At 75.0% G+C, this 55,581-nt stretch carries 48 protein-coding genes (1 of these 48 running past the window's edge); 25 read left to right on the top strand and 23 right to left on the bottom strand.

Annotated features, from left to right (window positions below; translation table 11 throughout):
* The 4 genes from ACGFX4_RS03010 to ACGFX4_RS02995 form a co-directional block, all read left to right on the top strand.
* Nucleotides 1-279 carry the 3' portion of a DUF742 domain-containing protein gene (locus ACGFX4_RS03010; protein ID WP_393069716.1) on the top strand. The gene continues 123 nt to the left of window position 1, outside the view, so 279 of the gene's 402 nt are visible here — the last part of the coding sequence; the start codon falls outside the window, past its left edge; the stop codon is at nucleotides 277-279.
* Nucleotides 260-853, top strand: a complete 594-nt coding sequence (locus ACGFX4_RS03005; protein ID WP_393069715.1) for an ATP/GTP-binding protein — start codon at nucleotides 260-262, stop codon at nucleotides 851-853. Before ACGFX4_RS03010 ends, ACGFX4_RS03005 begins: the two co-directional genes overlap by 20 nt.
* A gap of 136 nt (nucleotides 854-989) precedes the next feature.
* Nucleotides 990-2,228, top strand: a complete 1,239-nt coding sequence (locus ACGFX4_RS03000) for an ABC transporter substrate-binding protein (protein WP_393069713.1) — start codon at nucleotides 990-992, stop codon at nucleotides 2,226-2,228.
* Nucleotides 2,229-2,293: 65 nt separating this feature from the next.
* Complete coding sequence (locus ACGFX4_RS02995; protein ID WP_393069712.1) at nucleotides 2,294-3,229, top strand: hypothetical protein; 936 nt, start codon at nucleotides 2,294-2,296, stop codon at nucleotides 3,227-3,229.
* A gap of 138 nt (nucleotides 3,230-3,367) precedes the next feature.
* On the opposite strand, the gene ACGFX4_RS02990 is transcribed toward ACGFX4_RS02995, so the two are convergent.
* Nucleotides 3,368-4,753, bottom strand: a complete 1,386-nt coding sequence (locus ACGFX4_RS02990) for a cation:dicarboxylate symporter family transporter (protein WP_393069710.1) — start codon at nucleotides 4,751-4,753, stop codon at nucleotides 3,368-3,370.
* Nucleotides 4,754-4,928: 175 nt separating this feature from the next.
* Between ACGFX4_RS02990 and ACGFX4_RS02985 the strand changes: the two genes are divergently transcribed.
* Both ACGFX4_RS02985 and ACGFX4_RS02980 read left to right on the top strand, forming a co-directional pair.
* On the top strand, nucleotides 4,929-6,566 hold the full coding sequence (locus tag ACGFX4_RS02985; RefSeq protein WP_393069709.1) for an ATP-binding protein: 1,638 nt from the start codon (nucleotides 4,929-4,931) through the stop codon (nucleotides 6,564-6,566).
* Nucleotides 6,563-7,297: a response regulator gene (locus ACGFX4_RS02980; protein ID WP_393069707.1), complete on the top strand. Its 735-nt coding sequence runs from the start codon at nucleotides 6,563-6,565 to the stop codon at nucleotides 7,295-7,297. The genes ACGFX4_RS02985 and ACGFX4_RS02980 overlap by 4 nt, the downstream gene beginning before the upstream one ends.
* Here ACGFX4_RS02980 and ACGFX4_RS02975 read toward each other — a convergent pair whose 3' ends face one another.
* On the bottom strand, nucleotides 7,298-7,894 hold the full coding sequence (locus ACGFX4_RS02975) for a class I SAM-dependent methyltransferase (protein WP_393069706.1): 597 nt from the start codon (nucleotides 7,892-7,894) through the stop codon (nucleotides 7,298-7,300). It abuts the gene before it with no gap.
* Nucleotides 7,895-7,964: 70 nt separating this feature from the next.
* Complete coding sequence (locus tag ACGFX4_RS02970) at nucleotides 7,965-8,597, bottom strand: dihydrofolate reductase family protein (RefSeq protein ID WP_393069704.1); 633 nt, start codon at nucleotides 8,595-8,597, stop codon at nucleotides 7,965-7,967.
* A gap of 196 nt (nucleotides 8,598-8,793) precedes the next feature.
* Between ACGFX4_RS02970 and ACGFX4_RS02965 the strand changes: the two genes are divergently transcribed.
* From ACGFX4_RS02965 to ACGFX4_RS02950, 4 genes are all read left to right on the top strand, one after another.
* Nucleotides 8,794-10,146: a diaminobutyrate--2-oxoglutarate transaminase family protein gene (locus ACGFX4_RS02965; protein ID WP_393069703.1), complete on the top strand. Its 1,353-nt coding sequence runs from the start codon at nucleotides 8,794-8,796 to the stop codon at nucleotides 10,144-10,146.
* Nucleotides 10,143-11,699 carry a pyridoxal phosphate-dependent decarboxylase family protein gene (locus ACGFX4_RS02960; RefSeq protein WP_393069702.1) on the top strand — a complete coding sequence of 519 codons (1,557 nt, stop codon included), beginning with the start codon at nucleotides 10,143-10,145 and terminating at the stop codon, nucleotides 11,697-11,699. The genes ACGFX4_RS02965 and ACGFX4_RS02960 overlap by 4 nt, the downstream gene beginning before the upstream one ends.
* Nucleotides 11,700-12,156: 457 nt before the next feature.
* Nucleotides 12,157-12,879, top strand: a complete 723-nt coding sequence (locus ACGFX4_RS02955; RefSeq protein ID WP_393069700.1) for a tRNA-dependent cyclodipeptide synthase — start codon at nucleotides 12,157-12,159, stop codon at nucleotides 12,877-12,879.
* A gap of 40 nt (nucleotides 12,880-12,919) precedes the next feature.
* The gene (locus tag ACGFX4_RS02950) at nucleotides 12,920-14,113 is read left to right on the top strand and encodes a cytochrome P450 (RefSeq protein ID WP_393069698.1); all 1,194 of its coding nucleotides are present in this window, start codon (nucleotides 12,920-12,922) and stop codon (nucleotides 14,111-14,113) included.
* A 15-nt stretch (nucleotides 14,114-14,128) separates the two neighbouring features.
* Here ACGFX4_RS02950 and ACGFX4_RS02945 read toward each other — a convergent pair whose 3' ends face one another.
* The 10 genes from ACGFX4_RS02945 to ACGFX4_RS02900 all read right to left on the bottom strand — a co-directional run bounded on the left by ACGFX4_RS02945 (nucleotide 14,129) and on the right by ACGFX4_RS02900 (nucleotide 26,036).
* Nucleotides 14,129-14,938, bottom strand: coding sequence for an inositol monophosphatase family protein (locus ACGFX4_RS02945; RefSeq protein ID WP_393069787.1), 810 nt, complete (start codon nucleotides 14,936-14,938; stop codon nucleotides 14,129-14,131).
* Between the two features lie 84 nt (nucleotides 14,939-15,022).
* A complete protein-coding gene (locus ACGFX4_RS02940; RefSeq protein ID WP_393069696.1) occupies nucleotides 15,023-16,243 on the bottom strand; it encodes a type III PLP-dependent enzyme in 1,221 nt (406 codons plus the stop codon).
* The gene (locus tag ACGFX4_RS02935; RefSeq protein WP_393069694.1) at nucleotides 16,240-17,997 is read right to left on the bottom strand and encodes an IucA/IucC family protein; all 1,758 of its coding nucleotides are present in this window, start codon (nucleotides 17,995-17,997) and stop codon (nucleotides 16,240-16,242) included. The genes ACGFX4_RS02940 and ACGFX4_RS02935 overlap by 4 nt, the downstream gene beginning before the upstream one ends.
* Entirely contained in the window at nucleotides 17,994-19,187 is a 1,194-nt protein-coding gene (locus ACGFX4_RS02930; RefSeq protein WP_393069693.1) for an MFS transporter, read from the bottom strand. The genes ACGFX4_RS02935 and ACGFX4_RS02930 overlap by 4 nt, the downstream gene beginning before the upstream one ends.
* Nucleotides 19,184-20,854, bottom strand: coding sequence for an IucA/IucC family protein (locus ACGFX4_RS02925; RefSeq protein ID WP_393069691.1), 1,671 nt, complete (start codon nucleotides 20,852-20,854; stop codon nucleotides 19,184-19,186). The genes ACGFX4_RS02930 and ACGFX4_RS02925 overlap by 4 nt, the downstream gene beginning before the upstream one ends.
* On the bottom strand, nucleotides 20,851-22,047 hold the full coding sequence (locus ACGFX4_RS02920) for an acetyl-CoA carboxylase biotin carboxylase subunit family protein (RefSeq protein ID WP_393069690.1): 1,197 nt from the start codon (nucleotides 22,045-22,047) through the stop codon (nucleotides 20,851-20,853). The genes ACGFX4_RS02925 and ACGFX4_RS02920 overlap by 4 nt, the downstream gene beginning before the upstream one ends.
* A gap of 38 nt (nucleotides 22,048-22,085) precedes the next feature.
* Nucleotides 22,086-23,081: an ABC transporter substrate-binding protein gene (locus tag ACGFX4_RS02915; RefSeq protein WP_393069689.1), complete on the bottom strand. Its 996-nt coding sequence runs from the start codon at nucleotides 23,079-23,081 to the stop codon at nucleotides 22,086-22,088.
* Between the two features lie 83 nt (nucleotides 23,082-23,164).
* A complete protein-coding gene (locus ACGFX4_RS02910) occupies nucleotides 23,165-23,995 on the bottom strand; it encodes an ABC transporter ATP-binding protein (protein ID WP_393069687.1) in 831 nt (276 codons plus the stop codon).
* Complete coding sequence (locus ACGFX4_RS02905; RefSeq protein ID WP_393069686.1) at nucleotides 23,995-25,068, bottom strand: FecCD family ABC transporter permease; 1,074 nt, start codon at nucleotides 25,066-25,068, stop codon at nucleotides 23,995-23,997. The genes ACGFX4_RS02910 and ACGFX4_RS02905 overlap by 1 nt, the downstream gene beginning before the upstream one ends.
* Nucleotides 25,065-26,036, bottom strand: coding sequence for a FecCD family ABC transporter permease (locus ACGFX4_RS02900; RefSeq protein ID WP_393069786.1), 972 nt, complete (start codon nucleotides 26,034-26,036; stop codon nucleotides 25,065-25,067). Before ACGFX4_RS02900 ends, ACGFX4_RS02905 begins: the two co-directional genes overlap by 4 nt.
* A gap of 160 nt (nucleotides 26,037-26,196) precedes the next feature.
* Between ACGFX4_RS02900 and ACGFX4_RS02895 the strand changes: the two genes are divergently transcribed.
* The gene (locus ACGFX4_RS02895; protein WP_393069684.1) at nucleotides 26,197-26,928 is read left to right on the top strand and encodes a (2Fe-2S)-binding protein; all 732 of its coding nucleotides are present in this window, start codon (nucleotides 26,197-26,199) and stop codon (nucleotides 26,926-26,928) included.
* Nucleotides 26,929-26,932: 4 nt separating this feature from the next.
* Here ACGFX4_RS02895 and ACGFX4_RS02890 read toward each other — a convergent pair whose 3' ends face one another.
* Nucleotides 26,933-27,817, bottom strand: coding sequence for a DMT family transporter (locus ACGFX4_RS02890; protein WP_393069682.1), 885 nt, complete (start codon nucleotides 27,815-27,817; stop codon nucleotides 26,933-26,935).
* A 170-nt stretch (nucleotides 27,818-27,987) separates the two neighbouring features.
* Here ACGFX4_RS02890 and ACGFX4_RS02885 point away from each other — a divergent pair, with 170 nt between their 5' ends.
* Nucleotides 27,988-29,046 carry a DUF1906 domain-containing protein gene (locus ACGFX4_RS02885; protein ID WP_393069680.1) on the top strand — a complete coding sequence of 353 codons (1,059 nt, stop codon included), beginning with the start codon at nucleotides 27,988-27,990 and terminating at the stop codon, nucleotides 29,044-29,046.
* Nucleotides 29,047-29,074: 28 nt separating this feature from the next.
* Here ACGFX4_RS02885 and ACGFX4_RS02880 read toward each other — a convergent pair whose 3' ends face one another.
* Nucleotides 29,075-30,307 carry an MFS transporter gene (locus ACGFX4_RS02880; RefSeq protein WP_393069678.1) on the bottom strand — a complete coding sequence of 411 codons (1,233 nt, stop codon included), beginning with the start codon at nucleotides 30,305-30,307 and terminating at the stop codon, nucleotides 29,075-29,077.
* Between the two features lie 342 nt (nucleotides 30,308-30,649).
* On the bottom strand, nucleotides 30,650-31,420 hold the full coding sequence (locus ACGFX4_RS02875; protein ID WP_393069677.1) for a MerR family transcriptional regulator: 771 nt from the start codon (nucleotides 31,418-31,420) through the stop codon (nucleotides 30,650-30,652).
* Between the two features lie 142 nt (nucleotides 31,421-31,562).
* On the opposite strand from ACGFX4_RS02875, the gene ACGFX4_RS02870 reads away from it, so the two are divergent.
* The 6 genes from ACGFX4_RS02870 to ACGFX4_RS02845 all read left to right on the top strand — a co-directional run bounded on the left by ACGFX4_RS02870 (nucleotide 31,563) and on the right by ACGFX4_RS02845 (nucleotide 39,176).
* Nucleotides 31,563-33,104, top strand: a complete 1,542-nt coding sequence (locus tag ACGFX4_RS02870) for a flavin-containing monooxygenase (RefSeq protein WP_393069676.1) — start codon at nucleotides 31,563-31,565, stop codon at nucleotides 33,102-33,104.
* Nucleotides 33,101-34,093 (top strand): alpha/beta fold hydrolase, encoded by a 993-nt coding sequence (locus ACGFX4_RS02865; RefSeq protein ID WP_393069675.1) that lies wholly within the window; start codon nucleotides 33,101-33,103, stop codon nucleotides 34,091-34,093. The genes ACGFX4_RS02870 and ACGFX4_RS02865 overlap by 4 nt, the downstream gene beginning before the upstream one ends.
* A complete protein-coding gene (locus tag ACGFX4_RS02860; RefSeq protein WP_393069674.1) occupies nucleotides 34,090-34,983 on the top strand; it encodes an SDR family oxidoreductase in 894 nt (297 codons plus the stop codon). Before ACGFX4_RS02865 ends, ACGFX4_RS02860 begins: the two co-directional genes overlap by 4 nt.
* Before the next feature lie 217 nt (nucleotides 34,984-35,200).
* Nucleotides 35,201-36,178 (top strand): zinc metalloprotease, encoded by a 978-nt coding sequence (locus ACGFX4_RS02855; RefSeq protein WP_393069672.1) that lies wholly within the window; start codon nucleotides 35,201-35,203, stop codon nucleotides 36,176-36,178.
* Nucleotides 36,179-36,476: 298 nt separating this feature from the next.
* Nucleotides 36,477-37,250 carry an SDR family NAD(P)-dependent oxidoreductase gene (locus ACGFX4_RS02850; RefSeq protein WP_393069671.1) on the top strand — a complete coding sequence of 258 codons (774 nt, stop codon included), beginning with the start codon at nucleotides 36,477-36,479 and terminating at the stop codon, nucleotides 37,248-37,250.
* 90 nt (nucleotides 37,251-37,340) lie between these two features.
* On the top strand, nucleotides 37,341-39,176 hold the full coding sequence (locus ACGFX4_RS02845; protein WP_393069668.1) for an ABC transporter ATP-binding protein: 1,836 nt from the start codon (nucleotides 37,341-37,343) through the stop codon (nucleotides 39,174-39,176).
* Nucleotides 39,177-39,191: 15 nt separating this feature from the next.
* Here the strand turns inward: ACGFX4_RS02845 and ACGFX4_RS02840 are convergent, their stop codons facing one another.
* The gene (locus ACGFX4_RS02840) at nucleotides 39,192-39,644 is read right to left on the bottom strand and encodes a MarR family winged helix-turn-helix transcriptional regulator (RefSeq protein ID WP_393069667.1); all 453 of its coding nucleotides are present in this window, start codon (nucleotides 39,642-39,644) and stop codon (nucleotides 39,192-39,194) included.
* A 77-nt stretch (nucleotides 39,645-39,721) separates the two neighbouring features.
* On the opposite strand from ACGFX4_RS02840, the gene ACGFX4_RS02835 reads away from it, so the two are divergent.
* Nucleotides 39,722-40,555 carry an alpha/beta fold hydrolase gene (locus tag ACGFX4_RS02835; RefSeq protein ID WP_393069665.1) on the top strand — a complete coding sequence of 278 codons (834 nt, stop codon included), beginning with the start codon at nucleotides 39,722-39,724 and terminating at the stop codon, nucleotides 40,553-40,555.
* 15 nt (nucleotides 40,556-40,570) lie between these two features.
* Here the strand turns inward: ACGFX4_RS02835 and ACGFX4_RS02830 are convergent, their stop codons facing one another.
* Nucleotides 40,571-41,242 carry a lysophospholipid acyltransferase family protein gene (locus tag ACGFX4_RS02830; protein WP_393069664.1) on the bottom strand — a complete coding sequence of 224 codons (672 nt, stop codon included), beginning with the start codon at nucleotides 41,240-41,242 and terminating at the stop codon, nucleotides 40,571-40,573.
* Between the two features lie 159 nt (nucleotides 41,243-41,401).
* Nucleotides 41,402-43,600 (bottom strand): CDP-glycerol glycerophosphotransferase family protein, encoded by a 2,199-nt coding sequence (locus tag ACGFX4_RS02825; protein ID WP_393069662.1) that lies wholly within the window; start codon nucleotides 43,598-43,600, stop codon nucleotides 41,402-41,404.
* Between the two features lie 597 nt (nucleotides 43,601-44,197).
* Here ACGFX4_RS02825 and ACGFX4_RS02820 point away from each other — a divergent pair.
* The 3 genes from ACGFX4_RS02820 to ACGFX4_RS02810 all read left to right on the top strand — a co-directional run bounded on the left by ACGFX4_RS02820 (nucleotide 44,198) and on the right by ACGFX4_RS02810 (nucleotide 45,370).
* Nucleotides 44,198-44,482, top strand: a complete 285-nt coding sequence (locus ACGFX4_RS02820; RefSeq protein ID WP_393069661.1) for a hypothetical protein — start codon at nucleotides 44,198-44,200, stop codon at nucleotides 44,480-44,482.
* A 150-nt stretch (nucleotides 44,483-44,632) separates the two neighbouring features.
* Nucleotides 44,633-45,067: a secondary thiamine-phosphate synthase enzyme YjbQ gene (locus ACGFX4_RS02815; protein ID WP_393069659.1), complete on the top strand. Its 435-nt coding sequence runs from the start codon at nucleotides 44,633-44,635 to the stop codon at nucleotides 45,065-45,067.
* 81 nt (nucleotides 45,068-45,148) lie between these two features.
* Complete coding sequence (locus ACGFX4_RS02810; RefSeq protein WP_393069657.1) at nucleotides 45,149-45,370, top strand: hypothetical protein; 222 nt, start codon at nucleotides 45,149-45,151, stop codon at nucleotides 45,368-45,370.
* 4 nt (nucleotides 45,371-45,374) lie between these two features.
* On the opposite strand, the gene ACGFX4_RS02805 is transcribed toward ACGFX4_RS02810, so the two are convergent.
* Nucleotides 45,375-48,527, bottom strand: a complete 3,153-nt coding sequence (locus ACGFX4_RS02805; protein WP_393069655.1) for an AAA family ATPase — start codon at nucleotides 48,525-48,527, stop codon at nucleotides 45,375-45,377.
* On the bottom strand, nucleotides 48,524-49,696 hold the full coding sequence (locus ACGFX4_RS02800) for an exonuclease SbcCD subunit D (protein ID WP_393069654.1): 1,173 nt from the start codon (nucleotides 49,694-49,696) through the stop codon (nucleotides 48,524-48,526). Before ACGFX4_RS02800 ends, ACGFX4_RS02805 begins: the two co-directional genes overlap by 4 nt.
* A gap of 133 nt (nucleotides 49,697-49,829) precedes the next feature.
* Between ACGFX4_RS02800 and ACGFX4_RS02795 the strand changes: the two genes are divergently transcribed.
* From ACGFX4_RS02795 to ACGFX4_RS02785, 3 genes are all read left to right on the top strand, one after another.
* The gene (locus ACGFX4_RS02795) at nucleotides 49,830-50,714 is read left to right on the top strand and encodes a hypothetical protein (protein ID WP_393069653.1); all 885 of its coding nucleotides are present in this window, start codon (nucleotides 49,830-49,832) and stop codon (nucleotides 50,712-50,714) included.
* Nucleotides 50,715-50,865: 151 nt separating this feature from the next.
* Nucleotides 50,866-51,471 carry a hypothetical protein gene (locus ACGFX4_RS02790; RefSeq protein ID WP_393069652.1) on the top strand — a complete coding sequence of 202 codons (606 nt, stop codon included), beginning with the start codon at nucleotides 50,866-50,868 and terminating at the stop codon, nucleotides 51,469-51,471.
* Nucleotides 51,472-51,608: 137 nt separating this feature from the next.
* Entirely contained in the window at nucleotides 51,609-52,406 is a 798-nt protein-coding gene (locus ACGFX4_RS02785) for an SGNH/GDSL hydrolase family protein (protein ID WP_393069650.1), read from the top strand.
* A 67-nt stretch (nucleotides 52,407-52,473) separates the two neighbouring features.
* Here the strand turns inward: ACGFX4_RS02785 and ACGFX4_RS02780 are convergent, their stop codons facing one another.
* Nucleotides 52,474-53,589, bottom strand: a complete 1,116-nt coding sequence (locus ACGFX4_RS02780) for a polysaccharide deacetylase family protein (RefSeq protein WP_393069649.1) — start codon at nucleotides 53,587-53,589, stop codon at nucleotides 52,474-52,476.
* Nucleotides 53,590-53,731: 142 nt separating this feature from the next.
* On the bottom strand, nucleotides 53,732-55,555 hold the full coding sequence (locus ACGFX4_RS02775; protein WP_393069648.1) for an AMP-dependent synthetase/ligase: 1,824 nt from the start codon (nucleotides 55,553-55,555) through the stop codon (nucleotides 53,732-53,734).
* Nucleotides 55,556-55,581 lie beyond the last annotated feature (26 nt).

The following is a 55,581-nucleotide window of genomic DNA, read 5'->3' as shown; positions in this document are numbered from 1 at the left end:
TTCGACCTGATCGCGCTGGTGGTCAGCGACGTCCCCGAGGTCACCCCGGAACTGCCGGTCGGGCCCGAGCAGGCCGCGATCCTCGAACTCTGCCGCGACAACGCGCTCTCGGTCGCCGAGGTCGCCGCCGAGGTGGACCTGCCGCTCGGCGTCGTCCGGGTGCTGCTCGGCGACCTGCTGGACGCCGGTCACATCCGGGTCAGCCGTCCCGTTCCGCCCGCCCTGCTCCCCGACGAACACATCCTGCAAGAGGTGATCAATGGACTCCGTGCGCTCTGACGCCCCGGGGCTCGCCCTGAAGATCCTGGTGGCCGGCGGCTTCGGGGTCGGCAAGACCACCCTGGTCGGTTCGGTCAGCGAGATCCGGCCGCTGCGCACCGAGGAGCAGCTCACCGCGGCCGGCTCCGCCGTCGACGACCTCGGCGGTGTGGAGCAGAAGACCACCACCACGGTGGCGATGGACTTCGGCCGGATCACCATCCGCGACGGTCTCTCCGTCTACCTGTTCGGCACCCCCGGGCAGGACCGGTTCTGGTTCCTGTGGGACGAGTTGGCGCAGGGCGCGCTCGGCGCGGTGGTGCTCGCCGACACCCGGCGGCTGACCGACTGCTTCCCGGCCGTCGACTTCTTCGAGTGCCGCGGCATCCCGTTCGTGGTCGCGGTCAACCGCTTCGCCGGCACCCGCGACTACCGCCCGGACGAGGTCTCCCGCGCCCTCGACCTGGACGCCGACACCCCGGTCCTGCTGTGCGACGCCCGGGAGCGCTCCTCCGGCAAGGACGTGCTGGTCAACCTGGTGGAGCACGCCGGCCGGGTGCACGCGGCCCGGCTGCTGGCCGACGTCGGAGGTTAGGAAAGGCAACTGACGAAACGTCAGAGCGCTTCGGCTGTTTCGCATCCGTCCGCCGTCCGTTCGCACAACGGTCTCCTCGCCGTGTGCTGCGCTCGGTTGGCTGGCCGCCGACAGCAGCCGAAGGAGTATGTACAACATGTCGATGACCAATGGGCGGCGGGCGGGCGTCGTCCCGGCACTGGGCGTGGCACTCGCGCTGCTCACCGGCTGCGGCGGCAGCACCGGCGCCACCGGTGCGGGCGGCGAGTACACCGTGATGACCTGGGCGCCCTCCGGGACGGGCACCGCCGACCGGGAGGGCGTCACCGCGCTGGCCGGGGCGATCGGCCGCGCCACCGCCGCCAGGGGCGGGGTCGGAGGCCACCGCCTGCGCGTCCTCACCTGCAACGAGCACAACACCGCCGACGGGGCCACCGCCTGCGCCCGGCAGGCCGCCGACGCCCACGCCGTCGCCGTGATCGGCTCGTACAGCGAGTTCGGCGAGTCCTTCATGCCCGTCCTCGAACAGGCCGGTATCCCGTACATCGGCGGCTACGGCATGACCGGCCCGGAGTTCAGCAGCCCGTACTCCTACCCCGTGGCCGGCGGCACCCCCACGCTGATCGCCGGCAGCGGCCGGCAGCTGGTCGCCGCCGGGTGCAAGCAGATCGCCCTGGTCCGCTCCGACACCCGGGCCGGCGACACCCTGGCCCGCTACCTGGCCACCGCCGTCGCGCAGAGCGGCGTGAAGCTGGTCGACGTCAAGGTGCCCGACAAGGACCCCGACTACCCGGCCGTGGTCCGCAAGGCGCTCGGCGAGGACCGGCCCGGCGGCTGCGTCTCCAACGCCCTCGCGCCCGACCGCAGCGGCAAGCTGCTGGAGGCGTACGGCAAGGCGGCGCCGCGCAACACCCGGTTCGGCTCGGTGATCGGCAGCGTCCAGCAGTCGGTCCTCTCCGCGGGCGGCGCCGCTGCCACCCTGAACGGCAGCTTCGCCACCGGCTGGTACCCGCCGCAGTCCTCCCGGGTCTGGGACGAGCTGCGCACCACCGCCGCCGACGACCACAAGGTCGACACCTCCGACCTCGGCGTGCAGACCACCTGGGTCGCCTACCAGGTCTTCCTCCAGGCCGCCGACCGGCTCCGCGAGGCCGGCACCCCGCTCACCGCGAAGGCGCTGCGCACCCAGCTGGACAGCGGCGACACCCTGGACACCGGCGGCGCCACCCCGCCGCTCACCTGGGGCATGACCGACATGCTGCCCAGCGCCGAGTCGCCCCGGCTGGTGAACACCTGGGTCACCTTCCAGCAGGTCCGCGACGGCCGGCTGACCGAGCAGCAGAGCGGCTTCGTCGACGTCCGCTGGGTCCTGACCGGCGGGAAGCCGCCGCAGTAGGAACGTCGGACGACATGTCCGCCGCGTTGCGCCGCGGTCGGACCTTCCGCTCGTACGCTGACGAAATGATCGTCCACGAGGACCACGCGCCGGGCGCGCTCGCCCTGGCCGCCGAGGGCCGTTGGCCGGAGCTGCTCGGCCGGTTCCGGCGGGCCAGGGCGGCCGGTGCGCCGTCCGCCGGGCCGCTCGGGCACCTGCTCGCGTACTTCGCGCCGCCGGAGCTCGCGGCCCGCCTCTTCGACCGCGACGGCGCCCCGGGCACCGCCGCGACCGTCGGCGACCACGACGCCGGGCCGTTCTGGGAGGTGCTGGCGACCCGCCACACCTGGCTGCGGCTCGCCCCGCTGCTCGATCCGGCGCCGGTGCGCCGGCTGGTCGCGCACACCCGGGTGCTGCTCGGCGAGGACCTCACGCACGGGGTCGAGCCCGACCCCGGGGGCGTCCCGTACGCCCTGGAACCCTGGGAGGCGGCCTGCCGCGAGGGCACCGGGCCGGTCCGCGAGTACCTGCCCGGCGGTGGGGCCCGGCTGGCGCTGCGGGCGCTGCCCGCCGACCGCGAGGGCCTCGGCCCGGTGGACCTGCCCCGGCCCGGCCCGCTCGCGCCCGAGCTGGCGGCGACCCGCCTGCTGGGCGCGATGGCGCCCTGGGCGTCCGCCGTCTGCGTCCGCGGCGCGGCCCCGCAGGCCGCGGCCCACCTGGCGGACACCGACCGGGTGACCGGCGGCCCGCTCACCTTCCCGGCGGCCTACCCCGCGCTGCTGCAGCTGGCCTCCGGCGGCCCCGGGCACGGTGCCGCGCAGGGCCGGCTCGCGGTGTGGCGGCTGCTCACCGCGATGACCGGCGAGACCGTGCTGGAGCGCGCCGAGGTGGAGGCACTGGTGGCGCGGCTGCGCTGCTTCACCTGGTGCGAGTCGGACGACGAGCTCTGCTACCTGCACCTGGCGGTCGAGGACCCGGCGACCGGCCTGGCCTGGGCGGTCAGCGGCCAGGCCGCGGTCTGACGGCGGTCCGGCGGCGGTCCGACGGCGGTCTGACGACGCGTCGGCACCGGAACCGGAAGGGCCCCGGCCCGGCGGCCGCGCTCCGGGGGGTTGGAGACAGACACGGCGCCGGACCGGGGCGGTCCATGGGGGGTGGGGTCAGCCGGCGGACTTCTCCAGCGCCGGCGCCCCCGGCTGCGGCGGCACCCCGGCCGCCGGGCCGTGGCCGGCGTCCACCAGCGTGGTCTCGTCGAACGGCGCCCGCCCGGCCAGCACCTCGGCCATCCGCTCGCGGTCCAGCTCGCGGGTCCAGTGCCCGATCAGCACGGTGGCCACCGCGTTGCCGGCGAAGTTGGTGAGCGCCCGGGCCTCCGACATGAAGCGGTCGATGCCGACGATCAGGCCGACGCCGTCCACCAGCTCCGGCCGGTGCGACTGGAGGCCGCCGGCCAGCGTGGCGAGGCCCGCCCCGGTGACGCCGGCGGCGCCCTTCGAGGCGATCACCATGAAGAGCAGCAGGGAGAGCTGCTGGCCGAGCGACATCGGCTTGTCCAGCGCCTCGGAGACGAAGATCGACGCCATCGTCAGGTAGATCGCGGTGCCGTCCAGGTTGAAGCTGTAGCCGGTCGGGACGGTGATGCCGACCACCGGACGGCTGACGCCCAGGTGCTCCATCTTGGCGATCAGCCGGGGCAGCGCGCTCTCCGAGGAGGAGGTGGAGAGGATCAGCAGGAACTCCCGGCCGAGGTAGCGCAGCAGCGTGAACACGTTCACGCCGGCGACCAGCCGCAGCAGCAGGCCCAGCACCACGACCACGAACAGCACGCAGGTCAGGTAGAAGCCGATCATGATCACCGCGAGGCTCTTCAGCGCGGCCGTGCCGGTCGCCCCGACCACCGCGGCCATCGCGCCGAAGGCGCCGAGCGGGGCCACCCACATGATCATCGACATCACCCGGAAGACCAGCCGCTGCAGGTGCTCGACGCCGCGCAGCACCGGCGCGCCCGCCGCTCCCATCGCCTGCAGCGCGAAGCCGGCCAGCAGCGCCACCAGCAGGGTCTGCAGCACCTTGCCCTCGGTCAGCGCGGAGAACGCGGTGGTCGGGATGGTGCCGAGCAGGAAGTCGGCGGTCGAGGTGGCGCCGCCGGCCGCTGCCTGGGCGTGCCCGGACTTGGCCAGCGCGGCGGTCAGGTGCAGCCCGGAGCCGGGCTCCAGCAGGTTGCCGACCACCAGCCCGATGCCCAGCGCCACCGTCGACATGGCCAGGAAGTAGCCGAGCGCCAGCCCGCCGACCCGGCCGACCTTGGCCGCCTTGGTGACCGAGCCGACGCCCAGCACGATGGTGCAGAAGATCACCGGACTGATCATCATCTTGATCAGGTTGACGAAGCCGGTGCCGACCGGCTTCAGCTCCACCGCGAACCCCGGCGCCGCCAGGCCCACGACGATGCCCGCGACCACCGCGACGATCACCGCCAGGTACAGCCGGTGGGTCCGGTCGGTCCGCACCCGCGGTCTCGTCTCATCCGTCGTCGTCGTCGCCATGTCAGCGGCTCCTTCGCCCTGCTGTCCCTGCGGCCCCGGGGGGAGGGCCGGCGGCCCGGGTGGTGGGCCGGACACGACTATCCGGGCCGACCGTGACGCGGGTCACGTTTGCGTTCATAGAGTTCACGCCGCCCGGGCCGTCCCGCCGGCGCCCGGGCCAGGCACACTGTCCGGTATGCCCCTCCGCCCGAACCCTCCCCGGCGCCGCCGCCGCGTGCTGCGCAGCCTCGCCGGGCAGCTGTTCGCGGTGCAGGTGGTCATCGTCGCCGCCGTGGTCGCCGGCGGCGCGGTCCTCGCGTACCTGTTCACCGCGCACCGCTACGAGGAGTCGGTCCGCCGCCAGGCCACCGCCGTCGCCGTCGCCCTCGCCGACTCCCCGACGGTCCGCACCGCCGCCGTCGGCCCCGACCCCAGCGCCGTCCTCCAGCCGTACGCCGAGCAGGTCCGGATCGACACCGGCGTCGACTTCATCACCGTGATGGACCCGCACGGCATCCGCTGGACCCACCGCGACCCCGCCCAGATCGGCCGGCCCTACGTCGGCCACATCCAGCAGGCACTCGACGGGCAGGTCTACGCCGAGACCGCCACCGGCACCCTCGGCCCCTCGGTCCGGGTGATCGCCCCGGTCCTCGACGGCGACCGCCGGGTGGTCGGCCTGGTCAGCGCCGGCATCACCCTGCACGCCATCAGCGACCAGCTGCGCACCCCGCTGCTCGCCCTCACCGGCGTCGCCGCGGCCGCCCTGCTGCTCGGCGGCGCCGGCACCTACCTCGCCAACTCCCGTCTGCGGCGGCACACCCACGGCATGGGCGCCGACGAGCTCAGTCACCTGTACGAGTACCACCAGGCCACCCTGCACTCCGTCCGCGAGGGCCTGGTCCTGCTGGACGGCGCCCGCCGGATCGTGCTGTGCAACGACGCCGCCCGCGAACTGCTCGGCCTGGACGGCGACCTGACCGGCGTGCCGGTCGACGCGCTCGGCCTGCCCGGCTCGCTCACCCGGGCGCTCACCGCACCGGCGCCGGTCCGCGACGAGGTCCACCTGACCGCCGAACGCGTCGTCCTGCTCAACACCTCCGCCGTCGAACCCGGCCTCGGCACCGTGGTCACCCTCCGCGACCACACCGAACTCCAGGGCCTCACCGGCGAACTGGACACCGTCCGCGGCTTCGCCGACGCCCTCGCCGCCCAGGCCCACGAGGCCGCCAACCGGCTGCACGCCGTCGTCTCCCTGATCGAACTCGGCCGCCACCAGGACGCGGTGGAGTTCGCCACCGCCGAACTCGCCCTCGCCCAGCGGCTCACCGACAAGGTGGTCGCCGCCGTCGGCGAACCCGTCCTCGCCGCCCTGCTGCTCGGCAAGGCCGCCCAGGCCGCCGAACGCGGCGTCGACCTCGTCCTCACCGAGGACAGCCGGATCGACGACGGCGTCCTCCCCGACCACCTCGCCGCCCGCGACCTGGTCACCCTGCTCGGCAACCTGATCGACAACGCCGTCGACGCCGCCATCGAGAACGCCGCCCGGCACCCCGGCACCCCCGAGGTCACCGTCACCGCCCGCGTCGACGACGGCGACCTGCTGCTCCGGGTCGCCGACACCGGCGCCGGCATCGACCCCGGCGCGGTCGGCGAGGTCTTCCGCCGCGGCTGGACCACCAAGCAGCACGGCCGCGGCCTCGGTCTCGCCCTGGTCGCCCAGACCGCCCGCCGCAACGGCGGCCGGATCGACGTCGCCCGCGACCGCGGCGCGGTCCTCACCGTCCACCTGCCGCTGCGGCGCGCGGCGCACACCGCGGAGGTCCCCCGATGATCCCCGGGCAGCGCGGCGCCGCGGGGGAGGGCGCCATCTCCGTGCTGGTGGTCGAGGACGACCCGGTCGCGGCGGCCGCGCACGCGCTCTACGTGCAGCGCGCCCCCGGCTTCCACGCCTTCGCGACCGTGCACAGCTGCGGCGAGGCCCTGCGCACCCTGGAACGCGCCCGCGCCGCCGGCACCCCCGTCGACCTGATCCTGCTCGACCTGTACCTCCCGGACGGCCACGGCCTCCAGCTCTGCCGCACCCTGCGCGCCGCCGGCCACGGCGCCGACATCATCGCCGTCACCTCCGCCCGCGACCTGGCGATGGTCCGGCAGGCCGTCTCCGCCGGGGTGGTGCAGTACCTGCTCAAGCCGTTCAGCGGCGCCGCGCTCGGCGACCGCCTGGAGCGCTACGCCCAGTACCGCGCCCAACTCGCCCGCACCGGCGACGCCACCGGTCAGGACGAGGTCGACCAGGCCCTGGCGCTGCTCCGCACCCCCGAGCGCAGCGCCCTCCCCAAGGGCCTGTCCGCGCCGACCCTGGACACCGTCGCGGGGGTGCTCCGGGCCGCCGGGTCCGGCCTGTCCGCCGCGGCGGTCGGCGCGGCGGCGGGCGTCTCCCGGATCACCGCCCGCCGCTACCTGGAGCACCTGGTGGACAGCGGCCTCGCCGCCCGCGAACCGCAGTACGGCCAGGTCGGCCGGCCCGAACTCTCCTACCGCTGGCGCGAGCGGCGGTCCTGATCAGACACGGGTGGCGACGGCCAGGAAACGGGTGTCCTCGTCCGTGTAGGAGTCCAGGCGCCAGCCGGCGGAGGCCAGCAGCGGACGGAGGTTGGGCTCCGCCCGCAGGTCGTCCGGGGTGAGCTGCCGACCGTGCCGGGCGGCGAGGGCCGCGCGGCCGACCGGGTGGTAGAGCGCGAGCCGGCCGCTGGCCCGGGTGGCCCGGGCCAGCTCGCGCAACCCCCGGGCGGGGCCCGGCAGGTGGGAGATCAGCCCGGCGCCGAACACCAGGTCCAGTGCGCCGTCGCGCAGCGGCAGCCGCCCGCAGTCGCCCGCGACCAGTGCCGCGTCACCGGCGTGCCGGGCGGCCTCGGCGAGCATCTCGGGCGTGAGGTCGAGCCCGAGCACGGTGCCGGCCCCGCCGACGGCGGCCCGCAGCAGCGGCAGCGCCCGGCCGGTGCCGCAGCCGGCGTCCAGCACCACCGCGCCGTCCAGCGGCCCGAGTTCGCCGATCGCGGCGGCGTACCGCGGCCCGTCGTCCGGGAACTTGGCGTCCCAGCCGGCGGCCCGGGCCGCGAAGAAGGCGCGAGTGGTGGCCAGTTCGGCTTCGTACGACATGATCGCCAGCCTAGGCCCTCGCCGCCCGGTCGTGCCGGGCGGCCGCGCCGGCCGAGGCCTGGTCCTGGCGTCAGAGGCCGCGGTCGGGGGCGCTCATGTCGCCGGTGGCGGGGATGCCGTCGGCGAGGCCGTAGCGGAGGAAGACGGTGCCGTTGGGGGCGGCGACCGGCGGTTCGAGGAGGGTGACGTTGGTGGGGACGGTGCCGCCGTCGAAGAGTTTCTTGCCGACGCCGAGGACGATCGGGTGGATCCAGAGGTCGAGGCGGTCGAAGAGCTTCTCGCGCAGCAGGGTCTGCACCAGGTCGAGGCTGCCGACCACCTTGATGTTCCGGTGCCGGTCGCGGATCTCCCGCACCGCGGCGGCGAGGTCGGGCCCGAGCTGGGTGGAGCCCGCCCACGGCAGGTCGGGCGTGCCGCGGGAGGCGACGTACTTCGGGATGCTGTTGAAGAGGGTGGCGATGTCGCCGTCCTCGCCGCCCTTCTGGTGCGGCCAGTAGGAGGCGAAGATGTCGTACGTCCGCCGGCCGAGCAGCAGGGCGTCGGTGCCCTCGTACGCGGCGCCGATCTGTGCGCCGGTGACCTCGTCCAGCAGGGGTGCCTGCCAGCCGCCGAACGGGAACCCCTCCGGGTCCTCGTCGGGGCCGCCGGGTGCCTGCCCGACGAGGTCGAGGGTCGCGAACATCTCGATGTGGATGAGGCCCATGCTGTGCTCCCGCTGGGTGGGTCGTCCCGGTCCGGCAGTCCGTTCTCACGATAGGGGGCCGTGACCCCCGGGGCGGTGGCTCGTTTGTCCCGGTGGGCGGGTTGTCACTCGTACGAGTGGTCTTCGGCGGTGGAGCCGGGCGGGCCGATCATGAGCGGTAAAGTTAGGCTTACCTAAGTCAAGGGAGAGCCCTGCTGTGACCCTCACCGTCGGCACCGCCACGCCGGCCCCCGCCGGCGACGCGATCCTGCGCCGCCAGCGCATCCGCGAGTCGGCCGCCCGCACCTACGCCCGGTCGTTCCCGATCGTGCCGGTCCGGGCCAACGGCATGACGGTGGAGGGCGCCGACGGCCGCCGCTACCTGGACTGCCTCTCCGGCGCGGGCACCCTCGCCCTCGGTCACAACCACCCGGTGGTGCTGGAGGCGATCCGCCGCACCCTGGACAGCGGCGCACCCCTCCACCTGCTCGACCTGGCGACCGCCGAGAAGGACGACTTCACCACCGCCCTGCTGGAGAGCCTCCCCGCCGGCTTCGCCGAGCGGGCCCGGATCCACTTCTGCGGCCCCGCCGGCACCGACGCGGTGGAGGCCGCGCTCAAGCTGATGCAGACCGCCACCGGCCGGCGCGGCGCGCTCGCCTTCACCGGCGCGTACCACGGCATGACCGCCGGCGCCCTCGCCGTCACCGGCAGCGTCGCGGTCAAGGAGCCGCTGCCCAGCGGCGGCGAGGTCACCCGGCTGCCGTTCCCGTACTCCTACCGCTGCCCGTTCGGGGTCGGCGGCGAGCGCGGCGCCGAGCTGTCCGTCGCGTACACCGAGCGGCTGCTGGACGACCCCTCCGGCGGGGTGCTGCCGCCCGCCGCGATGATCGTCGAGGCGGTGCAGGGAGAGGGCGGCGTCGTCCCCGCGCCCGACGGCTGGCTGCGCGAGATGCGGCGGATCACCACCGAGCGCGGCATCCCGCTGATCCTCGACGAGGTGCAGACCGGCGTCGGCCGGACGGGCGCGATGTGGGCCGTCGAGCACAGTGGTGTGGTGCCCGACGCGATGGTCCTGTCCAAGGCGATCGGCGGCAGCCTGCCGCTGGCCGTGGTGGTCTACCGCGAGGAGTACGACGGCTGGCGGCCCGGCGCGCACACCGGCACCTTCCGCGGCAACACCCTCGCCATGGCGGCCGGCGCGGCGACGCTGCGCTTCGTCGCCGCCAACGGGCTGGTGGCGCGCGCGGAGACGGTCGGCGCCCGGATGGCCGCCCGCCTGGACGGCGCGCGCGGCCGGCTGCCGGTGATCGGCGACGTCCGCGGCCGCGGCCTGATGCTCGGCATCGAGCTGGTCGACCCCGCCGCCGAGCCCGACAGCTGCGGCGCCCTGCCGCCGGACCCGCGGCTCGCCGTCCGGGTGCGGGAGGCCTGCCTCGCCCGCGGCCTGATCGTCGAGCTCGGCGGGCGCCACGACGCGGTGCTGCGCCTGCTCCCGCCGCTCACCATCACCGACGAGCAGACGGAGGCCGTGCTGGACCGCCTCTGCGACGCGATCGCCGCGGCATGAGCGACGACGGCGCGCACGGGCCCGAGGGGCCGCGCGGGCGACCGGACGAGCGGCCCGCGGGGCACGTCCGCCGCGCTCCGGGGCCGGTCGCGCCCGGCGGGCCCGCGGGCCCGCCGCACCCGGCACTCGCGACGGCCGCGGCGCTGGGCCCGCTGCTCGACACCGTGCTGGCGGCGCTCGCCGACGGCGCGGCGCGGCGCGGCGGCCCGATCGTCGCGGGCGAGCCCGCCGCGGTCACCGCGCTGGTCCGGGAGGCGATGGCGGCCGCCCCGGGCCCCGACGCGCTGGCGCGGTTCACCGAGCTGCTCGCGTACGGCGGCGCCGACCCCGCCGACCCGGCGTGTGCCGCGCACCTGCACTGCCCGCCGCTGGCCGTCGCCGCCGCCGCGGACCTGGCGGTCAGCGCGCTCAACCCGTCGCAGGACTCCTGGGACCAGGCGCCCGCCGCGACGGCGCTGGAGACCGGGCTGCTGGCCGAGTTGGCGGCGCTGGTCGGCTTCGACCCGGCCCGCTCGGCGGGGGTGCTGACCTCGGGCGGCACGGAGTCCAACCTGATGGGCCTGATGCTGGCGCGGGACCAGCGGCTCGGCCCGGACGTGGAGTTCGACGGCGTCCCGGCCGCCGCCCGGCCGCGGATCCTCGCCTCCGCGGCGGCGCACTTCTCCGTGCAGCGCGCGGCCGCCCTGCTCGGCCTCGGCGAACGCGCCGTGCTCCCGGTCGCCGTCGACCGGACACTGCGGATGGACCCGGCGGCGCTCGCCGAGGCGCTGGCCGGGGTCCGGCGGCGCGGCGAGACGCCGGTCGCGGTGGTGGCGACCGCCGGCACCACCGACACCGGGGCGATCGACCCGCTGCCGGAGGCGGCCGAGCTGGCGGCCCGGTACGGCGCCTGGCTGCACGTGGACGCCGCGTACGGCGGCGGCGCGCTGCTCTCCGACCGGCTGGCGCCGCTGCTCGACGGCGTCGCCGCCGCGGACTCGGTCTCGCTCGACTGGCACAAGCTGGGCTGGCAGCCCGCCGCCGCCGGGGTGTTCCTGGTCCGCGACCGGGCCGGCTACGCCTCGCTGGCCCGCCGCGCCGTGTACCTGAACCCGGCCGACGACGAGGAGGCCGGCTACCCGAGCCTGCTGGGCCTGTCGCTGCGCACCACCCGCCGGCCGGACGCGTTCAAGCTGGCGGTCACCCTGCGCACGCTCGGCCGCGCCGGGCTCGGCGGGCTGGTCGACCGCTGCCACGACCTGGCGCACGCCGCCGCGGCGCTGGTGGCCGCCGAGCCGTCGCTGGAGCTGCACTGCGACCCGGTGCTGACCACCGTGGTCTTCCGCTTCCTGCCGGAGCGGCGCGCGGACGCCGACCGGGTCAACGCCGAGCTCCGCCGTGAACTGCTGCGCTCCGGCCGGGCGGTGGTGGGCCGTACCGAGCTCCCGGGCGAGGGGCCCGGCCGGGTGCGGCTGAAGCTGACCCTGCTCAACCCGCACACCACGCCCGCCGACCTGGCCGCCGTGCTGGCCGCGGTCGTGGAGACGGGCCGCCGGGTGGCGGGATCGTCCTAGCCGAATCGCCCTTCTGGGCAAGAGAATCGGAGGAATGTACACTGGCCGGGAATGCTGACGACCATTCACCGGAATGCTCCGGCCAGGGTCCGTGAACATACATTCCGCCGCCTGTCCACGTGTTTTCGGCCGTGTGCGGGCGGAATTCCGCCATCTCCTCTTCCGGACTTGCGGATTCAGCTGCGTTCGGCGGTAACTTCTCGTAGTCGCCGCCACACCGGGAGCACTCGGCTCCCAGGGACTAGCGGCGCGAGGGAGCTCCATCCATGCGTGATCGCATGACTGCTGGGCAGCCCTAGCACCCCCCAGGACCTCGTCCTTCTTCCCCCGCCCGCACCCCGGGCGGTTCCCGCCGTCTGCCCCCGGCCCGTCCCATCCCGATGGCCCGGCGCTGCGCGACGGCTGCGGTGAATTCCCCTTTCTTCTGTACTCAGTTCTGCTACGCGGAGGCCGCGGCATGAGCGAAACGCTCCTGAGCACCACATTCAGCATGTTCGAGGCGGAACCGTTCTCCGAGCGCTGCCGGGCGGTGTTCGACCGGGCGGACCACCTGTTGATCGGCGTGAGCCCGGGAAACAGCTATTTCACTTCTCGGCGGCTCGCCGAACTCGTCGTCTGGGGACGCGAGTTCTTCGACGCCGTCGACATCGTCTACGCCGATCTGCACGTGGACGCCCAGTACGCGGCGTCCGGCTACCCGCCCGAACAGGCCGAGCGGCGGGCCGCCAAGGAGGTGAAGGCCACCCGCAGACGGATCCGCGCCGCAGTGGCCGAAGCGGACCGCAGCCGGGTCGGGGTGCACGGGCTCTCCGAGTTCCAGGACCGGCCCGCCTACCGGGAGTTGCACCGCGAGGTGCTGCACGCGCTGGCCGTCGACCCGGTGCTGCGGGCGGCGACCGAGGGCATGGCCGGAGCCTTCCTGCGCTCCCGGCTGGCCGACGGCGGCGGCCCCGACGCCGGGCAGCTGGCCGCCGGGGTCGAGTACATCGCCGCCGAACTGCCGTTCTTCCTGGACACCCCGGCGCTGCTCGGCGTGGCCTCGTCGGTGTCCTGCTACCACGTCGAACTGCCGCTCACCCCGGTGCTGTTCGGCCGTTCCGAGGGCCTGCGCGCGGTGCCCGCCCAGGGGTACGCGGTGGTCCGTCCGGCCGCCGTCCCGCAGACCGCCGCCGCTGCCTGACCGACCCGCCCCAGCGTTCCGAACCAAGGAGAGACCCCGAATGACCGCGGTACAGCCCGAGTTCACGTTCCCGCTCGACCGGCGCGGCGACGTGCTCCCGGAGGAGGTGGACCTGCTGCGGGAGAAGCACCCGGTGGCCAGGGTCCGCACCATGACCGGCGACGAGGCGTGGCTGGTGAGCAGCTACGCGCTGGCCAAGCAGGTGCTGGAGGACGAGCGGTTCAGCCTCAAGGACACCGCCAACCCGGGGGTGCCGCGCCAGTACGCGCTGACCATCCCGCCGGAGGTGGTCAACAACATGGGCAACATCAACAGCGCCGGCCTGCGCAACGCCGTGATGAAGACCCTCTCGCCGCGCGCCGACCGCGAGTTGGCGGGCTGGCTGGAGGCGCAGGCGCACCGGCTGATCGACGACCTGGTCGCCCAGGGCGCCCCCGGCGAGCTGCGCGACGGCTTCACCGAGCCGTACTCGGCCGCGCTGCACTGCCGGCTGCTCGGCATCCCCACCGACGACTGGCGCCGGCTGATGGCCGGCATCGACGTCGCGTTCATCACCAGCCCGAAGCCCTTCGAGGGCTCGACCCCGAACTGGTACAAGGACCTCGGCTACATGGTCGAGCAGCTGAACGCGGAGCCCACCGAGGGCCTGCTCGGCCGGTTCGCCGAGCTGCGCCGCTCGCCGGACGCCGCGGACCGGGTGAGCGACGAGCTGCTCGCCACCGTCGCCCTCTCGCTGTTCGGCGCGGGCGCGGTCTCCACCTCCTCGTTCCTGCTGCACGCGATCATCTACCTGGTGGAGCGGCCCGAGCTCGCCGAGCGGATCCGCCGCGAGCCGCAGGTGATCGGCCGGGCGGTGGACGAGCTGCTGCGCTACAACCTGTCGATCGGCGACGCGCTGCCCCGGATCGCGCTCGCCGACGTGCGGCTGGGCGAGGTGGAGGTGAAGCGGGGCGAGCTGGTGCTGGTGCTGATCGAGGGTGCCAACAACGACCCGGAGGTCTTCCCGCACCCGGAGCGGATCGACTTCGACCGGGAGTCCAACCCGCACCTGGCGTTCGGCGGCGGCCGGCACTTCTGCCCGGCCTCGGCGCTGGGCCGCACCCACGCGGAGATCGCGATCACCGCGCTGGTCGAGCGGCTGCCCGAGCTGCGGCTCGCCCTCCCGGTGGAGCAGCTGGCCTGGCGCCCGGGCTTCATCAAGCGCCTGCCGGAGCGCCTGCCGGTGGTCTGGTGACGGGCGGGACGGCGGCTATTCGGGGGAGCCGCCGTCCAGCAGGATGCGGTGGATCCGCTCCCACTGCTCCGGGTCGGCGGCGACCAGCAGGCCCTCCTGGCAGCCGGGGGCCTCGGGCCGGTAGGGGAGGCCGTCCAGCCGGGCGGAGCGGCCGCCGGCCTCGCTGACCAGCAGCGAGCCGGGCGCGTGGTCCCACGGCAGGGTGCGCCAGTACAGGATGAAGTCCTGCTCGCCGGCGGTGATCAGCGGGTACTCGATCCCGGCCGAGCTGCGGCCGGGATCGAGGTGGCCGAAGGCCCGGGCGTTGGCCCGCAGCCGGTGGTGGGTCGCCGGGTCGAGGAAGCGGGTCTTCAGGACGCCGCGCCACTTCTCCGGCTCCGCGGCGGGCGGCGGGCAGGTCAGCCGGTGGCCGTCGCGCCAGGCGCCGGCGCCGAGCTCGGCGCTGTACGCCGTCCCGGTGACCGGCTGCCAGATCCAGGACGCCACGGTCTGCCCGGCGCGGACCAGCGCGGCCATCACCGCGAAGTCCGGGCGGCCGGCCACGAAGTTCGAGGTGCCGTCCACCGGGTCGACCAGCCAGACGGCGGGCTCGGTGTGCAGGGAGCGGGCCAGCTCGGGGTCGGCGGAGACCGCCTCCTCGCCGACCACCGGCACCGGCAGCAGTTCGCGCAGCCGACGGGAGATGATCTGCTCGGCCTCACGGTCGGCGACCGTGACCACCTCGCCGGGCGCCTTCTCCATCACCTCGCCGGCGGCCAGCGCCCGGAACCGGGGTTCCACCGCCTCCGCCGACGCCTCGGCGAGGATCTCCGCCACCTTCTCCATCAGCACGCGCGCGCTCCCTTCGCTGCTACCACTCTCGCACGTCCGTGCGGGCGGTCGCGCAGTGGACGGCGCGCCGACCAGCGGTTACCGCGGGTCGGCGGGGTCCAGGTAGTGGAACGCCGGGCGCGGGTGCATCAGGAACTCGTGGTGCGAGATGTTCCAGGCATACGCGCCGGCCATCGCGAAGAGCAGCCGGTCGCCGGCCCGCAGCGCGGCGACCGGGGTGCGGGCGGCGAGCACGTCCTTGGGGGTGCACAGCTGGCCGGAGACGGTGACCGGGGTGCCGGTGACGCCGGGGCGGGGCCAGGGGTGCGGCCAGTGGTCGACGGGCAGCACGGTGAAGGGCTGGGAGTGACCGCGGGTGGCCGGGGTGCGCAGGTGGTGGGTGCCGCCGCGGACCACCGCGAAGTCCTCGCCGTGGCTGTGCTTCACGTCGAGCACCTCGGTGGCGTACCAGCCGCAGTACGCGGTGAGGGCGCGGCCGGGTTCGATCCGCAGGGTCAGGTCGGGGTGCGGGGCCAGCAGCTTGCCGAGGCCCTCGCCGAACCGGGCCCAGTCGAAGCGGGCGTCCGGGTCGTCGTAGTCGACGGCCATCCCGCCGCCGACGTTGACCTCGTGCAGCGGGAGGCGGTGGCGGGCGGCCAGCTCGGTCGACCAGGTGACGATCCGCTCGGCGAGGCGCAGCTGCTCCTCGGCGGGCAGGCCGCTGGCCAGGTGGGCGTGGATGCCGCGCAGCCGCAGGTGCTCGAAGCCGGGGGAGGCCAGCAGGGCGAGGCAGGCCTCGATCCGGTCGGGGTCCATGCCGAACGGGGTCGGGCGGCCGCCCATGGCCAGCGCGACGCCGGCGAGCGCGCCGTCGCCGACCGGGAGGTTGGCGCGGAGCAGGACGTCCACCGGACGGTCGGCGGCCGAGGCCGCCGCGGCGAGCGCGTGCAGCTCGCGCTCGCTCTCCACGTGCCAGCGCCGGACGGCGGGCAGCCGCAGCGCGGCGGCGATCTCCTCGGGCGTCTTGCCGGGGCCGCCGAAGGCCAGCGGCGCGTCCGGGACGGTGGCGTGGACGTGCGCCAACTCGCCGCCGGAGGACACCTCGTAGCCGTCCACCAGGCCGCTGAGCGCGGCCAGCACCGGCGCCTCCGGGTTGGCCTTGGCGGCGTAGTACAGCTCGACCCGCTCGGGCAGGGCGGCGCGGACCGCGGCGGCGTGGGAGCGCAGCGCCGCGAGGTCGTACAGGTACGCCGGCAGCTCGGCCAGCTCGGCCAGCTCGGCCAGCTCGGCCGCGGCGGTCGGGACGGTCGCGGCGGTCACACGTACTCCTTGGCGGGTGCGGCGGCGGGGACGGCTGCGGTCGCGGGCAGCGGGGCGCAGGCCCCGGCGGGCAGGGACAGCGGGGAGGCCAGCGGGACGTAGCCCGCCTCCCGGTCGGGGCGGCGGGTCCACCGGGTGAGCAGGTTGGCCTTGGCGGGGAGCGGGACGCCGGCCAGCAGGGCGGCCAGCCGGGGCGGGCAGCCGTGGGCGTCGGCGTACGCGCCGAGCGCCGCGCCGACCTCCTCCCAGAGCCCGGCCTCCAGCTCGGGGTGCCGGTCGGCGAGGGCGGCGAGCAGCTCGGCGAGGTGGTTGACGAGCAGGCAGTAGACCACGCGGTCCCAGCCGCGCTGCGCGTCGTAGGTCATCGGCGCGGCGACGTCGGCGGGGAGGGCGGCGAGCAGGGCGGCGTTGTGCTCGGGGAGCAGCTTGGTGCCCTCCAGGTCGCGGAAGAGCACCTGGGCGGGGCGGCCGTCGGCGTCGACGCAGACCAGGACGTTCTGCAGGTGCGGTTCCAGCACGATGCCGTGGTCGAAGTAGGCGGCGAGCACGGGCGGGACGACCAGCCTCAGGTAGGCGGCCCACCAGGCGCGGGCGGCCGCGGCGTCGCCGCCGGCGAGCAGCGCGGAGACCTGGGCGGGGCTGGTCGGGTACTCGTCGGCGACGGCGGCGGCGAGCAGCGGGGTGAGGCCGGGCCGGACGACCTCGTCCAGGCCCTCCCGGACGATCAGCCCGAAGCCCTCGAACAGCGCGGTGTCGGGCGTGCCGTCGGTGCCGGGCAGGGCGAGGGTGCGGAAGGCGGGCTCGCGCAGCATCGCCGCGTCGGGGAAGCGCCCGGCCAGGTCGGCGAGCGGTTCGGCGAGCAGCCGGGTCAGGGTGACGGCGCCGGTGAGCTCGTAGGCGGAGTTCTTCCGCAGGCAGTTGGTGATCCGCACGTTGAGGCTGAACTTGAGGAACGCGCCCTCGCCGTAGAGGGTGCGCACCGAGGCGGTGGCCGCGTACGGGGTGCCGCCCTCGCCGAGGTCGAGGACGTCGCCGCGGTCCAGGGCGGCGCGCAGCAGCGGGTGGTCGGCGAGCAGTTGGTACTGCCAGGGGTGGGCGGGCAGCAGGGTGTAGCCCTCGGGGACGGCGCGCAGCCCGTCCAGGTGGGCGAGCGCGGCCGGGTCGGCGGTGTCCTGGGCGATGTACTCGGTGCGGACGGCGAGGTGGCGAAGCCGGAACGCGGCGCGCGCCTCGGGGGCGTAGTCGGACCAGGAACCGCGGGCGGCGGAGCGGGACTTGGGCGCCGGGTGGAAGCGGTGGCCGAAGAGCAGGGCCTGCTCGGACTCCAGGTACGGGTCGCCGCCGGCGGCCGGGCGGGCGGCCAGCGCGGCGTCGACGCCGTGGTGGCTGGAGGCGACCTGGTCGAGGAACTCCTCGTTGGCCACGCCGGTGCGCAGGGTGAGTTCCGCGCGGACGTGCTCGGCGAGCTCGCGCCAGGCCAGCTCCCGCCAGCCGTCCGGGGTCCGCTCGGTGACCGGGCCGGTGAAGCGGTGCGCGCCGAGCAGCGAGGTGCGGCGCAGCGCGACCCGCAGCAGGGCGCCGCGGCGGGGGAGGCGGATCAACAGGGTGCCGTCGGCGACGGCGGTCTGGTGTTCGGGTGCGGAGACCTCGCGGAGCAGGCAGTTCAGCAGGGTGTGGGCGACGGCGTGGTCGGCGGTGGGCAGGGCGTCCGGGCCCGCCGCCGTGGGATGGCGGTCGGTCTGCGTGGTTGTCATCGGGGGCTCCAGCGGGTCAGGAGGACGAGTGTGGCGGCGAGCGCGGCCGCGGCGGTGCCGGCGAGCACGGGGGCGGTCGGGCCGAAGGCGCCGTTGACCAGGGCGGCGGCGGTACCGGCGGCGACCGCGCCGCCCTTGGAGACCAGCTCCAGGGTGCCGAACATCCGCCCCGGGGCGCGGCCTTCGGCGGCGGCCGCGGCGAGGACCGACAGGCAGACCAGGCCGAGGGTGAGGCCGGCGCCGAGGACCGTGCGGGCGAGGACGAAGGCGGGCAGCGAGTGGGCGGCGCCGTGCCCGGCGAGGCCGAGGCCGACCAGCGCGAAGGCGGCGAACAGGCCGGTGCGCGGCCGGTGGTGGAACAGGTGGTGGATGCGGCCGGCGGTGAGCAGGTACACCAGGTGCGGCAGGGCGAACAGCACGCCGGAGACCGTGCCGGAGACTCCGGGCAACTGCTGCTCGACCAGGGCGATCAGGTACGGGAAGGAGACGATGGTGGCGAAGACGAAGGCGAACTCGAAGAGGTAGAGCAGGCGCAGCTGCTTCGCCGGGGCGGCCGTCGGGCCGGTGGCCGCGGCCTGGCCGGGCGGCTGCTCGGGCTCCGGGAGGAAGGCGAGCAGGGCGGCGGCGGCCAGCGGCAGCACGGCCATCAGCAGGTACTGCCGGTGCGGCGGTATCCACGGGGAGAGCGCGCCGACCAGGATCGGCGCGGCGACCAGCGAGGCGCGGGCGCTGCCCTGCATCAGGGTGAGCGCGCGGGAGAGGTCGGAGCCGCGCAGCGCGGCGCCGAGGTAGCCGTTGGTGGCGGCGAAGGTGCCGCCGAGGAAGCCCTGGAGGACCAGGGCGACGGTGAAGCCGGCCAGCGAGTCGGCCGCGCCCGCCAGCAGGAAGGAGACGGTGAGCCCGAGTTGGGCGCGCAGCAGCAGTCGCTTGCGGCCGAAGCGGTCGGCCAGCCGCCCCCAGAACGGGGCGCCGAGCGCGCTGAACACGGTCGGCACGATGTACAGCAGCCCGGCCCAGTGCCCCTCGCGGTCGCCCAGGGTGGGCAGGATCTCGGTGAGGTACGGCGGCAGGCCGAGTGCGGCGAACGAGGCGACGAAGTAGCAGGCGGCCACCGCGTGCACCTGGCGGCGGTCCAGCCCGGTGGGCCGGCCCGCGGCGAGGGCGCCGCGTTCCAGCGCCCCGGTGCTCACGACCGCCCCGCGCGGAGCAGGTAGTTGGGCCCGCTGGTGTAGTGCTTGTTGATGTCGGCGGCGCCGGAGCGGTCCTTGGCCAGCAGGGTGCCGGCGGTCACCATCGCCTTGACCGGCAGCCGTTCGGCCTCCAGCAGGTCGCGGCGGAGCGCGGCGCCGTCCTCGCCGAGCCGGTCGACGGCCGCGGTGAGGGTGTCGTGCAGCAGGCCGAGGCCTTCCTCCAGCGGGAGGCGGCCGTGCTCGGCGAGGCCGAAGGCGAGGGCGGCGGTGCACAGGTGGCCGGTGATGGTGGTGAACAGGTCGGTGAGTGCCCGGTCCCCGTCGCCGAAGATCCGCTCGTCGTCGAACAGGTCGCGGTAGGGGGCGAGGCCGCCGAGCCGGGTCAGGTTGATCCGGGGGCCGTCGTTGTCCTTGTAGAGCAGGCGCAGCCGGGTCCGGCCGCGGTGGGTGTCGAGCACCAGCGAGGTGTTCTGCTGGTGCGACTCCAGTGCGATGCCGTACCCGAACAGCGTGGTCTGCCAGTCCAGCAGCAGCTCCAGCAGCTCGCGGTACAGCTCGCGGACGGAGCCGGCGAAGAAGCGGTCGGCGAGGTGGTCGACGACCAGCCGGCCGCCGGGTGCCGGGGCGAGCAGCGCGGCGAGCGGGACGGTGACCGCGTCGCCCAGGCCGGCCGGGTAGCGGCGGAGCAGGACGGCCAGCAGCTCGTCGCCGGCGGCCTGCGCGTGGCACTGCTCGTCGGCGTGCAGGACGCGCCCGGCGAGGCGGGGTTCGCGCTCCAGCACGGCCTGCAGCAGCAGTTGGCCGGCGGCGCCGTCGGCGAGCGTGCCGGGCTTGATGGTGCGCCGGTTGCGCATCCCCAGGGTGGCGGTGGCCAGCGGCAGCTTGAGGTGGACCGAGGGCTCGTGGGCGACCGCGACGGTGCGCATCGACAGGGTCGGCAGCACCTCCAGGTACGGCTCGTCGATCAGGATCGCGCCGGGCAGGTCCGGCAGGTGGTCGACGGTCAGCGGGTGCACCGGGATGGTCAGGAACGGCCCGTCCACGCCGAGCTGCCGGGCGCTGGGCCACCAGCCGGGGAGCGGTGCCACGCCGTGCACGTCCAGCTCGCCGACCGGCACGGCCAGCCAGCGCAGCTCGAAGGACGGGTGGAACTCCGGCGCGTACGCGCGCAGTTGCCCGTCGGTGAGGCCGGATCGGCCGCGCGCGGTGGGGTACACCGGGTGGTCGAGGTAGGCGGCCAGGGTGTCGAAGGCGAGCGAGGAGCCGAGGCCGGTCCACTGGGCCGGGTCCTTGCCGTACGCCTCGGCGAGCCGGTCGTGCACACCGTCCCGGACGTCCTCGTGCAGCTCCATGGTGGCCAGGGTCTGCCGGCACTCCTCGGCGAAGGCCAGGTGGCCGGCGCGGTCCAGCGGGTCGGCGTCCGCGGCCAGCCGCATCAGGATCTCCGGGAGCTCGGTCAGCTCCTCGCCGTCGGCCTCCAGCAGTGGCAGCCGGACGGCGTCCTCGCACTGGAAGCCCTCGGCGGCCACCGGCAGGGCGAACCGGCCGCTGCGCAGCCACCGCCCGTCGGCCCGCGGCTCCTCGACGGCGCCGGTGCGCAGGCCCAGCACGTCCTCGCGCAGCAGCGCGGAGAGCACCCGCAGGGTCAGCAGCTCGGCCGGGGTCACGGGGTGATCTCCCAGCGGTTGGCGGCGACGAACCCGGCGACGGCCTCGTCCGCCTCCTGCTGGCTCGGGCCGATCGCCCAGACCACGCCCAGGTAGTCGCGGTTGGTCCGGTAGTGCTCGTGGGTCTCGCCGACCGCGCGGGCGGGCCGGTAGGAGAGGGTGATGCCGTCGGCCTCGCTGTCGTACGGGCCGGGGGCGGCGGTGAGGGTGCCGGCCCGGTCGGCGAGGACCGCCTGGTTGCGGGCCCGGCGGTCGGTGCGCAGGCCGAGGTCGGCGGGCAGCCGCTCGCCGAGGTGGGCGCGCAGCACCAGCTCGAAGAGCGGGATGTCGAGGATCTTCGCCAGCATCAGGTCGCACTGGTCGCCGATGGCCCGGTAGTTGACCTCGATGAGCCGGGCCCGGCCGTCCGGCTGGACGACGAACTCGGTGTGGCAGGCGCCGAGTCCGACGCCGAGCGCGTCGAGCTGGGCGAGCACCTGCGCGGTGACGTCCTGCGGGTGGGCCGGGACGTAGGTGAGGACCTCCTCGATGAAGTCCGGCGGCGGGGAGAGCCGGGTCCGGAAGCCGCCGAGGACGTGCCGGGTGTGCCCGTCGCCGAGGGTCTCCAGGGTGTGCAGCTCGCCCGCCAGGAACTCCTCCACCACCAGCGTGGCCCCGGCCCGCCGGGCGCGGATCTCCGCGCACCGGCGGGCGAGTTCGGCGGCGTCGGCGACCAGCGAGACGTCCTCGCTGGCCACCCCCTCGCGCGGCTTGACCACGCACGGGAAGACCAGGTCCAGCCCGGCCGGGTCCGCGCCGGGCGCCAGCTCGGCGGAGCGGACCTCGTCCAGGCCGGTCAGCGCCAGGTGGCGGCGCAGCAGGCCCTTGTCCTTGGCGCGCAGCGCGGCCTTCCAGCCCTTGGCGGGCAGCCCGAAGTACTCGGCGGCCAGCGCGGTCTGCGTCTGCAGGTGGTCGCTGTTGCTGAACACCGCGTCGGGGGCCGCCAGTTGCGAGACAGTACTGATCACCGCACGGAAGTCGCGGACCTCGCACTCGACCAGCTCCGGTCTGAACTCCCGGCCGGCGTAGGCCCGGCGGTGGTCCTCGACGCTGTCGGTCAGCACCGTGACGTCGAGACCGAGCTTCGCCGCCGCCGGCAGGAAGCCGTCGGTGACCGAGTCGGTCGGGTTCAGGGCGAGCAGGTAGAGCCGCATGGTGATCAGTCCCCGATGGAAGTGGTGTGGTGGGAGGGTTACTTGGGCGCGTCGACGCCGGCGGCCTTGGCGATGTCCTTGAGCATCTCGTCGGCGGCCTGCACCCCGATGCCGGACATCCAGATCTCGTCCGGCACGGTGAAGACCTTGCTGTTCTTCACCGCGTTCAGGCCCTGCCAGACGGCGGTCTGCTGGACCTCGCCCTGCTTGGTCTTGGACGGGTCGTCGGAGCTGGTGACGAACACCAGGTCGGCGTCGGCCTGGTTGATCTGCTCCGGGCTGACCTCCAGCATCGCCTTGTCGACGTCCGGGGCCTGGACGGCGCGGCCCATGCCGACGTCCTTCAGCACCACGCCGCTGAACGAGGCGTTCTGGTACAGCCGGGTCGGGCCGGCCACGAAGCGGACCACGGAGACGGTCGGCGCCTTGCCGGCGTACTTGGCCTTGACCGCCTCGCCGAGCTTGGCGGCCCGGGCCTCGTAGTCGGCCAGCGCCTTCTTCGCCTCGGCGTCCTTGCCCAGCGCCTGCGCGTACAGCGCCAGGTTCTCCTTCCACGGCTGGCCGGTGGTCTCGGCCATCACGGTCGGGGCGATGGCGTTGAGCTTGTCGTACACCTTCTGGTGGCGGACCTTGGAGGTCAGGATCAGGTCCGGCTTGAGGGAGGCGATCAGCTCCAGGTTCGGCTCGGCCATCGGGCCGACGTCCTTGGTGCCGTCGATCTTGCCCTTGAGGTACGCCGGGAAGCCGCCCTCGGTCTTCAGGTGCGGGGCGACCGCGCCGACCGGGGTGATGCCGAGCAGGGTGACGTCGTCCAGCTCGCCGGAGTCCAGCACCACGACCTTCTTCGGCTGCGCCTTGATCTCGGCGGTGCCCATCGCGTGCTTGACGCTGCGCGGGAAGACCGCGGCGGAGTCGCCCGCGGCCTGGCTCGCGGCCGGCTTGGCGTCGGTGGTGCCCTCGCTGCCGCAGGCGGCCAGCAGGGTGGTGGAGAGCAGGGCGGCGAGCACGGCGGCGGGGAGTCTGCGGTTGATCATGGTTCTGTCCTTGCGGGAGTGTTTTCGGGCAGGGTCGGGGCCGGCGGCGCGCAGGGGCGCCGCCGGAAGCTCGGGGTGCGGGGTCAGCGGCGGGCCAGCGGCACGACCAGCGGGGTGCCGGTCTCGGGGTCGGGGATCACGCGGCAGGGGACCTGGAAGACCTGCTCGACCAGCTCGGCGGTGAGCACCTCGCCGGGCGGGCCGGCCGCGGCCGGCTCGCCGTCGTGGAGCACCACCAGGTGGTCGGCGTAGCGGGCGGCCTGGCCGAGGTCGTGCAGCACCATGACCACCGTCCGCCCGGCGTCCCGGTGCAGGTCGGTGACCAGGTCGAGGACGTCCAGCTGGTGCCGCAGGTCCAGGAAGGTGGTCGGCTCGTCGAGCAGCAGCAGGTCGGTGTCCTGGGCCAGGGCCAGGGCGATCCAGGCGCGCTGGCGCTGGCCGCCGGAGAGCTGGTCCACCGGGCGGTCGCGCAGCGCGTCGGTGCCGGTCCGGCGCAGCGCCTCCTCCACGGCCGCCTGGTCGGTGGCCGACCAGGGGGTGAGCATCCGCTGGTGCGGGTAGCGGCCGAGCCGGACCAGCGCCTCCACGGTGACCGCCTCCGGGGTGACCGGCTGCTGCGGCAGCAGGCCCATCCGGCGGGCCAGTGCCCGGGCGGGCATCCGGTGGATGTCGGCGCCGTCCAGGGTGACCGTGCCGGCCGCCGGGTCCAGCAGCCGGACCAGACCGCGCAGCAGGGTCGACTTGCCGCACGCGTTGGGGCCGACGATCGCGGTGACCGCGCCGCCCGGCAGCTCCAGGTCCAGGCCGCGGACGACCGGGCGGTCGCCGTACCGCAGGTGCAGGCCGTGCGCGGCCAGCCGTCCGGTGCCGGCCGAGGGGCCGGCGGCGGTGGCGGCGGTGCTGGCGGTGGTCATCAGGAACTCCTCTGCGGCAGTCGGCCCTGGCGGATCATCAGCACCAGCAGCCAGGGGGCACCGAGCGTCGCGGTGACGGCGCCGACCGGCAGGCCGTGCACCGGCAGCACGTGCAGGACGAGGTGGTCGGCGGCCAGCAGCAGCAGCGAGCCGGTCAGCGCGGTGAGCGCCAGCGTCGCCGGGGTCGGCGGGCCCGCCAGCAGTCGCGTCAGGTGCGGCACCGCCAGCGCCACGAACGCGACCGGCCCGGTCAGCGCGGCGGCCAGCGAGGCCAGCACCACGGCGAGCAGCAGCAGGCCGAGGCGGTTGCGGTGCGGGTCCAGGCCCAGGCCGCCGGCCGAGTCGTCGCCCAGGTCCAGCACCGCGACCCGGCGGTTCAGCAGGAACACCGCGGCCACCGCGACCGCGATCGCGCCGCCCGCCGCCCACACCTCGGGCCAGGTCCGGCCGTACAGCGAGCCGGTGGTCCACTGCAGCGCCTGGCCGGCCAGCTCCGCCGGGAAGCGGACGATCATCAGGTTGACCGCCGCCGCCAGCCCCGCCTGCACCGCCAGGCCCACCAGCACCAGCCGGGTCACCGCCATCCGCGAGCGCCAGGCGAACGCGCCGAGCAGCGCCGCGGCGAGCAGCCCGCCGCCGAGCGCCGCCAGCGGGGTGAGCGCCTGCGGGGCGCCGGTGGCCAGCAGCAGCACCGCGCCGAACGAGGCGCCGCCGGTGACGCCGATGACGTCCGGCGAGGCCAGCGGGTTGCGGAACAGCCGCTGCAGCAGCGAACCCGCCACCGCCAGCCCGGCGCCCGCGATCAGTGCCGACAGCACCCGCGGCGCGCGGAACTCCCGCACCACCAGCACGTCGCCGTCCGCGCCGAACCCGAACAGCGCGCGCAGCGCGTCCGGCAGCGGGATCCGCACCTGGCCGGTGGAGAGCGCCAGGCCGGTCGTCAGCACCAGCAGGACGGCGGCACCGGCGATCAGCAGCAGGCTGCGGCTGCGGGCACGGGCGAGCGCACCGGAGCCGGGCCGCGCCGCGACCTGCTTCGCGACCTGCTCCTCGACCGGCGTGGACGGGCTCACCGGGACGCCACCTTCCGTGCCAGCACCGCGAGCAGCGGGGCGCCGAGGAACGCGGTGACGATCCCGACCTCGATCTCGGACGGGCGCACCACCAGCCGGCCCAGCACGTCGGCCGTCAGCAGCAGCACCGGACCGGCGATCAGACAGCCCGGCACCAGCACCCGGTGGTCGTTGCCCAGCAGCGGACGCACCAGGTGCGGCGCCGCCAGGCCGATGAACGCCACCGGACCGGCCACCGCGACCGAGCCGGCCGCCAGCAGCACCACCGCCAGGCCGCCCAGTACCCGGATCCGGGCCACCGGCACGCCGAGCGCCTGCGCGGTCTCGTCGCCGAGCGCCAGCGCGTTCAGCGCGGGGGAGACCAGGAGGGCCAGCACGATCCCGACCGCGATCAGCGGCAGCACCTGGTAGAGCACGTCCAGGCTGCGCCCGCTGATCGAACCGGCCAGCCAGAACCGCGCCTCGTCCAGGGTGCGGCGGCTGGCCAGCATCAGCGCCGACGTCCAGGACGCCAGCACCGCGGACAGCACGGTGCCGCCGAGCGCCAGGCGCACCGGGTCCAGGTCGCCCGAGCGCCGGGCCATGCCGTACGCGAGCAGGGCGGCGCCGGCCGCACCGGCGACCGCGAACCAGACGAACTCCAGCGGGTGGGTGAGGCCCAGCGCGAAGATCGCGGCGACCACCGCGAAGCTCGCCCCGGCGTTGATCCCCAGCGTGGTCGGCGAGGCCAGCGGATTGCGGGTCACGCCCTGGGCGACCGCCCCGGCCACGCCGAGCGCGGCCCCGACGGTCACCCCGATGACGGTCCGCGGCACGCGCAGTCCGACCACCACGTCGGCGTCGCCGCCGTGCGCCGTACCGGACAGGGCGTCAATCACCGCGGAGAGCGGGATGGATCGCGATCCGAGGGCGAGGCTGAGCGCCGCGCACAGCACGAGCACGCCGACGCCGGCGACCAGCAGCAGCAGGGGCCGCCGGGTCGCCGGGAGCCGAGGTGCCGGGGCCGTGGGCGCCGGTGGTTCGGTTCTGAGCACGAGATCAAAGTTTGGTGAGGCTTGCCTTAATTAGTCAAGCCCGGGGTGGCTGTGTGTAAGGTGAGCCTCACCTCAGCCTTCCCAGGGGGTCACCATGCTCCACCTGCCCGCCAGGCATGCGCGGACGGCCGACAGACTGGCCGAAACGTACCGTCAGCTTGGCCTGATCTGCCCGGCGCTGACGGTCTCCCAGGTCGACCGCGCGCCGGCGGACGGTCAGGACTGGATCCCCGCCGACCGGCTCGCCTCCGCCGTCGACCGCCTCGTCGACGGCGAGAGCGCCCGCATCCGGGCCCGCCACGGCGCCGCGCCGCGACCCCACGTCGCCGCCTCCCGGCTGCTCCACCACTACCTGTGGACCAGCTCGCTGCTGATCAGCGGCGTCTGGTACCTGGAGCGCCGGGTTCCGGTGCTGCCCGCCCGCGACCTGTGGATCGCCGCGGAGAGCGGCGACTTCGCGCTGCGCCCCGGCGCCTGGGAGCTCGGCGACGAGGCCGACGTCCGCGACGCGGTCGCCGCCCACGTCGGGCCCGTCCTCGCCGCCTTCCAGCCGTACGTCCGCCGCGGCCCGCGCGCCCTGTGGGGCATGGCCACCGACGACCTGGTCTCCGGCATCTGGTACCTCGGCCGGATGCTCGACCAGGAGGACCGCGCCGTCGCCGTGGCCGGCGCCCTCGTCCCCGCCGACACCCCGCCCTGGACCGGCCCCGCGGGCTTCCGCCGCGAGAACGGCGCCTGGACCCGCACCCGCCAGGGCTGCTGCCTCTACTACGCGGTCGACCCGGCCAACCCCTGCGGCACCTGCCCCCGGCGGACGGCCGCCTGACGGCTCAGCCGCGGCGCGACAGGGCGACGCCCGCCAGGCACAGCGCCCCGCCCGCGAAGGCCAGCGGCCGCGGCAGCTCGCCCAGCACCGCCCAGGACATCAGCACCACCAGCGCCGGCACCACGTACGTGGTCGCCCCCAGCTTCGCCGCGGTGGTCCGCGCCAGCGCGTACGCCCACGCCGTGAAGGCGAGCGCCGTCGGGAACAGCCCCAGGTAGAGCACGTTCAGCCCGGCGTCCACCGGAGCCGCCGCCAGCTGCGACACCAGCTGCGGCGCGAACGGCAGGCACACCACCGCGCCCGTCGCGCAGCTGAGCGCCGTGACCTGCAGCGGACTCGCGTGCCGCAGCGCCGGCTTCTGCAGCACCACCCCCGCCGCGTACGTCACCGCGGCCAGTACGCACAGCAGGATCCCGCCGACCGAGCCGCCCCCGCCGCCGGACATCGACACGCCGACCACCAGCGCGCCCGCGAAGGACACCGCGAGCCCGCCGACCAGCCTGCGCGGCAGCCCCTCGTGCAGCAGCCGGCTGCTCAGCAGTGCGATCAGCACCGGCCCGAGCGCCACCACCATCGCCGCCGTCCCGGCGTCGACCAGCCGCTCGCCCCAGTGGATCGCCACCGTGTACAGGCCGAACCACAGCACCCCGGAGGCGACGATCCCCGGCCACGCCGCCTTCGGCGGCAGCCCCTCGCGCCGGTACAGCAGCAGCGCCAGCAGCACCACCGAGCCGGTTGCCAACCGCCCGAACGACAGGGCGCCGGGCCCGAAGTGGTCGGCCGCGCTGCGAATCGAGACGAACGCCGACGCCCACAGCACCACGGCGGTGGCCGTCGCCGCGAGCGCCTTCCCGTCCGGACGGGTCGCGGCCGCAGATGAGAGATCCATCCCGTCAGGCTACGAGCCGCGCCCCGCACCGCAACCGGCTTTTCCCCCCGGTCCGGGGCGGCCGGCCGGGGACTCCCCGGTGCCGGGTCCGATCCGGCAGGTGATAGGAATTTCCCCGTACCGCGCACGGCCGCCCCGAACCCCGCCGCGCCCTGAACGAAGAGGTTGTCGTGCCGAAAGCCCGGATGCCGAAGCGGCGCGTCGCGATGCTCGCGGCCGCAGGCCTGCTGATCGGAACCTGCGCCGCGGTGGCCGTCGCCGGGTCGTCGGGCGACAACGGCGCCGCCGCCGGGACCGCGCAGGCCGCCGCCCCGGCCGCCGACGGCACCGCCGTCGCCGCGGCCCCCACCGGGGAAGCCGCTCCCTCGCCGTCCGGCAGCGCGAGCGCGTCCGCCTCGGCGTCGGCGTCCGCGTCGGCCACGCCGTCGGGCAGCCCCACCGGGGCGCGTCCCTCGTCCGCGGCGCCGTCCGGCGCGTCCCAGGCCCCGTCCGCCCCGGCGGCCCGCACCGACACGTCCCCCGTCTTCACCGGCCTCGCCTTCGACACCTGCACCGCACCCGCGCTGAGCGTGATGACCGCCTGGCACGGCACCTCGCCGTACGGAGCCGCGGCGGTCTACATCGGCGGCCGGAACCGGGGTTGCGCCCAGCCGCAGCTGACCGCGGGCTGGGTGAAGGCCGTCACCGCCGGCGGCTGGCGGCTGATCCCGCTGTACGTCGGCGCCCAGGCGCCCTGCCAGAGCGGCGCCAGCCCGTACCGGATCGACGCCGCGAACCCCGGCCCGCAGGGCACCGCGGACGGGCAGGACGCCGTGGCGAAGGCCGGCGCCCTCGGCATGCGGGCGGGCAGCGCGATCTACCTGGACGTCGAGGCGTACAACGCCTCCGACGCCGCCTGCGGGCAGGCGGTCGTCGGCTACGTCCAGGGCTTCACCCGGGCGCTGCGCCAGGCCGGCTACACCGCCGGGTTCTACGGGTACGCCTCCTCCAGCGCGGCCGGGATCGCCAAGGCCGTCGAGCAGCGGACCCCCGACCTGCCGGACGCCGTCTGGTACGCCAAGTACGACGGCGTCGCGGACACCACGTCGAGCTTCCCGTTCGGCGCCGGGCTGTGGAGCGGCCACCGGCGCGGCCACCAGTACGTGGTCAACCAGAAGGAGACGTACGGGGGTTCCGCGCTCACCGTGGACCGCGACGCCTGGGACGGCCCGGTCGCCGTGGTCGGCTGACCGCGCCGCCGGACCACTGCCGGGGCCGTCAGCGCAGGGCCGCCTCCGGGACCGGGGCGGCGACGGGGAACTCCCGCCGCCGGTACCGTCGTTCGGTCGCCGTCCCGAGGGCCAGCAGCATCGCCGCGGCCGCCGCGGCGCAGGTCACCACGAACGCCGCGCCCGGCCCGTACCGCTCGGCCACCCAGCCGGCGACGACCGTTCCGGCCGACTGGGCCAGCGTGATGCTGCTGACCAGCGCCGCCATCGCCTCGCCCAACCGGACGGCGGGAACCGTCCGTTCGGCCAGCCCGAACATCGTGATCATCTGCGGCGCGACGGCCGCGCCGAGGCAGCCGACGCCCACCGTCAGGGCCGTCATGGTGCCGGCCGCGGGCAGCAGCAGGGCGGCGGCGACCAGCAGCACGGTCCCGGCCCGCAGTCGCAGCGGCAGGCCGAGCCGGGCCGGCAGGGCGGCGGTGAGCACCCCGGCCACCGAGGAGACGCCGCCGATCAGGCCGTAGAGCAGTCCGGCCGCGCCCGGGTGCCCGAGCTGACCCGTCGTCGCGGTGACGCCGACCTGCACCGAGCCGAAGCACACACCCAGCAGCGCCATCCCGGCCAGCAGCAGGGCGAACGGCCCGTTCACCAGCCGCCCGCCGGTCCGGCCGGCCGCGGCCGGCACACCGGGCGAGGCGGTCGGGTGCAGCGCGAAGAGCGTGCCGCAGACGGCGACCAGCAGCGCCGCCAGCAGCATGCCCGCCGCCGGGTCGACCAGCGCCGCGAGGACACCGATCACCGCCGGGCCGGCGGTGAAGCTGATCTCGTCGACCGTGCCGTCCAGCGACAGCGCGGCGGCCGTGGACGCCCGGTCGCCGGCCGCCAGCCGCACCCACCGGCTGCGCGCCAGCGGACCGACCAGCGGCACCGAGACGCCGACCAGAGCAGCCGTGAACAGCTGCACCGCCAGCGGGAGTTGGCCCCGGGAGCCGGCCACCAGCGCGACGATCGCCACCGCGTTGACGGCCGCCGCGACCAGCCCGACGGTCCGCTGCCCGCGCCGGTCGGCGAGCCGCCCGACCAGCGGTCCGCCGACGCCCTGCCCGACCGCGAGCACACCGGCGACCGCGGAGCCCTTCCAGACGCTGCCGGAGTCGTGGGTGACCAGCAGCAGCGACCCGATCGGGCACATCGCCGCGGGCAGCCGCCCGAGCAGCGACCACACCAGGACCGGCCCGCCGCTCAACGCGACCGCCGTACGGAACGTCGTGACCACGGCCATCGGCCGCCCACCCCCGGGGCGGGCCGGTCCGGGGCGCCCGCCTCCCCGCTCCCGGCCCCGTAGAAGCTCGTGCGCAGGAGCGGGTGGTACCCCGACGCTACCGACCTTCCCCCGCCCGGGTCACGGTGCGATCACCCAGCGCCACCGCCGCCCCGCCCTGCCGCCGCCCGTACGACCGTCCAACCGCCGCCCGTACGACCGCCGCTCGGCCGATCGCCGCGGCGGCGAGCCAGATCGTCGCGGCCAACACGACGGTGACGGTACGTCGGTTCACGGTGGTGTTCCCCTCCCGGGCGGCGGATCGGCCGGGGATGGGACGGGAGGCGCGCCGGGCCGGTTCCGTCAGGGCTGCTGGAGGCGGCGGACCTCGTCGCGGACCCGGCGGTCCATCGCCAGCGCGAACTGGGCCTCGTTGACGGCCCGGGCGAGCGGCCGGATCCGGCGGACCTGCTCGGTGAGGCGGGCGACCTCCGCGGGCGTCAGCTCGTCCACGTGGTCGAGCGCGCCGAGCAGCTGCTCGCGGATCAGCGCCACGAAGAGTCCGGCCGTGGCGTCCGCGTACTCCTGCGCCCGGCGGCTGACCTCCAGGACGGCGGCCAGCGGCACGCCCTCGGCGACCAGCGCGGTGGTGGCGTCCATCAGCCGGCGGCTGACGTGGGTGATGCCGTCGTCCTCGACGGTGATGTAGCCCTGGGCGATGGACTCGGCGGTGTTCTGATCGGTCAGCTGGTCGCCGAACGCGGCCTGCAGCTGGTCCCAGTCCAGGTGGACGGGGGTCTCGTCGGACCAGGGCGCGATCAGCGCGTCGGTGAGGCCGATCAGCTCCGCGAGGCCCCGGCCGCTCTCGCCGGCGCCGATCAGCTCGGCGATGCCGCCGAGCGCGTGGCCGCGCTCCAGCAGTTCGGCGATCAGCCGCAGCCGGCCGAGGTGCTCCTCGCCGTACCAGGCGATCCGGCCCTCCTTGCGCGGCGGCTGGAGCAGCTTGCGCTCCCGGTAGAAGCGCACCGTGCGCACGCTGACGCCGGCCGCCTCGGCCAGCTCCTCGACACGGTACTCGCGGGGCCGACCGGTCGGTCCGGCCTCGTTCTGGATCTCCGCCACGCCGGTCAGCATAGGTCCAGGGCCGGATCCTGCGCGCGCTATTCCACTCAGTGTCAACAAGGGTTACCCTGCCAACCACGCCAGTGATTACTGGCAACGTTCTGCCTGTTCTCATGGTCCGTGCACCACCACCCCCGTCCAGGAGGCCCTCCGCATGGCAGCGCGCACCAAGCAGCAGCCCCCCGAGCCGGCACCGCAGCCCGCCCCGCACGTGCGCGTCGCCGTGGTCGGCTCCGGCTTCGGCGGCCTCGGCGCCGGCGTCCGGCTGCGCCGGGCGGGCATCACCGACTTCGTGATCCTGGAGCGCGCCGGCGCCGTCGGCGGCACCTGGCGCGACAACAGCTACCCCGGCTGCGCCTGCGACGTCCCCTCCCACCTGTACTCCTTCTCCTTCGCGCCCAACCCCGAGTGGCCGCGCAGCTTCTCCGGCCAGCCGGACATCCGCGCCTACCTGGAGAAGGTCGCCGACGTCTTCGGCCTCCGCCCGCACCTGCGCTTCCATGCCGAGGTCACCGAGCTGCGCTGGGAGGCCGAGCACACCCGCTGGCGGGTCACCACCGCCGCCGGCACCTGGACCGCCGACGCCGTGGTCTGCGCCGCCGGCCCGCTCGCCGACCCGCAGATCCCCGACCTGCCCGGCCTCGACGCCTTCCCCGGCAAGGTCTTCCACTCCTCCCGCTGGGACCACGACTACGACCTCGCCGGCAAGCGCGTCGCCGTGGTCGGCACCGGCGCCTCCGCCGCGCAGATCATCCCCGCGATCCAGCCGGAGGTCGGGAAGCTCACCGTCTTCCAGCGGACCCCCGCCTGGGTGCTGCCGCGCCGCGACCGCGAGATCACCGCCGCCGAGAAGTGGTTGCACGCCGCACTGCCGCCCACCGGCGCGCTGCGCCGCGGCACCCTGTTCGCCCTCCGCGAGCTCCAGGTCGACGCCTTCGTCCGCCGCCCCGGAGCGCTCAAGCTGGTGCAGAAGCTCGCCGAGACGCACCTCGCCCGCGCCGTCCACGACCCGGCGCTGCGCGCCAGGCTCACCCCGGGCTACCGGATCGGCTGCAAGCGCATCCTGCTCAGCAACACCTACTACCCGGCGCTCGCCGCCGCCAACACCGAGGTGGTCGCCTCCGGGCTGCGCGAGGTGCGCGGCTCCACCCTGGTGGCCGCCGACGGCAGCGAGCACGAGGTCGACGCGATTGTCTTCGGCACCGGCTTCCACGTCACCGACATGCCGATCGCCGAACGGGTCCACGGCGTCGGCGGGACCAGCCTGCGGGACAGCTGGAAGGGCGGCATGGAGGCGCTGCGCGGCTCCACCGTGCACGGCTTCCCCAACCTCTTCTTCGTGATCGGCCCCAACACCGGCCTCGGCAACAGCTCGATGATCCTCATGATCGAGTCCCAACTGAACTACCTGATCGACGCGTTGGCCACCCTCGACGCCGTCGGCGCGACCGCCATGCAGCCCACCCCGCGCGCCCAGCGCCGCTGGAACCTCGAACTCCAGCACCGGATGGAGCGCACCGTCTGGTCCACCGGCGGCTGCCGCAGCTGGTACCTCGACGAGACCGGCAAGAACACCGTGCTCTGGCCCGGCTCCACCAGCTCCTTCCGCCGCGCCACCCGGCGGGTCGACCTCGCCGAGTACGAGCTGATCAAGCGCACCGCCCCCGTCGCCGCCCAGGAGGTCGTCCCCGCATGAAGCCGGTCGTTCCGCGTGACTGCGTCCTGCCCGACCCCGCCGCCGTCCACCGGGTCCGCTCCGCCGACGGCACCGCGCTCAACGTCGAGGAGTACGGGCCCGACGGCGCGCCGATCGTCGTCCTCGCCCACGGCTGGACCTGCGCCACCACCTTCTGGGCCCCCGTCGTCAACCTCCTCGCCGCCGAATTCCGGCTGGTGGCCTACGACCAGCGCGGCCACGGCCGCAGCGAGACCCCGGCCACCACCGCCGGGTACGGCACCGACAGGCTCGCCGACGACCTCGAAGCCGTCCTGCTCGCCACCGTCCCGGCCGGGCAGCGGGCCGTGCTCGCCGGGCACTCGATGGGCGGCATGACCATCATGGCCGCCGCCGACCGGCCCGAGGTCGCCGCCCGGACCGCCGCGGCGCTGCTCGCCTCCACCGGCGCCGGCGACCTGGTCGCCGAACTCGCCGTCGTCCCGGCCGCGGTGCGGCACGCGGGCGTACGACGGTTCCTGCACCGGCAGATCCTGCGGTCCCGGCTGCCGCTCGGACCGGTCACCGCCGTCTCCCGGGCGGCGCTCAAGTACGCGACCATGGGCCCCGCCACCCCGGCGGACCGGGTCGCCGCCTGCGCGCAGATCGTGCACGCCTGCCCGACCGCCGTCCGCCACCGCTGGGCCGGCGTCCTCGAAACCCTCGACGTCCGCGCCGGGCTCGCCCACCTCACCGCACCCACCGCCGTCGTCGTCGGCACCCACGACCGCCTCACCCCGCCGGTCCTCGCCCGCCGCATCGCCGCCGCCCTCCCCGACCCGCAGGGCCTCCTCGAACTCCCCGGCACCGGCCACATGTCCCCGGTCGAACGCCCCACCGACATCGCCACCGAGATCCGCCGCCTCGCCGGCCTGGCCGCACCCCACCCGCCCGCGGCGGGCTCGGCGACGGCCCCGGCCTCCACCGTCCGTACCACCGTCCCCACCGTCGTCGAGGAGTCCGCGTCATGAACCCGCCGTTGTCGTCGCAGGTCGTGGTCGTCACCGGTGCCGCCCGGGGCATCGGGGCGCTGATGGCCCGCAAGCTGTCCGCGCAGGGTGCCAAGGTGGCCCTGGTGGGGCTGGAGCCGGCCGAGTTGAAGGCGGTGGCCGCGGAGTGCGGCGAGCACGCTTCCGCGTGGGAGGCGGACGTCACCGACCTGGACGCGCTGGCGACGGTCGCCGCCGCGATCAAGGACCGGTACGGCCGGATCGACACGGTGGTCGCCAACGCGGGCATCGCGATCGGCGGCCCGCTGCAGGACAGCGACCCGCGGATGTTCTCCCGGGTGATCGAGGTGAACCTGCTGGGTTCGGTGGCCACCGCCCGGGCGTTCCTGCCGGCGCTCGCGGAGAGCCGCGGCTACCTGCTGCAGATCGCGTCGCTCGCCGCGATCACCCCCGCACCCCTGATGTCGGCGTACTGCGCGTCGAAGGCGGGCGTGGAGTCGTTCGCCCACGCGCTGCGCGCCGAGGTGGCGTACCAGGGGGTGAAGGTCGGTGTGGGGTACCTGAGTTGGACCGACACCGACATGGTGCGCGGGGCCGACGAGGACACCGTTCTGCGCCAGATGCGGTCGAAGCTGCCGTGGCCGGCGAACAAGACGTACCCGCTGGAGCCGGCGGTGGACCGGCTGGTCGCGGGGATCGGCCGCCGTTCGGCGCACGTGTACGCGCAGGCGTGGCTGCGCGGCATGCAGCCGGTGCGCTGGCTGCTGCCGAGCCTGATCGCGGCGGTGGGTGCGCGTGACGTGGCGAAGCTGGCGCCGGAGTTGAAGGCGACGGCCGCGACGCGTCTGAAGCCGGTGGGAGCGGGCGGCGCGGCGGACGTCTCGGCGAGCCGGACCACCGCCGAGGGGTGAATTCCGGCCACCGCGGCGATGTTGCGGTGATGTAAAGGTTCCATCGAGTGACGCCCAAAGACCGGTAAACCTCCGGTCTTTGGGCGTTTTGTCGTGAAAATTTCACGGCCGGAACGGGTCTGACGCGTACACGATTTTGCCTCGTAGCCTCTGCTCGGCGGCGGTGATCCCGCCGTTCCCCCTCCCCCTCCCTCACCCCCACACCCGAGGAGAGCAGATGCGTCGTTCTGCCCGGATCTCCACCCGTCTGCTGGGCGTCGCGGCCCTTACCGGCACGCTCGCGTTCGCCCAGTTCTCCGTCCCCACCGCACTGTCGGCGGCCGGCGCGTCGGCCGATTGCGCGCAGAGCTCCGCCGACGCCGGCGCCCGCCGTGCGGCCGGCAGCGAGGCGCACGAGCCGAACGCCGTGACCGACGCGGCGGCGAAGGCGATGGACGCCGATCTCCAGTCCCGGATAGCCGAGTTGAAGAAGTCGCCGAACGGCGCGCAGTCGCTGGCCGGCAGCGGCGCGCTGGCCGCGACGACCATCCCGGTCTACTTCCACGTGGTGCACTCGGGCACCACCGGCAAGCTCACCTCGACCGACATCTCCAAGCAGCTGGCGGTGCTGAACGCGGCGTACGGCGGCCAGGGCACCGGCAACGTCGCGACCCCGTTCCAGTTCCAGCTGGCGGCCACCGACTACACCGACAACTCCTCCTGGTACAACGCCATCACGCCCGGTTCGACCGCCGAGAAGCAGATGAAGTCCGCGCTGCGCCGCGGCGGCGCCAACGCGCTGAACATCTACACCGCCAACCTGGGCCAGTCGCTGCTGGGTTGGGCGACCTTCCCGAGCTCGTACAACTCCAACCCGACCGACGACGGCGTGGTCATGCTGGACACCTCGCTGCCGGGCGGATCCTCCACCAACTACAACGAGGGCGACACCGCCACCCACGAAGTGGGCCACTGGATGGGCCTGTACCACACCTTCCAGGGCGGCTGCAACGGCAACGGCGACTACGTCTCCGACACCCCCGCCGAGAAGTCCGCCGCCTACCAGTGCCCGACGGGTCGCGACACCTGCACCTCCAAGGCGGGCGTCGACCCGATCCACAACTTCATGGACTACACCTACGACTCCTGCATGTACCAGTTCACCGCCGGTCAGGTGACCCGGATGACCAACTCCTGGGCCTCCTACCGCGCCTGACGTCGAACCTCGGGAATCGGCCGGCCCGGCCTCCGTTCGCGGAGGCCGGGCCGTCGTCGGCTCACCGTCGTGGTATGGAGCGCGGCAGAGTCTGAGTGGGCATCAGATTCCCTCGGTCGGAGTCGGTCGGACAATCCCATCGCGTGGGCTGCGATGTGCGAGCACCGTACGATTCCGCCGCCGCCCTCCCGTGCGCGGCGCGCCGGACATCCGTGCGACTTCCCTCCGTCGGAGGTGGGGGCGGTCCGTGGCGCCGGGCACCGGTGCGCCGGCCGCTACCAGCCAGTACGGTCTGGGCATGACCACTGCTCTCATCACCGGCGCCACCGCCGGAATCGGCGCCGCCTTCGCGCGGCGGCTGGCCCGCGGCGGACGCGACCTGGTGCTGGTCGCCCGCGACACCGCGCGGCTGGAGGCGGCCGCGGCCGATCTCGCCAAGACCTACGGCGTCGAGGTCGAGACGCTGACCGCCGACCTCGCCACCGACGCGGGCATCGCCGCCGTCGAGGACCGGCTGCGCGACGCCGACCGGCCGGTGGAGGTCCTGGTCAACAACGCGGGCTTCGGGAACCGCGGCGCCTTCCTGGACGTGCCGCTCCAGGCCGAGCTGGACATGCTCAAGGTGCACGTGGAGGCGATCCTGCGGACCACCAGCGCCGCGCTGCCCGGGATGCGCGAGCGCGGGCGCGGCGCGATCGTCAATGTCGCCTCGGTGGCCGCCTTCCTGCCGCGCGGCACGTACGGCGCCACCAAGGCGTGGGTGGTCAACTTCACCCAGGGCATCGCCCGCGACCTGGCCGGCAGCGGGGTGCGGCTGCAGGCGCTGTGCCCGGGCTTCACCCGGACCGAGTTCCACGAGCGGGCCGGGATGGGCACCTCGAACATCCCGTCCTGGGCGTGGCTGGACGTGGACCGCGTGGTGGAGGAGTCGCTGCGCGACCTGGCCCGCGGGCGCTCGCTCTCCGTCCCGGGCAAGCGCTACAAGGCGGTCGTCGCGCTGGCCCGGCTGCTCCCGGCGGGCCGGCTCGGCGGTGTCTCCGCCAAGGCGGCCCGCACCTACCGGACGGACTGACGGCCGCCCCGGAGCGGGCGGGGGATGCCGGGGGTGGCGGGGAATACCGGGCGATTCTTTTAGCTTTGCTAACTATGAGCTTCGCTCTGTATGCTGGCAGCCCGCCCACCCCGGAGGTTCCCGTTGCAGTTGAACCGGATCGACTGGACCCCGCCCGAACGCGGCCGGGGCGAACCCCGCCCGCCCGCGCAGATCCGCCGCATCCTGGCGCTGTTCCGCCCGTACTCCGGCCGGCTCGCGGTGGTCGGCCTGCTGGTCGCCGCGTCCGCGGTGGTCTCCGTGGTCACCCCGTTCCTGCTGCGCGCCGTCCTGGACGTCGCGATCCCGCAGGGGCGGACCGGGCTGCTCAGCCTGCTCGCGCTCGGCATGATCGCCGCCGCCGTGGTCAACAGCGTGTTCGGCGTGCTGCAGACGCTGATCTCCACCACCGTCGGCCAGCGCGTCATGCACGACCTGCGCACCGCCGTCTACGACCACCTGCAGCGGATGTCGCTCGCCTTCTTCACCCGCACCCGCACCGGCGAGGTCCAGTCCCGGATCGCCAACGACATCGGCGGCATGCAGTCCACGGTGACCTCCACCGCCACCTCGCTGGTCTCCAACCTGACCGCGGTGATCGCCAGCGTGGTCGCCATGGTCGCGCTCGACTGGCGGCTGACCGTGGTCTCCCTGCTGCTGCTCCCGCTGTTCGTGTGGATCAGCCGCCGGGTCGGCAACGAACGCAAGGCGATCACCACCAAGCGGCAGAAGCAACTCGCCGCGATGAGCTCCGCCGTCCAGGAGTCGCTGTCCGTCAGCGGCATCCTGCTCGGCCGCACCATGGGCCGCTCCGGCTCGCTCTCGCGGGAGTTCACCGAGCAGTCGGACGAGCTCGCCGACCTGGAGGTCCGGGCCTCGATGGCCGGCCGCTGGCGGATGTCCACCATCGGCGTGGTGATGGCCGCGATGCCCGCGGTGATCTACTGGGCCGCCGGCCTGGCGAGCGCGGGCGGTGCCCCGATCGTCTCGCTCGGCACCTTGGTCGCCTTCGTCTCGCTCCAGCAGGGCCTGTTCCGGCCGACGGTCAGCCTGCTGTCCACCGGTGTCCAGGTGCAGACCTCGCTGGCGCTGTTCCAGCGGATCTTCGAGTACCTGGACCTCCCGGTCGAGATCGCCGAGCCCGAGCGGCCCGTGCACCTGGAGACGGTCCGCGGCGAGGTCACCTTCGACCGGGTCACCTTCTCCTACCAGGACGACCAGGAGCGGCCCACCCTCAGCGGCATCGACCTCAAGCTCCCGGCGGGCGGCTCGCTCGCCCTGGTCGGCGAGACCGGCTCGGGCAAGTCCACCCTCGGGTACCTGGTGCCCCGGCTGTACGACGTCACCGACGGCCGGGTGCTGCTCGACGGCGTCGACGTTCGCGAGCTGTCCTTCGACACCCTGGCCCGCGCGGTCGGCGTGGTCTCCCAGGAGACCTACCTGTTCCACGCCTCGGTGGCGGACAACCTGCGCTTCGCCAAGCCCGACGCGAGCGACGAGGAGCTCGTCGCCGCCGCCCGCGCCGCCCACGTCCACGACCTGATCGTCTCGCTGCCCGATGGCTACGACACCCTGGTCGGCGAGCGCGGCTACCGGTTCTCCGGCGGCGAGAAGCAGCGCCTGGCGATCGCCCGCACGGTGCTGCGCAACCCGCCGGTGCTGATCCTGGACGAGGCCACCAGCGCGCTGGACAACCAGACCGAGGCCGCCGTCCAGCAGGCCCTCGACACCCTCGCCGCGGGGCGGACCACCATCACCATCGCCCACCGGCTCTCCACCGTCCGCGACGCCGACCAGATCGCCGTCCTGGACCGCGGCACCGTCACCGAACTCGGCTCCCACGACACCCTGCTCGCCGAGGGCGGGCGCTACGCGGCCCTGCTCCACCGGGAGAGCGTCCCCGCGTAGCGCCCGGCCGGGCGGTCAGTGCTCCGGCCGGGGGGTCGCGAGCGATCCGGTCATCGCGGTGAGGAAGCGGCGGACGGTCTCCAGCTCCTGCTGGTCGAAGGCCCCCATCGCGCCGACCAGCCCGTCGATCACCGGCCCGAAGAGCGACCACCCCAGCTCGACCGCCCGCTCCTCGACGGTGAGCAGCACCCGCCGCCGGTCGTTCGGATCCCGCTCCCGCCGCACCAGGCCGAGCCGCTCCAGCCGGTCGATCAGCGCGGTGGTCCCCGCCGAGTTGAGCCGCAGCCGCTCGCCGAGCCGCCCGGGCGTCACCGTCTCGCCGGCCCGCGCCGCGTCGAGCAGCGCGATGAGCGCCCGCAGGTCCGTCGGGTGCAGGCCGTTGCGGGCCGCGAACTCCGCGCCGAGCAGGTCGAACTCGACCGTCACCGCCCGCAGCAGGTGCACCAGTCCCATCTCGGGTTCAGCCATTGACGTCCACTCCTCTCGCTCGCCTAGTATCTCGCTCAGCGAGAGAATTGGTCAACGAGCCGCCCCGAGGAGTTCCCGTGTCCGATCGCTTCGCCGCCGCCTACGACGCGCTGCTCGCCCGCTGGCCCGCCGGCACCGCCGAGCTGACCGTCCCCACCCCGTACGGGCCGACCCGGGTGCACGCCTACGGCCCGGCCGACGGCAGTCCGCTGGTGCTGCTGCACGGCGGCGGCGCCACCGGCACCGTCTGGTTCGCCAACGCCCCCGCGCTGGGCGCCCGCCACCGGCTGTACGCGGTCGACATCCTGGGCGACACCGGCCGCAGCACCCGCGCCGGCCGGCCGCTGCGCACCCCGGCGGACCTCACCGCCTGGCTGGACGCCGTCCTCGACGGCCTCGACCTGCCCGCCACCGCGATCTGCGGCCACTCCTACGGCGCCTGGCTCGCCGCGGCCTACGCCGCGCACGCCCCGCACCGGGTGACCCGGCTGGCGCTGCTCGACCCGACGCAGGTGTTCGCCGGCTTCCGGCCCGGGTACCTGCTGCGCGTCCTGCCGATGCTGCTGCGCCCCACCGAGCGCGGCGTCGGCCGCTACCTGGCCTGGGAGACCCGCGGCGCGGCGCCCGACCCCGAGTGGGCCGAGCTCTACGTCCTGGGCGCCACCCGGCGCCCGCCGGCCCGCCCGGTCACCGGCCGGACCGCGGATCCGGCCGCGCTGACCATGCCGCTGCTCGTCCTGTTCGCCGGCGACAGCCGGACCCACGACGCCGAGCGGACGGCCGCCCGGGCCCGGCGGGCCGTCCCGCACGCGGAGGTCGCCGTCCTGCCCGGAGCGACCCACCACGCCCTCCCGACGGCCGCGCCCGGCGAGCTCGACGACCGCCTGCTCGCCTTCTTCGCCGGGTCCTGAGCCCTCGGGGAAGGGTCAGGCGGCCTTCGGCAGCTCGTTGTACGAGTCCGCGAGCTCCTGGCCCGACAGGGCGTGGATCGCGGTCATCACCTCGTCGGTGACCTGGCGGCGGGCCTTGGCGGACCGCGCCTGCCCGTGCAGCGCGTCGAAGTGCAGCGGCTCGCCGAAGCGCACCGTGACCCGGCGGATCCGCGGCAGCTTCCGGCCGACCGGCAGGATCTCGGACGGGCCCTCCAGCGCCACCGGGACGACCGGCACGCCCGCGGTCAGCGCGAGCCACGCGACACCGGTCTTGCCCCGGTACAGCCGGCCGTCCAGCGACCGGGTGCCCTCCGGGTAGATGCCGAACGCCTTGCCGGCCTCGAGGATCTCCAGTGCCTGCTCCAGCGAGGCCGTCGCGGCGCGGATGTCGCCGCGCTCGACCGGAACCGCGTTGATCACGCTGGTGAAGAACGCCCGGGAGATCGCGCCCTTCACACCGGTGCCGGTGAAGTACTCGGCCTTCGCCAGGAAGTGCACCTGCCGCGGAGCGGTCAGCGGGATCACCACGCTGTCGATGAACGACAGGTGGTTGCTGGCCAGGATCACCCCACCCTTGCGCGGCACGTGCTCCAGGCCCTCGATGACGGGACGGTAGACCGCCTTCGCCAGCGGCTTGAGCACGAGCTTCGTGATGAGGTTGAGCATGGGCCCTCCCTGGCCGGTGTCCTGGAGTGGTTCCTGCGACGCGTCCTGCACATTACGACATCGACCCCGGAACCCGTCCACTCCCACAGGCGGCGTCCGGGCTGCGATTCTCGTCACTTTCCGTACGCCGGTCCTCGCGGACCGGGACCGACCGGGCCGCTACTTGCGGATCGGGAACACCCGGCTGACCACCCGCTCCGCGGCCCGGCCGTCGTCCCACGGGCAGAACCGCTCGCGGAACCGCGCCCGCAGCCCCGGCTCCGGGTCGCCCGCCCGCAGTGCCTCGGCCAGCCCGTCGAGCCCGGTGGCGACCGGGCCGGGCGGCTCGGCCGGCAGGTCGAGGTAGACGCCGTGCTGCTGCCGGTACTCCTCCCAGTCCGGCGCGTGGAGCGCGATCGGCCGGTCCAGCACCGCGAAGTCGAACATCGCCGGGGAGTAGTCGGTGACCAGCACGTCGGCCGCCAGGTAGAGGTCCTCCACCACCGGGTGCGCCGAGACGTCGCGCAGCACCGCCGCGTCCCGGTCGACGGCCGGCCGGCCCGCGCCGGCATCGCCCGTGCCGCCGTCGGCGGGGGAGGGGTCGCGGACCAGGAGCGTGTACCCGGGGCCGAGGCGCCGGGCGAGCTCCGCCAGGTCCAGCGGCTCGGGGCGGGTGCTCCACGGCTCGCGGTGGACCGGCGCGTACAGCACGGTGCGCTGGCCCGGCGCGACGCCCAGGCGGCGCCGCGCCTCGGCGCAGTCCTCGGCGGTGGCCTGCACCAGGCGGTCGTTGCGCGGGTAGCCGGTCTCCAGCAGCTGGTAGTCGCCCGGGAACGCCTTGGCGAACACCGCGCTGGCGTGCGGGTTCGGCGACACCAGGAAGTCCCAGCGCGCCACGCCCTCCAGCAGCCGTTCGAAGTCCGTCCCGTCGGCCGCCTCCGGCCTGCCCTGCAGGTCCGTCCCGGTCAGCTTCAGCGGCGTGCCGTGCTGGGTCTGCACGTGCACGCTGCCGGGCCGCTTCACCATGGTGTGCGGGAAGTTGACGTTGTTGACGAAGTACGTCGCGGTGGCCATCACCCGCAGGTACGCCGGGGTGTTGACGATCACGTACGGCACCCCGGGCGGCAGCGCCCGGGCCCGCTCGCGGTTCTCCACCACCCACACCCCGCGGATCTGCGGGGCCAGCTCCCTGGCCTTCTCGTAGATCGCCGCCGGGTTGCAGGCGTAGCTGCGCTGCCAGTACGCGGCGTACACCGCCAGGTCCGGGTCGAGCGGCAGCCGCCGGAAGGTGTTGTACGCGGTGTAGCGCGCGCCGCTGCGCACCACCTTGCGGACCCCGGGGCCGACCGCGAGCGCCGAACGCTTCACCGCGCCGGGCAGCCGCCCCCCGCGCCGCAGCTCGCCGTAGGCCACCCGCGAGCCCCGGGCGGCCAGCCGGTACTGGACGCCGCGCACCCCGGACGGGAAGCGGTAGCCGGCCGGCCGGTGCCGGGCGAAGTGGTCGGCGATCCGGCCGAAGAACTCCGGCCGCAGGTCGACCGGGACCAGCCCGGGGGTGTCGTAGACGGTCAGCGCCTGCTTCACCGTGCGGTCGAAGACCAGGGTCCGCAGCGCGGCCGCCTGCTCGTTGCGGTCCAGGAACGCGAAGATCGCGTCGTACTGGGCGAAGGCGTCCGCGTGCTTGGGGGAGGCGGTCGCGGTGATCGCGCCGGGGCGGCCGCGCCGGTAGTAGTAGCAGACGCGGTCCAGGTAGCGGAGCCGGGCGGCGGACAGCAGCAGCGGGTAGGTGACCGAGATGTCCTCGTAGTAGCCGCGCCCGAAGGCGACGCCGAGCCCCTGCAGGTGCTCGCGGCGCATCACCTTGTTCCACACCGACAGCACGCTGTTGAACAGGGCGGGGTGCTCGGCGGCGGTGCAGCCCTGCTCCAGCGGGGAGCCGGCCAGCACCCGGCGCCACGGGTTGGGCTCGGTGGTGCCGTCGTTGTAGACGTGGGTGAAGCCGGTCAGCAGGACGTCCGCCGGGCCCTCGGGACGGGACTCCTCGGCGCGCAGCTCGGCGAGCAGGGCGTCCAGGGTGCCCTCGGGCAGCCAGTCGTCGCTGTCGACGAACCACACGTAGCGGCCGGTGGCCTCGGCCAGCCCGACCTCGCGGGCGCCGCCCAGGCCCTGGTTGACGGTGAGGTGCAGGACCCGCATCCGCTCGTCCCGCTCGGCGTACGCGTCCAGGATCGCCCCGCAGCCGTCGGGGGAGAGGTCGTCGACCGCGATCAGTTCCAGCTCGCCCGGCGCGGCGGTGTCGGCCCGCAAGGAGTCGAGGCACTGCGGGAGGAAGCGCTCGACGCCGTGGACGGGCAGGACAATGCTGAGCAGGGGACTCACGTGCGTTCACTCCGCGAAGGGATGCCGGATCGCCCGGTGGGGCGGCCGGGCACGGACACTCTACCGAGCGGGCACAAGGGGGGCCGGGAGCGGAGAACACGCTGTCGGGGCCGGAAAACGCGACCGCCGGTGCCGCGCCGTGCGAGCGGCGGCACCGGCAGTCCGGTTTGGCGGTTCGGCCGACCCTCAACGACCTCCCGCCGGTCCGTCCATCACCTCGGAGTCGGGCCGCCGCAGCGTCGAGACGGCCGGACAGTGACTCACTGTGATGGCGGAAGTACACACACGGATGATCTGTTCATCATTCAAACCATCCGAACTACGGTTCTCCGGGGGGTGGCCCGGAATCCCGTGTCGTTATAGATATTGCTTGGAGGTTTCGGCCACGTCAATCCCTCGCTTGTGTTCACTTTCTGAAGGGATGGCTGCGCGCCGCCAACCGATGCGCACTCGTGACCGATTCCATCGCCATCTGGTGAAGTGTCAGTTCTCGGGCCACGATACGGTGGCAGAACATCAGGACGGTTGCGCGAAGGCCGTCCCACACGGATAGTCTTCGCCTCACGGCCCTGGCGCCTCGTAGGGGTGGGAATACGGATGGAACACATGCAAGTGCGGGCCCGGCCCCGCGTGCCGGCGATCCAGTGCGGCGTCGGTACGACCGGCCGCCGGATCGAGCGGCACCTCGCCGTGCTCGGCGCGCCCGCGGTCTCCGCGGTGGACACGGCAGAGGCCCTCGGCCTGATACGGGAGCTGACCCCGCGCGGCCCGGTGGCCGCCGGATCCGGCAGCCCCGCGGCGGCCCGCCGCCGTACGGCCCGGATCTCGCTGATCGCGCCGCTCCGCCGGCTCAAGCGCAGCCTCTTCGGCAGCCGCGGCTAACCCCACGGCGCGAAGCACGGCGACCCGATGGACCGACCAGGTCCATCGGGTCCGACGCATGTCCGGACCCGGCCGAGGCTCCTCCGGCGCCCCGGAGTTCGCCCACCGGACGGCGGCGGTTGTCAAGAGGTCCACTGACGATGGGTCAGGATGGACACCATGGTCGACACCACCTTCCACTCCCAGACCCTCGAGATCACCACCGGCACCACCGAGGTCGCCCTCGACATCACCGAACGCTGCGACTCCTTCCTCACCACGGCGGCCGGCGGCCGCGACGGCCTGCTCAACGTCTTCGTCCCGCACGCCACCGCCGGGATCGCCGTGATCGAGACCGGCGCCGGCAGCGACGACGACCTGCTCGCCGTCCTGCGCGACCTGCTGCCCGCCGACGGCCGCTGGCAGCACCGCCACGGCACCCCGGGCCACGGCCGCGACCACGTCCTGCCCGGCCTCGTCGCCCCGCACGCCACCCTCCCGGTGATCAACGGCCGGCTCGCCCTCGGCATCTGGCAGTCCGTGGTCCTGGTCGACACCAACGGCGACAACCCGCGCCGCACCGTCCGGCTGTCCTTCCTCGGCTGATCCCGCCGAGCCCGCCCGCCCGGCGCGCCCAGGCTTCCCGGGCGATTGCCCGGGGCGGGCGGACCGGGGTATCACTGCGGTATGGCAGCGGACCAGCGGACCGAACAGACCCCGGCATGCGAGCTCGCACCCGACGGCGACACCGCCGTCCGCGGGCTCACCCACGACCCGGCCGCGACCGGACCGCGCGCCGACTGCGTCCTGTGCGGCGAACCCACCGAGTACCCCGCCGACCGGGCCGGCAGCACACTCTGCCCCGTCTGCACCTGGCAGCAGGCCCAGCGGATCGCCTGCTCCGGCTGACGCCCTACGCGTGCTCGCGCCCCGCCAGTTGCAGGGTCGAGCCGTGCCGCTGCTTGCGGACCAGCAGCTGCGAGGGGATCCGGGAACGCAGATCGGCGACGTGGCTGACGATCCCCACCGCGCGGTCCCGCTCGCGCAGCCCGTCCAGCACGTCCATGACCTCCTCCAGGGTGTGCTCGTCCAGGCTGCCGAAACCCTCGTCGATGAACAGCGTGTCCAGCGGCATGCCGCCCGCCTCGTCGGTCACCACGTCGGCCAGGCCCAGCGCCAGCGCCAGCGAGGCGAAGAAGCTCTCACCGCCGGACAGCGTCGCCGTGTCCCGCTCGCTGCCCGTCCACGCGTCCACCACCCGCAGCGACAGCCCCGAACGCTTGTTGCCCGCCACCACGCCGTCACTGTGCACCAGCGTGTACCGCCCGCCGGACATCCGGACCAGCCGGTCGCTCGCCGCCGCCGCCACCTGCTCCAGCCGCGCCGCCAGCACGTACGACTCCAGCCGCATCCGCAGCGCGTTCTCCGCCGGGGCGCCCGCCAGCAGCCCCGCCAGCCGGCTGATCCGGCCGAACCGCTCCAACGCGGGCGCCAGCTCCGCCGCCAGCACCGCCAGACCGTGGCCGATCCGGGCCAGCGCCGCACACCGCTCCGCCGCCGCCCGCTCCACGGCCGAGGCCCGCCGCAGGCGGTCGGTCGCCCGCTCCTGCGCGCCCAGCGCCGCCGCCGGGTCCGCCGTCGGCGCCGCCGCCGCGGCCACCAGCTCCGGCTCCGCGAGCAGCGCCTGCGCACGGGCCAGCGCCCCGTGCACCCGATCCAGCCGGAGCCGCAGCCGCTCCCGTTCCTCGGCCGGCAGCACGGCCGCCGCCGCCTCTGCCGGACCGGCGAACCCCGCCGCCAGCGCCTCCCGCTCCACCCCGCGCTCCGCCGCCGCCAGCTGCGCCGCCGCCTCCTCGGACGCCCGGGCCGCCACCAGCGTCGCCGCCACCGCCTCCGTCAGCGAGGTCAGCGCCGCCAGCCGCGCCGCCACCGACGGCGCGTCACCCCGGACCGCCGCGAGCCGGCCGGCCAACTCCTCCCGCTCCGCCGCCAGCTGCTGCAGGCGGGCGGTCAGTGCCGCACTGCGCTCCCCGGCCTGCTGGAGCCGCTCCCCGCGGTGTTGGCGCTCCCGCTCCAGCGACCCGATCCGCTGGGCGACCGCGCCCAGCGCGTCCGCCGCCCGCAGCGCGACCCGGCGCTCCGCGTCCACCTCCGCCAGCGCCGCCGAGAGCTCCGCCACGCCCCGGTCGCCCGCCGCGGAGGCCGCCGCCGCCTCGTCGATCCGCAGCGCGGTCAGCGCCCGCTCCGCCGCCTCCAGCCGCTCCTCCGCCGCGCGCTGCTCGGCGCGGGCCCGCTCCTCGTCCCGGGCCGTCACCTGACCGCCGGTCGGCTCCGCCGGAGCCGGATGCTCCGCCGAACCGCACACCCGGCACGGCTCACCCCCGACCAGCTGCGCCGCCAGCTCCGCGGCCATGCCCGCCAGACGGCGCTCCTGCAGGTCGAGCGTCCGGGCCCGGGCGTCCTGCGCGGCGTGCCGCAGGTCCAGCACCGCCCGGTCCGCCTGCTCGACCTCGGCGCGCAGCCCGTCCCGGCGGTGGGCCGCCGCCAGCCGGCCCGACAGCTCGGCGCGGTGCGCGTCCAGCCGCTCCACCTGCGTCTCGGCGGCGCGGGCCGCCTCCTGCTCCTCGTGCAACGCCTTCAACCGGCCGTCGAAGTCGACCAGCCAGTCCTGCGCCTCCTCCGCGAGCTCCTCCGCCCGCGCCCGCTCGGCCGCCAGCTCCCCCTGCTCGCGGCCCAGCCGCCCGTGCCGCGCCTCGTCCGCGAGCGCCGCCTCCAGCCGCCCGCACGCCTCCCGCAGCCGCCGCTCCTCGGCCGCCAACACGCCCACCCCGCCCCAGGCCGGCCCCCGGGCGCCGTCGGCAGCCGCGTCCGCGCCGCCGTCGCCCCGCGGGGCGGGAGTCGCTTCGGCGGGGCTGTGCCGGTCGTCCGTCCCGGGGCCGTGCCACGGGGTGTGGTCGCCCGTTGCGGCCGGCGGGGTGCCGGTCAGGGTGGCGAGGGCGGTGCGGTGGCGGTGTTCGGTGGTGCGGGCGGTGCGGTGCGCGGTCGCCGCGGCGTCGCGGATGCGCAGGACCGCCTCGACGCCGACCGCGGCCCGGGCGGCGGCGAGGCGGGACTGCTCGCCGGCGAGGGCGTGCGCGGCGTCCGCCTGCAGGCGGGCCTCGACCGCCGCGGCGCGGTACCGCTGCTGCCGCTCGGCGAGGGCGGTCTGCGCCTCGCGGTGCCGCTGCGCGGCGTCGTGCTCGTGCTCCGCCAGGGCGACCGCCTCGCGGGCGCCGGCGAGCCGCTCGGCGGCGCCGCCGCGCAGGACCGCGGCCCACCCGAGGACGGCGTCCGCCGGGGCGTCCTCCGCGTCGGGCCACAGCTCGGCGGCCTCCTCGGCCGCGGGGCCTGCGGCCTCCTCGGCCCGGCCGGCGAGGTCCCGCAGGCGCAGCCGCCCCTCGCGGACGGCACCGTCCTGTCGCAGGCGCTGCTCGGCGAGCCACTTCTCCAGCAGGTCGAAGCGCCGGGTGTCGAAGAGCCGCCCGAGGAGTTCGGCGCGCTGCTTGGTGTCGGCGCGCAGGAAACGCGCGAAGTCGCCCTGGGGAAGCAGGACGACCTGGCAGAACTGCTCGCGGCTCATGCCGATCAGCCGGTGGAGCTCCTCGCCGGCCTCCTGGTGGGAGCGGCTGAGCGCCTGCCACCCGGCGGGCCCGCCGGCCGGGTCGGGCAGCCACTCGCGCAGCAGGGTCTGGGCCTTCTCGACGGTGTACCCGGTGCCGCGTTTCTTCGGCCGGGGCTGTTCGGGGCTGCGGGTGACCTCCAGGCGGCGGTTGCCCAGGGTGACGTCGAGGGTGACGCGGGTGAGCCGCTCGGGGTCGGCGTGGTCGCTGCGCAGCGGGTTGCCGCGGCGGGCGCCGGGGACCTCGCCGTACAGGGCGTAGCAGACGGCGTCGAGAACGCTGCTCTTGCCGGCGCCGGTGGCGCCGCGGAGCAGGAACAGCCCGCTGTCGGCGAGCCGGTCGAAGTCGACCTCCTCGGTGCCGGCGAACGGGCCGAACGCGGTCAGGGTCAGCCGGTGCAGCCTCATCGGACGGTCTCCTGCTCGCGCTCGGCGGCGTCCCGGCGGACCGCCTCCAGGCCTTCCAGCAGCCAGCGCTGCTCCCGTTCGTCGAGGGTGCGGCCCGGCCGGACGTGGGCGACGAACCCTTCGACCACCTCGCGGTCGGAGCGGCCGCTGACCCGGGCCGCGTACGAGCCGGCGCCGTCCCCGACGGCGCCCTCGGGCTCGAAGAGCAGTTGCAGGGTGTGCGGGAAGCGGGCCCGCAGCCGCTCCATCGGATCGGCGGGCCGGACGGTGTCGGTCAGGGTGGCCTGCACCCACGCGTCCGCGTGCCGGTCGAGGGCAGGGTCGGTCAGCAGCCGGTCGAGGGTGCCGCGGAGCCGGGCGAGCGGCCGCGGGACCGGGCAGTCGATCCGCTCGGCCTCGACACCGCCGTCGGCGTCGAGGTCGACCAGCCACAGGGACTTGCGGTGGTCGGCCTCGGAGAAGGAGTACGCGAGCGGCGAGCCGCTGTAGCGCACCCGCGGGGAGAGCGTCTGGCAGCCGTGCAGGTGGCCGAGCGCGGCGTAGTGCACCCCGTCGAAGACCGGGAGCGGGACGCTCGCCACGCCGCCGACGGTGATGTCCCGCTCGCTGTCGCTCGGCTGCCCGCCGGTGACGAAGGCGTGGGCCAGGACCACGGCCCGGGTGCCCGGCCCGCGGTCGGCCAGGTCGGCGCGGACCGCGTCCATCGCCGCGCCCAGCACCCGGTCGTGGCCGCCCTTCTCCAGGCCGAACCGCTCCCGGACCAGGGCGGGCTCCAGGTACGGCAGGCCGTAGACGGCGACCGGGCCGTGCTCGTCGGCGAGCAGCACGGGGACGGCGCAGCCGTCCGGATCGGTGCGCAGGTGGATGCCGGCGCGGTCGATCAGCCGCGAGCCGACGCCGAGGCGGCGCGCCGAGTCGTGGTTGCCGCTGATGAACACCGTCGGCACGCCGAGGGCGGCCAGCCGGACCAGCACGTCGTCGAAGAGGGCGACCGCGTCCAGGCCCGGCAGGGCCCGGTCGTACACGTCGCCGGCGACCAGCACCGCGTCGACCCGCTCCGATTCGACCACCGCCACCAGGTGGTCGAGGAAGGCGCGCTGGGCGTCGTGCAGGTTCTCCCGGTGGAAGGAGCGCCCGAGGTGCCAGTCCGAGGTGTGCAGCAGCCGCATGGTCATCGACCCTAACGGCACCCACCGACAGCTCCGGACCGTCGCCCTGCGTCGACTGTCGGTGACGCTGTGTATGGTCCCGCGGTATGGGACGTCCGACCGCGGGCGGCCCGGGTGCGGAGAGGGGCGGGGCATGGCGCGGGAGACGAGGCGACGGCCGGTGCGCGGCGGGCCCCGGCGGGCGTGCACGCCGCCGGTGGCGCTGGCGGTGGCGGCCGACGCGGCGGACTTCGAACGGCTGCGGCGCTACCGCCTGTTCGGCGCGGCCGACCACGGGGCGTACCTGCGGCGCACCGAGCGGCAGCTGCGGGTGATGCGCGGCGCGGGGGTGGCGGTGCACCTGCGGGTGCTGGAGGCGGACGGGTACGAGGAGTTCTGCGCGCGCCGCCTGCTCGCGCCCGCCGATCCGGTCGCCCGGGCGGCGTTCGCGGCGGATCCGGAGCTGCCGGGCGAGCCGTACGTGTACGCGGGCGAGGGGCTGGCCGAGCTGCTGCCCGCGCTGCTCCGCGACCACCGGGCGCGGGCCGGGGTGGCGGCGGGGTGTGCGGCGCTGCTCGACGCGGTCGAGCGCGGTGGGCGGCCGCAGGCGCGGCTCGCCGCGTTCCTGGGGTACGCGGCCGAGCTGTGCCTGGCGGTGGCGGCCGGGGCGGGGGAGGGGCGGTTCCGCCTGGAGCTGCGGGCGGAGGGGGCGGGCGGGGAGCCGCTGGAGGCGGCGGCTGGGTTGGCGGAGCTGGTGGCGCTGGTCGAGCTCCGGGGCACGGCCGGCGGCGGCCGGTCGGGGCCGACGGCGCGGGAGGCGGAGGCGTTCGTGGTGACTCTGGCGGCGGTGCTGGCCGGGCCGGGCGCGGGCGAGCTCCTGCTCGCCGGCCCCGACGGGGCGGACGTCCGCGGCTGGGCCCTGGCCGCCGGCCGGGCCGCCCCGCTCACCGTCCTGGAGCTCCGCGCCCTTCCTCCACCCGGCCCCCGCCGCCCGCGCGAGGCCTTCCCCCTCCCCCCGCCACCCCCCGGACTCACCTGACCACTCCGCCCGGCGGCCGGGCTCGGGGCGGGGTGGTCGGCGGCGTGCCCCGTGCGGCCGTCAGGGCTGTTCATCGACCGGATGTTCGGGGAAGATCAACACGCATACTGCGTGCCGGCGCCTCCGGCTGCCCGGGATCGGAGGAGTGGGCATGGGTCGCATCGAGTACAGCCCGGAGATCTCCGATCTGCTGGGCCGGGTGCGGCGGAGGCCGATCGCGGGGTGGCCGTGGCGTCCGGGCGAGCCGGTTCCGGCGGGGCTCCCGGTGAAGCAGTCGTGGGGCTGGCTGTTCGCGCCGGACGGCCGGGTGCTGACCCTGGTGAATCCGAAGGACGGGATCGTCAGCCTGCCGGGCGGTTCGCTGGAGCCGGAGGACGACGGCGACCCGGGGGCGGCGCTGGCGCGGGAGGCGGGCGAGGAGGCGCAGGCGCGGATCGGCCTTCCGCTGTACCTGGGCTACCTGTACGACCGGGTGGGTTCGGCGAACGGCGGCCACGAGTGCGCCCGGGTGCGGATGGCCGCGGCGCTGCTGGGTGTCGGTCCGAGCGTGCCGGATCCGGCGTCGGGCCGGCACTACCGGCGGCTGCTGGTGGCGCCGGGGCTGGCGGTGGAGCTGTTGGGCTGGGGTGTGCCGGGGTTGCGGCAGGCGCGGGCGGCGGTGGCGGTGGCGACGCGTCACCTGGGGGTGCCGGCGGTGGCGGACGAGACGATCGAGGAACTCCCGCCGGGCGGCTGCGTGCTGTCCGTGAAGGGCTGACGCGCGCTCAACAGCGGTGTCCAGCAACAGTCCAGACGGTTCATAGGCGACCCTGAAAACTTTGGCATGCCCGCTTCCCGACCAGGCTACTGCCTGGTACACCATGTGTGACCCGCGTCACTCCCGTGGAGGTGCCCATGCGCCCTGTCCGTGCTGTCCTCGTTGCCGCCACCGCGGCGGCCCTCTCCGTCGCCACCCTGGCCGCGGCCACAGAAGCCCAGGCAGCAGGCGTGCGATACGCCGCTCTGGGCGACTCCTACTCGGCCGGTGTCGGGGCCGGCAGCTACACCAGCGAGAGCGGCAGCTGCAAGAGAAGCACCAACTCGTACCCGTACCTGTGGAAGGCGGCCCACGCCCCGTCGGCCTTCGCCGACACGGCCTGTTCGGGGGCCAGGACCGGTGACGTGCTCAGCGGTCAGCTGGGCGTGCTGGACAGCGCGACCACGCTGGTGTCGATCACCATCGGCGGCAACGACGCGGGCTTCGCGTCGACGATGCAGACCTGCGTGCTGGAGAGCGAGAGCTCCTGCCTGTCGGCGGTGGCGGCGGCGAAGAGCTACGCCACCAACACCCTGCCGGGCAAGCTGGACCAGGTGTACTCGGCGATCAAGTCGAAGGCGCCCAACGCGCACGTGGTGGTGCTCGGCTACCCGCACCTCTACAAGGTGCCGGGCTCCTGCATCTTCGGCATCTCGGACACCAAGCGGACGGCGATCAACAGCGCGGCGGACGTCCTCGACGACGTGATCTCCAAGCGGGTCGCCAACGCGGGCTTCACCTACCAGGACGTCCGCTCGATCTTCACCGGCCACGAGATCTGCGCCAGCGGCACCCGGTGGCTGAACTCCACCACCCTGCCGGTGGACGAGAGCTACCACCCGAACGCGGCCGGCCAGTCCGGCGGCTACCTGCCCGCCTTCTCCGCCGGCGTGTAACCCCCCCGCACACGGTGATCGCACCCGCCCGGAAGCCTCCCGGGCGGGTGCGGTCGTGCGATACCGGTCAGCGCAGGTAGTCGGTGAGCCCGGCCGGGTGCAGGCCGGCGGCCGCGGCGTCGGCCAGGGCGCGCCGGAGGTCGCTCGCCAGGGTGTCGGTGAAGTGCAGCAGGATCACGTCGCCGGGCTGCAGCGCGCCGCCGTGGTAGACGTTGGAGGCGCCCCAGCTGTAGTCGGCGGTGGCGGTGAGCAGGTACTTCATGCCGCAGTTGGCGGCGGCCCGCAGGGTGTCGTCGTTCCAGGCGAAGTACGGCGGCCGGAAGATCGTGGGCACGGTGCCGTACCGCGCGGCGGCGGCGTCGCGGGCGTCGCAGATCTCCGCCTGCTGCTCGGCGGGGGTGAGGGTGGTCAGGTCGCGGTGCGAGACGCTGTGGTCCTGCACGGAGGAGCTGGCGACGGCGGTGACCTTCTTGAAGTAGTCCGGCTCGAAGCCCTGCGGCATGGGCAGCGGGAAGGCGGTGACCGGCACCTGGCGGTCGGCGATCAGCTGCGCGGCCTCGGGGGTGCGGGCCCAGCCGTCGTCGATGGTGATGAAGACGGCCTTGTCGGTGGTCGGCGCGTTCCAGGTGGCGCGGGCCGGGTCCGGTGCGGGGCCGTCCACCGTGACGTCGTCGGCGGCGAAGGCGCCCTGCCCGTACCAGCCGTGCAGGTAGAGCTTGACCGAGGAGGCGTCGGCCCCGGTGGTGAAGGTGGTGCTGAGCCGCTGCCAGCCGTCGCCGGTGCCGGGGGTCCAGTCGGGGGCGACGTCGTGGCCGGTGCCGGTGGCGCCGAGGAAGACGTAGGAGCCGCGCACCCAGGCCGCATAGGTGTAGGTGGTGTTCGGCCGGACGGCGAGGTACTGGGTGCACTCGCCGGTGGAGTCGCCGGTGGCCGGGGTGACGGCGAGCGCGGCGGAGCCGGTGCGGGCGGCGGTGGTGGTGACGGCCTCGCCGGGCGCGCAGTGCCAGCCGGGGACGGAGCCCCAGTCGGCGAGCGGCAGGGTCGGGATCTCGAAGCCCGGGTTGGTCGCGAGGTTCACCGCGGCGGCCGTCTCGGCGTGGGCCGAGGGCGCGGTGGCGGTGGACAGGACGGCCAGCACGGTGGCCGCGGCGCCCGACGCGAGGCGACGCAGGGATCTGGACACGAAGACGACTCCTGTGTGGGGGAGGAGAAGAGACGAGGTGCGCTCCCGGAGGGGCGGGAGGCCGGCGGCAGGCCGCACCCTGGCCGAGCCACACAATGGACTGGACCAATGCGCAGGGTCAAGGGGCCGTCACCGATCTGCGCTATCCGGCGTAGAGCTCCTCGATGTCCTGCGCGTAGCGCTCCACGATGGCGTGCCGACGGAGTTTCAGGGACGGCGTCAGCAGCCCGTCCTCCAGGCTGAACTCCTTGGGCAGCATGCGGAAGGCGCGGATCGACTCGGCCCGCGAGACGGTGGTGTTGGCGGCCGCGACGGCCCGCTGCACCTCGGCGTGCAGCTCCTCGTCGGCCAGCGCCGACCACAGGTCGAGCTGCTCCCGGCCGCGGGTCTTCAGCCAGTGCGCGAGCGCCTGCGCGTCCAGGGTGATCAGCGCGGCGACGTACGGGCGGTTGTCGCCGACCACCAGGCACTGGGCGATCAGCGGGTGGGCCCGGACCCGCTCCTCCAGCACGCCGGGGGCGAGGTTCTTGCCACTGCTGGTGACGATCAGCTCCTTCTTCCGGCCGGTGATGGTCAGGTAGCCGTCCTCGTCCAGCGAGCCGATGTCGCCGGTCGCCAGCCAGCCGTCGTACAACGCCATCTCGGTGCACTGCGGGTGGTTGAGGTAGCCGGCGAAGACGCCCGCGCCGCGCACCCACACCTCGCCGTCCTCGCCGATCGCCACCGAGGCGCCGGGCACCGGGCGGCCGACGGTGCCGAAGCGCGGCTTGTGCGCGGGGTTGGCGGTGATCGCGGCGGTGGTCTCGGTCAGGCCGTAGCCCTCGTACACGGTCATCCCGGCGCCGGTGAAGAACAGGCCGAGGTCGCGGCCGAGCGTGGAGCCGCCGCACATCACGGCGCGCACCCGGCCGCCGAGCACCGCCCGCAGCCGGGAGTAGACGACCCGGTCGTACGCGGCGTGCCGCAGCCGCAGCGCGGGGCCGGGCCCGGAGCCCTTGCCGAGGCCGCGGCGCTCCCAGGCGGCGGCCCAGCTGGTGGCCACCTCGGCGGCCTGCTCGAAGAGTTCGAGCCGGCCGTCGGCCTCGGCGGCCTCCCGGGCGCGCTGGTGGATCTTCTCGAAGACGTACGGCACGGCGTGCAGGAAGGTCGGCCGGAAGGTGGCGAGCGCGGGCAGCAGGGAGTCGGTGGACAGCCGCCCGTGGTGGCCGACCCGGATGCCGCCGCGGACCGCCGCGACCTCCACCATCCGGCCGTAGACGTGCGCGAGCGGCAGGAACAGCAGGGTGGCGGGCTGGCCGCCGCCGGTGTCGCGGAAGACCTCGCCCCAGCCGTCGAGCAGCGCGTCGGCGGCGGCGGCGAAGTTGCCGTGGGTCAGCAGGCAGCCCTTGGGGCGGCCGGTGGTGCCGGAGGTGTAGATGACGGTGGCCAGGCTGTCGGGGGTGACGCCGAGCCGCTGGCGGTGGACCAGGGCGTCGGGCACCGCGAGGCCGTCGTCGACCAGCTCGGCGACGCAGCCGCGGTCCAGTTGCCAGATGCCGGTCAGCTCGGGCAGCGCGTCGCAGACCGCGCCGACCGTCATCGCCTGGTCCTCGTCCTCCACCACGCAGGCGACCGCGGCGGTCTCGGCGAGGATCCAGCGGACCTGCTCGGCGGCGGCGGTCGGGTACACCGGGACGGGGATCGCGCCGATCGCCCAGAGCGCGTAGTCGAAGAGGGTCCACTCGTAGCGGGTCGCGGACATCACCGCGACCCGGTCGCCGTAGCGCACGCCCCGGGTCAGCAGCCCCTTGGCGAGGCCCATCACCTCGTCGCGGAAGGCCGCGGCGGTGACGGGGTGCCACTGGTCGCCGTCCCGGCGGGAGAACAGCACCAGCCGCGGCGTCCGCTCGGCGGTGTCGAAGACCGAGTCGGCCAGACCGCCGGTCACCGGAGCCTCCGTCAGGGCAGGGCTGCTGATCTCGTGCACGGTACCCCCGTTCCGAGGCCCCGGCC

The organism is Kitasatospora sp. NPDC048365 (assembly GCF_043200835.1).
GTDB classification, from domain to species: Bacteria; Actinomycetota; Actinomycetes; order Streptomycetales; family Streptomycetaceae; genus Kitasatospora; species Kitasatospora terrestris.
The sequence above is the reverse complement of the archived record's forward strand: the minus strand, read 5'-3'. Positions and strand labels throughout refer to the sequence as shown.

Excerpts from the sequence above, each read along its gene's own strand:
- ACGFX4_RS03005 (WP_393069715.1), top strand. The coding sequence starts at position 260 with ATGGACTCCGTGCGCTCTGACGCCCCGGGGCTCGCCCTGAAGATCCTG.
- ACGFX4_RS03000 (WP_393069713.1), top strand. The coding sequence starts at position 990 with ATGTCGATGACCAATGGGCGGCGGGCGGGCGTCGTCCCGGCACTGGGC.
- ACGFX4_RS02995 (WP_393069712.1), top strand. The coding sequence starts at position 2,294 with ATGATCGTCCACGAGGACCACGCGCCGGGCGCGCTCGCCCTGGCCGCC.
- ACGFX4_RS02990 (WP_393069710.1), bottom strand. The coding sequence starts at position 4,753 with ATGGCGACGACGACGACGGATGAGACGAGACCGCGGGTGCGGACCGAC.
- ACGFX4_RS02985 (WP_393069709.1), top strand. The coding sequence starts at position 4,929 with ATGCCCCTCCGCCCGAACCCTCCCCGGCGCCGCCGCCGCGTGCTGCGC.
- ACGFX4_RS02980 (WP_393069707.1), top strand. The coding sequence starts at position 6,563 with ATGATCCCCGGGCAGCGCGGCGCCGCGGGGGAGGGCGCCATCTCCGTG.
- ACGFX4_RS02975 (WP_393069706.1), bottom strand. The coding sequence starts at position 7,894 with ATGTCGTACGAAGCCGAACTGGCCACCACTCGCGCCTTCTTCGCGGCC.
- ACGFX4_RS02970 (WP_393069704.1), bottom strand. The coding sequence starts at position 8,597 with ATGGGCCTCATCCACATCGAGATGTTCGCGACCCTCGACCTCGTCGGG.
- ACGFX4_RS02960 (WP_393069702.1), top strand. The coding sequence starts at position 10,143 with ATGAGCGACGACGGCGCGCACGGGCCCGAGGGGCCGCGCGGGCGACCG.
- ACGFX4_RS02955 (WP_393069700.1), top strand. The coding sequence starts at position 12,157 with ATGAGCGAAACGCTCCTGAGCACCACATTCAGCATGTTCGAGGCGGAA.
- ACGFX4_RS02950 (WP_393069698.1), top strand. The coding sequence starts at position 12,920 with ATGACCGCGGTACAGCCCGAGTTCACGTTCCCGCTCGACCGGCGCGGC.
- ACGFX4_RS02945 (WP_393069787.1), bottom strand. The coding sequence starts at position 14,938 with ATGGAGAAGGTGGCGGAGATCCTCGCCGAGGCGTCGGCGGAGGCGGTG.
- ACGFX4_RS02935 (WP_393069694.1), bottom strand. The coding sequence starts at position 17,997 with ATGACAACCACGCAGACCGACCGCCATCCCACGGCGGCGGGCCCGGAC.
- ACGFX4_RS02920 (WP_393069690.1), bottom strand. The coding sequence starts at position 22,047 with ATGCGGCTCTACCTGCTCGCCCTGAACCCGACCGACTCGGTCACCGAC.
- ACGFX4_RS02915 (WP_393069689.1), bottom strand. The coding sequence starts at position 23,081 with ATGATCAACCGCAGACTCCCCGCCGCCGTGCTCGCCGCCCTGCTCTCC.
- ACGFX4_RS02910 (WP_393069687.1), bottom strand. The coding sequence starts at position 23,995 with ATGACCACCGCCAGCACCGCCGCCACCGCCGCCGGCCCCTCGGCCGGC.
- ACGFX4_RS02895 (WP_393069684.1), top strand. The coding sequence starts at position 26,197 with ATGCTCCACCTGCCCGCCAGGCATGCGCGGACGGCCGACAGACTGGCC.
- ACGFX4_RS02890 (WP_393069682.1), bottom strand. The coding sequence starts at position 27,817 with ATGGATCTCTCATCTGCGGCCGCGACCCGTCCGGACGGGAAGGCGCTC.
- ACGFX4_RS02880 (WP_393069678.1), bottom strand. The coding sequence starts at position 30,307 with ATGGCCGTGGTCACGACGTTCCGTACGGCGGTCGCGTTGAGCGGCGGG.
- ACGFX4_RS02875 (WP_393069677.1), bottom strand. The coding sequence starts at position 31,420 with ATGCTGACCGGCGTGGCGGAGATCCAGAACGAGGCCGGACCGACCGGT.
- ACGFX4_RS02870 (WP_393069676.1), top strand. The coding sequence starts at position 31,563 with ATGGCAGCGCGCACCAAGCAGCAGCCCCCCGAGCCGGCACCGCAGCCC.
- ACGFX4_RS02865 (WP_393069675.1), top strand. The coding sequence starts at position 33,101 with ATGAAGCCGGTCGTTCCGCGTGACTGCGTCCTGCCCGACCCCGCCGCC.
- ACGFX4_RS02860 (WP_393069674.1), top strand. The coding sequence starts at position 34,090 with ATGAACCCGCCGTTGTCGTCGCAGGTCGTGGTCGTCACCGGTGCCGCC.
- ACGFX4_RS02855 (WP_393069672.1), top strand. The coding sequence starts at position 35,201 with ATGCGTCGTTCTGCCCGGATCTCCACCCGTCTGCTGGGCGTCGCGGCC.
- ACGFX4_RS02850 (WP_393069671.1), top strand. The coding sequence starts at position 36,477 with ATGACCACTGCTCTCATCACCGGCGCCACCGCCGGAATCGGCGCCGCC.
- ACGFX4_RS02845 (WP_393069668.1), top strand. The coding sequence starts at position 37,341 with ATGCTGGCAGCCCGCCCACCCCGGAGGTTCCCGTTGCAGTTGAACCGG.
- ACGFX4_RS02840 (WP_393069667.1), bottom strand. The coding sequence starts at position 39,644 with ATGGCTGAACCCGAGATGGGACTGGTGCACCTGCTGCGGGCGGTGACG.
- ACGFX4_RS02830 (WP_393069664.1), bottom strand. The coding sequence starts at position 41,242 with ATGCTCAACCTCATCACGAAGCTCGTGCTCAAGCCGCTGGCGAAGGCG.
- ACGFX4_RS02820 (WP_393069661.1), top strand. The coding sequence starts at position 44,198 with ATGGAACACATGCAAGTGCGGGCCCGGCCCCGCGTGCCGGCGATCCAG.
- ACGFX4_RS02815 (WP_393069659.1), top strand. The coding sequence starts at position 44,633 with ATGGACACCATGGTCGACACCACCTTCCACTCCCAGACCCTCGAGATC.
- ACGFX4_RS02810 (WP_393069657.1), top strand. The coding sequence starts at position 45,149 with ATGGCAGCGGACCAGCGGACCGAACAGACCCCGGCATGCGAGCTCGCA.
- ACGFX4_RS02805 (WP_393069655.1), bottom strand. The coding sequence starts at position 48,527 with ATGAGGCTGCACCGGCTGACCCTGACCGCGTTCGGCCCGTTCGCCGGC.
- ACGFX4_RS02800 (WP_393069654.1), bottom strand. The coding sequence starts at position 49,696 with ATGCGGCTGCTGCACACCTCGGACTGGCACCTCGGGCGCTCCTTCCAC.
- ACGFX4_RS02795 (WP_393069653.1), top strand. The coding sequence starts at position 49,830 with ATGGCGCGGGAGACGAGGCGACGGCCGGTGCGCGGCGGGCCCCGGCGG.
- ACGFX4_RS02790 (WP_393069652.1), top strand. The coding sequence starts at position 50,866 with ATGGGTCGCATCGAGTACAGCCCGGAGATCTCCGATCTGCTGGGCCGG.
- ACGFX4_RS02785 (WP_393069650.1), top strand. The coding sequence starts at position 51,609 with ATGCGCCCTGTCCGTGCTGTCCTCGTTGCCGCCACCGCGGCGGCCCTC.